35 protein-coding genes and 1 pseudogene are annotated in these 57671 nt (G+C 36.1%); 32 read left to right on the forward strand and 4 right to left on the reverse strand.

Going from position 1 to position 57671, the window contains the following annotated elements:
- The 6 genes from KHA98_RS17420 to KHA98_RS17445 form a co-directional block, all read left to right on the forward strand.
- Positions 1–1556, forward strand: a 1556-nt coding sequence (locus KHA98_RS17420; RefSeq protein WP_213259173.1) for a DUF4982 domain-containing protein, incomplete at its 5' end; no start/stop codon positions are given.
- A 20-nt stretch (positions 1557–1576) separates the two neighbouring features.
- On the forward strand, positions 1577–2914 hold the full coding sequence (locus KHA98_RS17425; RefSeq protein WP_213259174.1) for an alpha-L-fucosidase: 1338 nt from the start codon (positions 1577–1579) through the stop codon (positions 2912–2914).
- A 247-nt stretch (positions 2915–3161) separates the two neighbouring features.
- Positions 3162–5831 (forward strand): glycoside hydrolase family 3 C-terminal domain-containing protein, encoded by a 2670-nt coding sequence (locus KHA98_RS17430; RefSeq protein ID WP_213259175.1) that lies wholly within the window; start codon positions 3162–3164, stop codon positions 5829–5831.
- A gap of 650 nt (positions 5832–6481) precedes the next feature.
- The gene (locus KHA98_RS17435; protein ID WP_213259176.1) at positions 6482–7495 is read left to right on the forward strand and encodes a LacI family DNA-binding transcriptional regulator; all 1014 of its coding nucleotides are present in this window, start codon (positions 6482–6484) and stop codon (positions 7493–7495) included.
- A 265-nt stretch (positions 7496–7760) separates the two neighbouring features.
- Positions 7761–11102 (forward strand): SusC/RagA family TonB-linked outer membrane protein, encoded by a 3342-nt coding sequence (locus KHA98_RS17440; protein ID WP_213259177.1) that lies wholly within the window; start codon positions 7761–7763, stop codon positions 11100–11102.
- Between the two features lie 31 nt (positions 11103–11133).
- Positions 11134–12699, forward strand: coding sequence for a SusD/RagB family nutrient-binding outer membrane lipoprotein (locus KHA98_RS17445; protein ID WP_213259178.1), 1566 nt, complete (start codon positions 11134–11136; stop codon positions 12697–12699).
- A 598-nt stretch (positions 12700–13297) separates the two neighbouring features.
- Here KHA98_RS17445 and KHA98_RS17450 read toward each other — a convergent pair.
- From KHA98_RS17450 to KHA98_RS17460, 3 genes are all read right to left on the reverse strand, one after another.
- Entirely contained in the window at positions 13298–14266 is a 969-nt protein-coding gene (locus tag KHA98_RS17450; RefSeq protein ID WP_213259179.1) for a M20/M25/M40 family metallo-hydrolase, read from the reverse strand.
- Between the two features lie 47 nt (positions 14267–14313).
- Positions 14314–15645: an alpha-L-fucosidase gene (locus tag KHA98_RS17455; RefSeq protein WP_213259180.1), complete on the reverse strand. Its 1332-nt coding sequence runs from the start codon at positions 15643–15645 to the stop codon at positions 14314–14316.
- A gap of 68 nt (positions 15646–15713) precedes the next feature.
- A complete protein-coding gene (locus KHA98_RS17460) occupies positions 15714–17384 on the reverse strand; it encodes a GLPGLI family protein (RefSeq protein ID WP_213259181.1) in 1671 nt (556 codons plus the stop codon).
- 411 nt (positions 17385–17795) lie between these two features.
- Here KHA98_RS17460 and KHA98_RS17465 point away from each other — a divergent pair, with 411 nt between their 5' ends.
- From KHA98_RS17465 to KHA98_RS17545, 17 genes are all read left to right on the forward strand, one after another.
- Positions 17796–18536 carry a GntR family transcriptional regulator gene (locus tag KHA98_RS17465; protein ID WP_213259182.1) on the forward strand — a complete coding sequence of 247 codons (741 nt, stop codon included), beginning with the start codon at positions 17796–17798 and terminating at the stop codon, positions 18534–18536.
- A 5-nt stretch (positions 18537–18541) separates the two neighbouring features.
- Positions 18542–21205, forward strand: a complete 2664-nt coding sequence (locus tag KHA98_RS17470) for an ROK family protein (RefSeq protein ID WP_213259183.1) — start codon at positions 18542–18544, stop codon at positions 21203–21205.
- A gap of 81 nt (positions 21206–21286) precedes the next feature.
- On the forward strand, positions 21287–22672 hold the full coding sequence (locus KHA98_RS17475) for a sugar porter family MFS transporter (RefSeq protein ID WP_213259184.1): 1386 nt from the start codon (positions 21287–21289) through the stop codon (positions 22670–22672).
- Positions 22673–22689: 17 nt separating this feature from the next.
- Entirely contained in the window at positions 22690–26013 is a 3324-nt protein-coding gene (locus tag KHA98_RS17480; protein ID WP_213259185.1) for a glycoside hydrolase family 38 N-terminal domain-containing protein, read from the forward strand.
- 30 nt (positions 26014–26043) lie between these two features.
- Complete coding sequence (locus KHA98_RS17485) at positions 26044–28425, forward strand: GH92 family glycosyl hydrolase (RefSeq protein WP_213259186.1); 2382 nt, start codon at positions 26044–26046, stop codon at positions 28423–28425.
- 87 nt (positions 28426–28512) lie between these two features.
- Entirely contained in the window at positions 28513–29805 is a 1293-nt protein-coding gene (locus KHA98_RS17490) for a glucosidase family protein (protein ID WP_213259187.1), read from the forward strand.
- A 385-nt stretch (positions 29806–30190) separates the two neighbouring features.
- Positions 30191–32374, forward strand: a complete 2184-nt coding sequence (locus KHA98_RS17495; RefSeq protein ID WP_213259188.1) for a glycoside hydrolase family 3 N-terminal domain-containing protein — start codon at positions 30191–30193, stop codon at positions 32372–32374.
- A 15-nt stretch (positions 32375–32389) separates the two neighbouring features.
- On the forward strand, positions 32390–34648 hold the full coding sequence (locus KHA98_RS17500) for a GH92 family glycosyl hydrolase (protein WP_213259189.1): 2259 nt from the start codon (positions 32390–32392) through the stop codon (positions 34646–34648).
- A 356-nt stretch (positions 34649–35004) separates the two neighbouring features.
- Positions 35005–36294, forward strand: a complete 1290-nt coding sequence (gene fucP / locus KHA98_RS17505; RefSeq protein WP_213259190.1) for an L-fucose:H+ symporter permease — start codon at positions 35005–35007, stop codon at positions 36292–36294.
- A gap of 52 nt (positions 36295–36346) precedes the next feature.
- Positions 36347–37966: a UxaA family hydrolase gene (locus tag KHA98_RS17510; RefSeq protein WP_246522405.1), complete on the forward strand. Its 1620-nt coding sequence runs from the start codon at positions 36347–36349 to the stop codon at positions 37964–37966.
- Positions 37967–38066: 100 nt separating this feature from the next.
- Positions 38067–38831, forward strand: a complete 765-nt coding sequence (locus KHA98_RS17515) for an SDR family NAD(P)-dependent oxidoreductase (protein WP_213259192.1) — start codon at positions 38067–38069, stop codon at positions 38829–38831.
- A 6-nt stretch (positions 38832–38837) separates the two neighbouring features.
- A complete protein-coding gene (locus KHA98_RS17520; protein WP_213259193.1) occupies positions 38838–39575 on the forward strand; it encodes a (Fe-S)-binding protein in 738 nt (245 codons plus the stop codon).
- A gap of 48 nt (positions 39576–39623) precedes the next feature.
- The gene (locus KHA98_RS17525) at positions 39624–40991 is read left to right on the forward strand and encodes a lactate utilization protein B (RefSeq protein ID WP_213259194.1); all 1368 of its coding nucleotides are present in this window, start codon (positions 39624–39626) and stop codon (positions 40989–40991) included.
- 24 nt (positions 40992–41015) lie between these two features.
- Positions 41016–41600 (forward strand): LutC/YkgG family protein, encoded by a 585-nt coding sequence (locus tag KHA98_RS17530; protein WP_213259195.1) that lies wholly within the window; start codon positions 41016–41018, stop codon positions 41598–41600.
- Between the two features lie 23 nt (positions 41601–41623).
- The gene (locus tag KHA98_RS17535) at positions 41624–42478 is read left to right on the forward strand and encodes a fumarylacetoacetate hydrolase family protein (RefSeq protein ID WP_213259196.1); all 855 of its coding nucleotides are present in this window, start codon (positions 41624–41626) and stop codon (positions 42476–42478) included.
- 154 nt (positions 42479–42632) lie between these two features.
- On the forward strand, positions 42633–44264 hold the full coding sequence (locus KHA98_RS17540) for a beta-N-acetylhexosaminidase (RefSeq protein ID WP_213259197.1): 1632 nt from the start codon (positions 42633–42635) through the stop codon (positions 44262–44264).
- 97 nt (positions 44265–44361) lie between these two features.
- Complete coding sequence (locus tag KHA98_RS17545) at positions 44362–46671, forward strand: glycoside hydrolase family 20 protein (RefSeq protein WP_213259198.1); 2310 nt, start codon at positions 44362–44364, stop codon at positions 46669–46671.
- 40 nt (positions 46672–46711) lie between these two features.
- Here the strand turns inward: KHA98_RS17545 and KHA98_RS17550 are convergent, their stop codons facing one another.
- Positions 46712–47962, reverse strand: a complete 1251-nt coding sequence (locus KHA98_RS17550; RefSeq protein ID WP_246522407.1) for a PepSY-associated TM helix domain-containing protein — start codon at positions 47960–47962, stop codon at positions 46712–46714.
- Between the two features lie 124 nt (positions 47963–48086).
- Between KHA98_RS17550 and KHA98_RS17555 the strand changes: the two genes are divergently transcribed.
- From KHA98_RS17555 to KHA98_RS17595, 9 genes and pseudogenes are all read left to right on the forward strand, one after another.
- Positions 48087–50492, forward strand: a complete 2406-nt coding sequence (locus KHA98_RS17555; RefSeq protein ID WP_213259199.1) for a TonB-dependent receptor — start codon at positions 48087–48089, stop codon at positions 50490–50492.
- Positions 50493–50852: 360 nt separating this feature from the next.
- On the forward strand, positions 50853–51281 hold the full coding sequence (locus KHA98_RS17560) for an organic hydroperoxide resistance protein (protein WP_213259200.1): 429 nt from the start codon (positions 50853–50855) through the stop codon (positions 51279–51281).
- Between the two features lie 130 nt (positions 51282–51411).
- Positions 51412–52416: a nitrilase-related carbon-nitrogen hydrolase gene (locus tag KHA98_RS17565; RefSeq protein ID WP_213259201.1), complete on the forward strand. Its 1005-nt coding sequence runs from the start codon at positions 51412–51414 to the stop codon at positions 52414–52416.
- Between the two features lie 206 nt (positions 52417–52622).
- A complete protein-coding gene (locus tag KHA98_RS17570; protein WP_213259202.1) occupies positions 52623–53927 on the forward strand; it encodes an epoxide hydrolase family protein in 1305 nt (434 codons plus the stop codon).
- Positions 53928–53984: 57 nt separating this feature from the next.
- Positions 53985–54206 carry a DUF2798 domain-containing protein gene (locus tag KHA98_RS17575; protein WP_213259203.1) on the forward strand — a complete coding sequence of 74 codons (222 nt, stop codon included), beginning with the start codon at positions 53985–53987 and terminating at the stop codon, positions 54204–54206.
- A gap of 95 nt (positions 54207–54301) precedes the next feature.
- Positions 54302–54892, forward strand: a complete 591-nt coding sequence (locus tag KHA98_RS17580) for a TetR/AcrR family transcriptional regulator (protein WP_213259204.1) — start codon at positions 54302–54304, stop codon at positions 54890–54892.
- A 126-nt stretch (positions 54893–55018) separates the two neighbouring features.
- Complete coding sequence (locus tag KHA98_RS17585; RefSeq protein WP_213259205.1) at positions 55019–55720, forward strand: SDR family oxidoreductase; 702 nt, start codon at positions 55019–55021, stop codon at positions 55718–55720.
- A gap of 280 nt (positions 55721–56000) precedes the next feature.
- Positions 56001–56420, forward strand: a complete 420-nt coding sequence (locus KHA98_RS17590) for a helix-turn-helix domain-containing protein (RefSeq protein ID WP_213259206.1) — start codon at positions 56001–56003, stop codon at positions 56418–56420.
- Between the two features lie 298 nt (positions 56421–56718).
- Positions 56719–56826, forward strand: a pseudogene (locus tag KHA98_RS17595) (transcriptional regulator); the annotation flags it as partial.
- Between the last annotated feature and the right edge of the window lie 845 nt (positions 56827–57671).

The following is a 57671-nucleotide window of genomic DNA, read 5'->3' on the forward strand; positions in this document are numbered from 1 at the left end:
ACGGAAAAAGAGTCGAGATTTTTGGGACTTGCAATCACCATGATTTAGGCGCTTTGGGAGCAGCTATTAATACCTCAGCCTTAAAAAGACAATTGGTTATGCTCAAAGAAATGGGTTGTAATTCCTTGCGAACTTCTCATAATCCACCTGCTCCTGAATTACTGGAACTGGCAGATAAAATGGGATTCCTGGTTTGGGACGAAGCTTTTGATGCGTGGAAAATTGGTAAAAAGAAATTAGATTATAATGTAATTTTTGATCAGTGGCATGAAAAAGACCTGATGGCTTTAGTGCACAGAGATAGAAATAATCCTTCGGTATTTATCTGGTCAATCGGGAATGAAGTTCCGGATCAGCAAAACGTAAAATTGACCAAAGAGCTGGCTGATATTATGCGCAGAGAAGATCCGACACGTCCGGTTTCAAACGGATACAACGATCCCGATGGAGGAAGAGCCTCAGGAGCTGTCATGGCGTTAGATATAATGGGAGTAAATTATTTCTTTGATCAACAGCCAAAATGGGATATAGATCCGAGATATGAGAAAAAACCAACCATTGGCAGTGAAACGGCTTCAACAGTAAGTTCGCGTGGAGAATATTTCTTCGATGATAAATTCAATAAAGCCTCGTGGCAAATTTCATCTTACGATGATGCTTTCCCGGATTGGGGTTGTTCGCCCGATACTCAGTTTCGAACTAATGCAAAATACCCGCATTTGTTAGGCGAATATGTCTGGACAGGTTTTGATTATCTGGGAGAACCAACTCCATACAATTCTGATGAAACCAACTTATTGAATTTTAGAACCGATCCTTCTAAACAAAAAGAACTGGAAGCAAAATTGGCCGAACTCCAAAAAAGCAATCCGCCATCCAGAAGCAGTTATTTTGGAATTATTGATTTAGCCGGATTTCCAAAAGACCGTTATTACAGCTACAAATCACATTGGAGACCAGATGTACCAACGGCTCATATTCTGCCACACTGGAACTGGAGCGAACGCATCGGGCAGGTAGTTCCCGTACATGTGTACACTTCTGGAGATGAAGGCGAATTATTCCTTAACGGAAAAAGCCTTGGAAGAAAGAAAATGACAAAAGGAAAAGATTTCAGATTGATTTGGGATAACGTGATTTATGCGCCGGGAGAATTGAAAGTGATTTGCTATAAAAACGGAAAACAATGGGCAACTGAAAGTATAAAAACAACCGGAGCAGCTGCAAAATTAAAAATGGCTGCAGACAGAAGTGAAGTTCTTGCAGACGATGTTGATTTGGTTTTCGTGACAGTTGATATTACAGATAATGGCGGTTTAGTCGTACCACGTACCAATCCGTTAGTTACGTTTTCAGTTGAAGGAGCCGGAGAAATTGTAGCAACAGACAATGGAGATGCGACAAGTTTTGTTCCGTTTCAAAGCCATGAACGCCCGGCTTACAACGGAAAAGTTCTGGTCATTGTAAAAGCTAAAAAAGGAGAAAAAGGACAATTTATTGTAAAAGCAGAAAGTAACGGATTACAGGCAACATCAATAGTAATCCGAATAAAATAAAAATATAAAATTTAAAAAACATGATAAAAAGATTAATAGTAGCAGCTCTTCTGGCAGGAACTTCTATTGTAGGGAATGCACAAAATAAAATTGCAGCAAAGGATATCGAAGGAAAAATGAAATGGTTTGAAGATGCCAAATTAGGAATCTTCATTCATGCCGGAATTTATTCTGTTGCCGATGTTTCGGAATCGTGGAGTTTTCACAACGGAAAAATTTCTGTTGAAGATTATATGAAACAACAAAAAAGCTACACTTTAAGTAATTATGATCCTGCTGCGTGGGCAGAAATGATTAAAGAATCGGGTGCAAGATATGCGGTAATTACAACAAAACATCATGATGGTGTGGCTATGTACGATACCAAATTAGGGAAATTGAGTTCAGTAAAAACCTGTCCGGCCAAAAAAAATATGGTAAAACCTTTCTTTGAAGAATTGCGAAAAAGAGATATAAAATGCGGCGCTTATTTTTCATTAATCGACTGGACACACAATGATTATCCGGGGTTTTTAAAAGACAAAGCACGTTACGATATCAAAAAAGAACCGGCTCGCTGGGAACGTTTCCAAAAGTTTTTTCAGGGACAGATAAAAGAAATTTCAGACTGGTACAATCCTGATTTATGGTGGTTTGATGGAGACTGGGAACACAGTGCAGAAGAATGGCAGGCAGAGAAAACACGTAAAATGATGTTAGACAGAAATCCGAATACGATTATCAACGGACGTTTGCAAGGTTATGGCGATTATGATACTCCGGAACAAAATTTTCCAGTAGTGCGTCCGGCGTTTAAATGGTGGGAATTATGTATGACGATGAATGAAAACTGGGGCTACCGTGTAAGCGATACTAACTGGAAAACGCCTTACGAAATCATCACCATTTTTGTTGATGCGGTATCAAACGGAGGAAATTTATTATTAGACATAGGTCCAAAACCAGACGGGACTTATCCAGAAACAGTAGTTTCTACTTTGAAAGAACTTGGTGACTGGAACAAAAGAAATGGAGAAGGTATTTTCGGAACTATTCCGGGAATTCCAATGGGACATTTTTATGGGCCAACAACACTTTCTAAAGATTCAAAAACGCTTTACTTATTTGTTCATGGAAAAACTTCAGGACAATTGATGCTAAAAGGATTAGATAATAAAATTCAGGACATTACGGTTTTGGGTTCCAATGTAAAACTGACTCATAAAGTAGTGGGAAAAATTTCATGGAGTGCCGTTCCAGGACTAGTTTATATCGATTTGCCGGAGAATGCGATTGATAAATATGTAACCTGCATTAAAGTGACACTAGATGCACCTGTTAAATTATATAGAGGTCAGGGAGGTTTCTTAACCAATTAAAAAATAAGATTAGGATAAAACGCAAAAAAATTAACACATAGAAACATAGTCCTAATACGTCGGGATTATTTAAAAGAATATAAAAGGAAATTTATTTCTGCCACATAGCTAAACTATGTGCATTTAAAGTAGTGAAGCGCCTTTATTGAGTCTGTGAAATCTATGAGTCTATGTGTTAAAATAATTGCAACCAACAAATTGATATAAAATATAATCTACGCCATAAAGGTATTTCAATAGTATAATCATGAACAAAAAAGTAGTTATAATCAGTTTATTTTTTGGCGCCCAGGCATTATTTGCCCAAAATGCTCCGAAATATAAAAATCCAAAATTGCCTGTGGAAGAACGCGTTCAGGATTTATTATCCCGAATGACGACGGAGGAAAAGTTTTGGCAAATGTTCATGATTCCAGGTGATTTATCTGATGGAGCAGAAAATTATAAAAACGGAATTTTTGGTTTTCAGGTAAGTGCAAAAGGAAGTACCGATGCAAGCAATCAGATTTTAGATTACACTGCAGCAAGCAATGCTAAAGAAACCGTAAAACTGATCAATAAAATGCAGCACTATTTTGTTGAGAAAACCCGTCTCGGAATCCCGATTATTGCTTTTGATGAAGCCCTACACGGATTAGTGAGAGACGGAGCAACAGCTTTTCCGCAATCTATTTCACTAGCGGCAACTTTTGATCCGTCATTAGTAAAAAGAGTTTCAACAGCAATTGCATTAGAATCTAAAAGCCGCGGAATCCGTCAGATTTTGTCGCCTGTTGTCAATCTTGCTTCAGATGTTCGTTGGGGACGCGTAGAAGAAACCTATGGAGAAGATCCTTTTTTATCTTCCAAAATGGGCGTTGCTTATGTATCTTCTTTTGAAGAAAGAGGCGTGATTACTACTCCTAAACATTTCCTTGCCAACAGCGGAGACGGCGGGCGCGACAGTTATCCGATTGATTACAACGAACGTTATTTAGAAGAATATCAGTTTCCGCCATTTCGTGCTTGCTTTAATGAAGGCGGAAGCAGAAGCGTGATGACTTCATATAATACCATAAACGGAAGTCCATGTACGGCAAATGATTGGCTGCTGAATAAAAAACTGAAAGGTGAAATGAATTTTAAAGGATTCATTATTTCTGATGCCAATGCGGTAGGAGGCGGAAATGTCTTGCATTACACTGCTAAAGATTATCCGGAATCGGGAGCCAATGCAATAAATAATGGTTTGGATGTGATTTTCCAGACGGCTTATGATCATTATAAATTATTTCAGCCACCATTTCTGGACGGAAGAATTGATATGAAAAATATTGACGAAGCTGTAGCAAGAGTTTTGAGATTAAAATTTGAATTGGGGCTTTTTGAAAATCCGTATGCTGATGAAAAAGAAACCAACAAATGGAATGGAAATCCCGCTCATAAATTATTATCTAGAGAAGCCGCCGAAAAAGGAATCGTTCTACTGAAAAACGACAACAATGTTTTGCCGCTTAAAAAATCAATAAACTCAATTGCCTTAATAGGAAATGATATTACCGAAGCGCGATTGGGCGGTTACAGTGGTCCGGGAAATGGTAAAGTAAATATGCTTGACGGAATAAAAGCAAAGCTAGGTAAATCGGTAACGATTAATCTGGCTGAAGGCTGCGCAAGAAGAAGTGTTGAATATATTTCTGTACCATCTGCCAATTTATTTACTGTAGAAAATGGTAAAACCGTAAACGGACTGTCAGGAGAATATTTCAATAATGTACAATTAAGCGGAACTCCGGTTTTATCACGATTAGACCAGGCAATAAATTTTGACTGGACATTATATTCTCCAAATCAGGAAAAAATCAACTACGATTTTTATTCCGTTAAGTGGACTGGAAAAATAAAATCACCAGTTACAGGAACCTATAAAATCGGTTTTGAAGGCAACGATGGTTATCGTTTGTATCTAAATGGAAAACTGATAATTGACAATTGGAAAAGCCAGACCTATTCGACCAAACTTGCCGATTTTAATTTTGAAGCTAATAAAGAATACGATATCAAAGTAGAGTTTTTTGAATCGCAAGGCTATGCTAAACTTAAATTGGTTTGGAATGTTGGAGTTAAAAACGACTGGCAAAGCAAAATAGATGAAGCTGTAGCTGCTGCCAAAAAATCGGATGTTGCCGTTATTGCAGCCGGAATCGAAGAAGGAGAATTTAATGATAGAGCCTACTTAGGTTTATTAGGACATCAGGAAGAATTAATAAATGCTGTTGCAGCAACCGGAAAACCAATGGTAGTGGTTTTAGTAGGAGGGAGCGCCATCACAATGGACAAATGGATTAACAATGTGCCGTCCATTTTAGATGTGTGGTATCCGGGTGAAGATGGTGGTCATGCCGTTGCTAATATTTTATTCGGAGACAAAAATCCTGCCGGGCGTTTGCCTATTACTTTTCCTGTCTTTGAAGGACAATTGCCTTTGGTTTATAATCATAAACCAACAGGACGTTCCGATGATTATACCAATTTAAACGGAGCGCCACTTTTTCCTTTTGGTTTCGGATTAAGTTATTCGACTTTCGAATACAGCAATTTAAAATTCGACAAAAAGAAAATGGGAAAATCAGAAACGACCAAAGTCTATTGTACCATAAAAAATACAAGTACAGTCGATGGTGATGAGGTCGTTCAGTTGTACGTTAGAGATATTTTGGCATCGGTTGCACAACCCATCAAACAGCTCAAAGGTTTTCAGAGAATTTCGCTTAAAGCCGGAGAATCCAAAGAAATTTCATTCGATATTAATAAAGAAACCCTGAAAATGCTGAACGGCGACATGAAATGGGTGGTGGAACCGGGAGATTTCAGAATTATGATTGGCGCATCTTCAAGAGATATCAGACTTAGAGAAATTATTACCGTTACAGAGTAGTTGTACGATAAGATTTATAGGACTGAAAACCATTCGGAGTAAACAAAACGATTCAAAAAAAGATTTTCTATAAATATATTAGGTGTTTTTCCGGATTTATTTTGATAAAAAAGGCATTAGTTTTTGTTTAAATAAAGCTCAAATAGGCAAAACAAAACAAAATTTTCCATTAGATAAAAATCAAATGCAAAAAAATGCTTACAACTTTTTAAAGTGATAAAAATGAGCATGGTGCCGAATGAAATTTTGTAACAATTTTATCAAAAAAGAAAAATATTAAGTGGAAATAATTTGTTATGTGAAATTCTAATTTCAGACATTAACAAAAAAAGCGAATGAATAGCAGTTAACATATATTTATGTTAAATATATCGTAATTTATTAATGTTTTGAAGTGTGTTTTTTGCAATATTTATTTTTATTGAATTTGACTGGTTTTTAGTCGTTTTGTGAGAATAAAAGTACCTATTTAGCTTCTTTTATTGTTTTATTTTCAGATGATTACGAGTATAATTTTGATTTCATCTTTTTTAATGTTAAAAAACAATAATTACTATAAAAAAATCACTAAAACGTTTTTGTAAATCGTTTTATTAAATATATATTTGTTTCGATAATTTAACTAAGGTTTAAGATAAACTTAACATTTCATGAAGAAAAGCATTACTATCAAGGATATCGCCAAAGCCGCAGAGGTGTCCGTTACCACAGTTTCGTTTGTATTGAATAATAAAGGCGAAAAAATGGGGATTAGTAAGGAAGTGATTAAGAAAGTTATTAAGGTTAGTGAAGAAATGAAATTCAAACTCAACATGATCGCCAGTAGTTTGAGAACCGGAAAAACAAGATCTATAGGACTTATTGTAGAAGATATATCGAATCATTTTTTTTCTGATTTGGCAAAGGTGATCGAGAGAGAAGCAATTGATTCTAATTACAGAGTGTTTTATTGCAGTACAGGAGGAAACGATGAGCGCGCTGTTGAATTAGTTGATAGTTTGTTGCAGGCAAATGTTGATGGTTTTATTATAACGCCAACAGAGAATATGAAAACTACAATAGACAGATTATTAGAACTTCAGTGTCCGGTAGTTTTAGTCGACCGATATTTTGAAGGACAAAATGTAAGTCATGTAGTACTTGATAATTTTGAAGGAGCTGTGAAAGCAACGCAACATTTACTGGAAAATGGATTTAAGAAAATTGCTTTTGTTACCAATTACTCACAGCTTATTCAGATGAATTTGAGAAAGCAGGGATATACAAAAGTATTAGAAGAAGCAGGATTATACGATGAGTCAAGAATTCTGGATATGGAATATCAGATTTCTGAAGAAAAACGAATTGAAAAGATTGCAGAATTTTTGAGTAACAATACAGATGTAGATGCGGTATTGTTTGGAGCTAATTATTTATTGCTTGCAGGTTTGCAATCTTTTAGAAGACTTGGATTAAAAATTCCTGCAGATAAAGCAATAATTAGTTTTGATGATCATGAAAGTTTTAGACTGAACTCACCTTCAATTACTGTTTTAGCGCAGCCTATTGAAGAAATGGGGAAGAAAACGGTTAAACTCTTAATGAAACAAATGACAGATGGAATTGATTATAAAGTCACTAAAGAGAAGAAAAAAGGAAATCTAATTATAAGGGAATCAGTGTAAAAAGGAATTCCTTTTTTTTAAGACAATTAACTAAAACGTTATAGTCGGGCATGCTATAACGCGGAACACCTAACCAAATTATTAAACAAAAAAAATGCTTATGACGTAAAAGAAATTGAGAGAGAACAAACAAGAAACTTAGACTATTATCACATCCGACAAGGAGAGGGGTAATATAAAATTAAAGGTTTTAGTATTCCATATTTTTTTTAACAAGAACCTTTTAATTTAAAAAAATTAAAACCAAACCAAACTAATATTAATTATGAGAAAACTGTTATACAAATCACTGTTAGTTTTTCTAATGGTAATGTGCTATCAAGGAGTAAATGCTCAAAATAAAACAATCTCCGGGGTAATTACAGATAATGCAAATCTTCCTGTTCCTTTTGTTACTGTTAAGGAAAAAGGAACGAAAACAGAAACAAATACTGACGAAAATGGAGCATTTACAATATCAGTAAAAGATGGTGCCACGATCATCATAAGCGCTGTAGGATTTAAAACCGTTGAATTAAAAGCTAAAGACGGAATGGAAGTTAAGCTGGCAAGCGCCACTAACGAATTAGATGGTGTTACGGTAACGGCTTTGGGGCAAACAAAAAAGAACAAAGCGATTGGTTATGCAACAAGTATTATTAAAGCAGATGCGATAACAAAAACGGCATCGCCAACAATTGCTAACTCTTTATATGGTAAGGCGCCTGGTGTGCGTATTACCTCTACACCAGGGGGAGCCGGAGCAATCAATATCCAGATTCGTGGTATCAACTCTATTACAGGTAGAAATCAGCCGCTGATCATTTTAGATGGTGTGCCAATTCGTGATGGAGAGGTTAATAACAATGATTATTGGAACCAACAACGTGTTAAAAATAATGGTTTAGCAGATATTAATCCTGAAGATATTGAAAACATTTCGATTCTAAAAGGAGCTTCTGCAGCTGCATTATACGGTTCTGAAGCTGTAAATGGTGTTGTATTGATTACTTCTAAAACAGGTAAAGGAAAAAAAGGATTAGGTGTTGATTTTAGCACCAGTTATTCGGGTAATGAAATTGCATATTTACCAAGATTTCAATATGAAAGAGGTCCAGGATGGGCGAATCCGAGTTTTTCTACAGGATATTTAGCACCAGACGGTTTTGCTCATTATGAAGACTCTAGCATTAGAGGAGTTTCTAATAGTGGTAATAATTATGGTCCTTGGTTTGATGGTCAGCCTGTCTTGAGTTGGGATGGAGTTGTACGTCCATATTCAGCTCAAAAAGACGGATACAAAAATATGTTTCAAAATGCTTGGGATGCTACAACAAATATTGCGCTTACCAACAGTACAGAAAACAGCAGTACTCGTTTTTCTTACACACATATCGAGTCTGAAGGATTAAGTATGGGGAACAATAACAAGAAAAACAACTTTAACTTAAATGCATCTTTCAAAACAGGTAAATTGAAAACGGATGTTATAGTAAGTTATATGAATCAAAATGTAACTAACCGTACTTTTGCTATGGATCGTTTGGTTAATAATTTTACAGGGATGCTTAGCCCATTTGACAATGGAGATTGGTACAAAGCAAAATACAAAACCAGCTTAGGATACAAATACGTTACTGGTAAAGATACACAGAGTTTAACTCCAGGTGAGAATATTTATCGTAATGGTTTTAGAAGTGATATTGCTGATTATTTTTGGAATACAAATGCTAAAAGACAAAGTGAGATTACAAATCGTTTAATTGCGAGTGTTACCGAAACGCTTTCTATTACTAAGGATTTATCATTACGCGGTCGTATTTCAACAGATTTAACTTCTGTAAACATTGAAAATAAAAATCCTGTTGAAGTGCCTTTAATTTACGAATTTGGGAATGAAGGGGATCGTTCAGGTTCTTTTATGATGGAAGGGCAGGATTATAATATTCTTTATGGCGATTTATTAGCAACTTACAATAAAAAAATTAATGACGATTTTGGTGTAAATGCTGTTTTGGGTTATTCTGGTACAAGAGAAACTTTTAGAACATTATCCCGCTATACTGATGGTGGTTTAAGTGTTGAAGGATGGTACGATATTAATTCGTCTATAGGTATAGCCAAAAGTGATTCAAAAAGAGAAGAGACTGTAAAAGATGCTATTTTTGGAACCTTGAGTGGAAGTTTTAGAAATTATTTATTTATTGAAGGAACCATCAGAAGGGACCGTACTTCAACAATGAACCCGAATGACAATGCGTTTACTTATCCTTCTGTAAATTCAAGTTTTGTATTGTCAGATGCTGTTCAATTACCAGAGGTTATAAGTTATGCAAAACTGCGTGGTTCTTGGGGAAAAGTGGGTAACTACCCAGATCGTTACAGAGCTAATGTGGCTTTCGATCAAAAAACTTTAGGAACACAGGGAACTACAAATCCAGTATTGATTACAACTTCTCAGTTTGATAAATATGGAAACGAAGGAATTAAGCCTGAAATGAAAACGGAGTTTGAGGTTGGTTTCGAAACTAAATTCTTTGATAGAAGATTAGGATTGGACTTTTCGTACTATAATGCAAACATTAAAGATCAAATTCTTGATATGACTTTGGCGCCAACTACCGGAGCCGCTAAAATATTAGCAAACGTAGGAGAGTTAAGCAATAAAGGATTTGAGATTGCTTTAACAGGTTCTCCGTTTAGAACTCAGGATTTTTCTTGGGATGTAACTTTGAACTGGTCTAAAAACATCAATAAAATTGTAAAATTAGCTAACGGTGCAACTGAATTATTACATCAGGATTATGATGGATCTGCCGCTCAATTAAAATCTGTTGTTGGGGAACCAATGGGAGGTATTTATGCACACCCAGTCAAAACAGATGCAAGTGGTAATAAAATGGTTGATTCTGATGGTTTCTATATGCTTGATGGTGATAAATGGGAAAAATACGGATCGGCCATGGCCAAAGGTGTGGGAGGTTTATTGAACTCATTTACTTATAAAAGTTTCACATTAGATGTAAATATAGATTATTCATACGGAGGTTCTTTAATGCCAACTGGTATCAATTGGATGACGGCAAGAGGTTTAACTGAGGAATCATTGAATTATAGCACAAACGAACGTGGCGGATTAACTTACTATAATGTGTATGATACTGCAGGTAACAGAACTGGAGGAGTTCAGGTTCCAAATTCTGCAACTACTGGACCTGCTGGGCAAACATTATACCGTGATGGTATGTTAATGAATGGTGTAACTGCAGATGGTGCTTCAAATACAAATGTTGTCTCTCAGGCAGGTTATTATGCTATGACTTACAACTGGGGAGGTCCGCAATACAGCAGCTCACGTTATGAATTGTATATTCAAAAGAATGATTATGTTAAATTAAGAGAGGTTTCACTTGCATTTAATGTACCGGCAAGCTATGCAAATAAAATTGGAGCTACTAAATTAAGTCTTTCTTTATTTGGACGTAATTTGTTCTATATCTACAGAACTATTAAAGATATGGATGCTGAAGCAACTACCGCGGGATCTAGATGGGATCAAAACGTAAACAATGCAGGATTAACCCCTTCTACAAGAAGTTATGGGGTAATGTTGAGAGCATCTTTCTAATTTGATAAATTATAATTAAAAAACGGACAACATGAGAAAATTATTATATATATCATTCGCGACAGCAGCAATCTTTTTGGGCTCTTGTTCAGATAATGATTTTGCAGAAGCATATAGAAACCCGGCTACAGTAACGACGACAACTGTGCCAAAACAATTTGCTGGGTTCATGAAAATCAACTTTGAGGATGTAATCCCATCGTATTGGAATTATTTTACAGTTATCAGAACAACTTCTCTAAGTTATACTCAGGCCCACGGATTTACAAACACGACGGGACGATACATTCCAGGGGCTGCAGTACAAGATAGATGGGTAAGATATTACAAATTTATTGCCCAATATAGAGAATTAGAAAAAGTGATGGCTTCCTTATCTGCTTCAGACCAAACAGCAAATAGAATCTACATGATTACTTCAACTATTTATTTGTACGATCATACCTCAAAAATGATTGATAATTTTGGAGATATCCCTTTCTCTGAAGCAGGGAAAATTAGTTTAACTGGAGGTAACTATGATGCTGCTGCAGCTAAATATGATAATCAGACAGATCTCTATATTAAGATGCTGGATGAATTAAAAGGTTTTTCTAATGAGTTGAAAACAATTACTTTGCCTGCAGGAATCGAAACAGTATTTAAAAACCAGGATTTGATTAATAAAGGAAACTTGGAAATGTGGAAGAACTACTGTAATTCTTTACGTTTAAAGTTATTGAATAGAGTTTCTGCTGCTCCGGCTTTTACTGCCAGAGCAAATTCAGAAATGGCTGAAATCATTGCCGAAGCAAAAATTGTAGATGAAAATTCTGAAAATATCGCATTCAGAGTATATAATCAGGATACAGATTTAGATACTGCAGGATTCTTTGATGCTTTAGAGGGGGGAAATAATAATATTGCTCCAAAACCAATGATCGATCACATGAATGCCAATAGCGATCCCCGTGAACCATGGTTGTTCGAAAAAGGAGCAAGCGCAGCTGATTATGTAGGGCTTGACCCATTATTAGGATCAGGAGCTCAGGATCAATTAATTGCTAATACTCAAATCGCGATTTACAACAGATCTGTAATTAGTAAAAATAAATGGTTACCGGGAACATTGATTAATGCTGCCGAAGTAAATTTAATTCTTGCAGAGTACTATTCAAGAAACGGAAACGGAACTACAGCAAAAACCTATTTCGAAAAAGCAATCAGACAATCTATTGAGTATTATGTTAGATTAGGTGATAAAGCGGATGTTTTAACATGGAAACCTACAACTGAGCCTACAACTGCTGAGATTGATGCTTATATTGCTAAAATTGATTTTGGAGCAGCTGTAACACCAGCAGATCAATTGCAATTGATTGCTTTCCAAAAGTATATTCATTACAATGTAATGCAGGCTGATGAATCTTGGGCTGAACAAAGAAGATTAAAACTTCCGGCACTTAATTTCATGGAAGATGAAACAAGTACAATCAGAAAAACACCTCCAACTCGTTGGACATATCCAAATTCTGAGCGTGTTTATAATACAACAAATTACAATACTGTTAAAGACAAAGATAATTTAAGTACCAAAATTTTCTGGGACGTAAAATAATTTCATTTTTAATGTTTGGTTAGTAATTGGTAAACCCCCAGTTTCAGTAAAATGCTGAAGCTGGGGTTTTTGATTTATGAAAACTTAATTGCACAAGAATATATATTTTTCACGCAGATTTACACAAATTAAAGCAGATCTGCATAGATAAAAATTATTAAAGTTTTTTCCATAGCCCCTGGTTTTAACAACGGGATCTTAGAAATTGCGAATAAGTCAGGCTTTAGCCAAATTAGCGTAAAGTATAAAATAACGGTTTAATTTAGGTGAAATCCATAATTTCACAACGGCTAAATAGTAGACATAAAAAAGCGTCGAATTTGCATTTGATTATTGCAAATTCGACGCTTTTTATTCGGTAGAAATATATTTCCTTAACCCGTTGGGCGTAATTAAAATAGCATAAATTTTGACGCGGATTAGACAGATTCGTTATCACGAAAACGCGGACAAAAACGGATTTGAATAAAGAAATTAAAAAAAATCCGTTTTTATCAGCGTTTTTACGAAGTAAATCCGTTTTATCCGTGTACTATTTTGTTCAAAGGAGCATTTTTAAATGTAATTTCACCCAACGGGTTTCCTTAGCCTTAAAACTTTAATTTTGTTTGATAAAAGTTAACGGCTGATTATAATTGGCGATAGCACTCAAAGCACTATAAATATATTTGCAAACCAGTACAGCGCCTTCACTGTTAATCAAAGCAGTATCATCTTCGGGAGTATGATATTGCGGGTGTCCACCTGTATGTAATCCTATAACTGAAATGTCATTTTTATAAAAAGTAACATGGTCAGACCCGCCAACATCTCCGGCAAACACAACCGGATTAAGTCCGCTGCCTTCGCCTAGTTTTTTCATTAACTCGACACCATGAGGAAAAGTTCCGGCACCGCCCATATACAATTCTTTCTTGTCGTTTAGTCTACCAACCATATCCATATTAATCATCACTTTTACAGCATCTTTATTTACAGGTAAGTGATTGACAAAATACTTCGAACCCAATAATCCTTCTTCCTCTGCACTGAAAGAAATAAAAATAATACTTCTTTTTGGTGCGATTTTTTGATGATGAAATTCCTCTAAAATCGACAATAAAGCCGAAACCCCCGAAGCATTATCATCGGCACCATTATGAATGGCAATAGTATCTTTTTTCTTGCTTCCCGAACCTTTTCCGCCCCATCCCCAATGATCATAATGTGCACCAATCACTATGAATTCATTCTTTAGCTTTTCATCAGAACCTTCCAGATATCCTACCACATTTTGAGTCGATACACTATCGGACTTTATTTTATTGATATCGGGTTTTATGAATATCTTAAAAGGCTGATAATAATTATTGTTGAATTTCTTCAGCCCATATTTTTTGAAATATTTTTTGATGTAAGCTGCAGCCTCATTATTGCCTTTTGTTCCGGCAAGACGACCTTCCAGTTTATCAGAAGCCAAATAAGTATCGTGCTCCAAAAATCGCTTTGCAGAAAAAGAAGATTGTGCTGTAGTTTTTCCAGTTGTAATAAAAGCAACGACAGAGAAAAATAGAATTTTTTTAAACATTTTTATGAATAGTTTTAGAGAATAAAAATCTCTTAGTGTTTTTATATTTATTGTATTTGCATTTCAATTATAGTATCAATTGTATCCAGAGTTATGCCATTTAGATAGATAAAAGTACCTTCCGGTTGTTGTTTAAACTGAAGTTTTTTCTTACCATTCATCAAATAACATTTCTTGATTTTTTGCTTCATCTCAGGAATAAAAATATACTCAGTCTGTTTTGGTGTATTGATAATATGCGCAAACCATGTTTTATTTTTAGCAGTAAATACACCCCAGTCCTGAGGCTTCATTACATTGCCTCTTGTCTCGTAAATACTGTTTCCGTTTTTATCCATCCAGATACCTATTTCTTTCAGCGTTTCAACAAACTCCGGCTGAATAGTTCCATCCGCCATTGGGCCAACATTCAAGAGGAAATTAGCATTCAGACTTGCAGCGTTGATCATATAATGCAATAAATCTTTAGTCGATTTGTATTTTCTGTCATTGATGTTGAAACCCCAGGAATTGTTCATCGTTTCACAAGTTTCCAAAGGCAACTGAGAAACAGACTGCCCGCCAAAACCAGTAGTATTTCCTCCTGGTAAATCTTTTTCAAAAGCCTGAAAATCCTCTCCCTGAATTGGTGTTAAATGATGATTGTTTGAAATCATACAATCCGGTTGAAGCGAATGAATCAGAGCATAGATCTCATCATAGTGCCAATTTACTTTTGAAGTTAAAGTTTTATCACTGTCATTATTAAGCTGATCCCAATGTCCGTCAAACCAAATTCCTCCAATTTCTCCGTAATTAGTTAATATTTCAGTCAATTGTCCTTTCATAAAATGAATGTAGCTGTCCCAGTCGCTTTTTTGAGTTCTTCCGGTTCCTTTTCCTGTTTTTCCTGTTTCATATTGATAATCCGTTCGGGTCCAGTCCAGAAGAGAGTAATAGCAAAACAATTTAATGCCTTGTTTGTGGCATTCGTCGGCCAGCTCTTTTAATAAATCTCTTTTAAAATGCGTATTGGTAATTTTCCAATCGGATAATTTGGTATCAAAATTACTAAAGCCATCATGGTGGCGTGTAGTAAAAGTAATGTATTTCATTCCGGCAGATTTAGCGATTCCTACCCATTTTTTGGCATCAAAATCCTGCGGATTAAATACATTAATCAGCCTTCCATAATCAGTTACTTTTATGTTTTGGTTTGTCATAATCCATTCGCCATTACCCAAAACGCTGTAAGGGCCAAAGTGAATAAACATACCAAATTTATCGTCTTGAAATTCTTTTCTGTTCTTGATATTTCCTTCAGATGGCTTGTAGGTTTGTGCTAGTGTTCCCATCCAGCTGATGCAGGAGAACAGTAAGCAAAGTGTTATTTTTTTCATGGTTATTTTGGTTTTATAGTTATGAAAGATTTCAAAACTGCAGGTAGTTAATATGTATTAAAATGAGCTTACTTTTCACCAATTAAAAATCCTGAAACATTCCATGCACTGCTGCTGGTTCCTTCCGGTTTTCCGAGTGGGATTAAAACACGAATAGTATGTTTTCCGGGAGTAAGAACTCCAAGGTCAATCAGATTCGGATTGGTTGTTGTTCCCGGACACCAGTTAGAACGGCTTAAATCAGAAGAAGATAATCCATTGCCAAAATTTCCCGAAGCAGGATTGCTTAATCGGTAAGAACCACAATCGGTACGCCATGGAGTAAAGCCAAAAACTTCCTTTTCATCAATAAGAATAGTGTTCTTTTTTTGCAAAAATTCATCACCGTTTTCCCAGCCTCCATGACCTGTGGTTGTGTAGCTTAATTTGAAATTTTTATATCCTTCAGGTACTTCAAAAGACATTTCAAGTCCTTTTTCATTGTCAAACATAGTAGCATATTCCTGCCCCGCCATTTCCATCACATTAAGTGTATTGAACAATGGTAAAATAAAATCACCTTTTGTATTGTTGTCTTCCCCGTTATGAATACTAATGTTTAAACTCGCTTTGTGTCCGCCTGCATCGTAGTTTCCAATAAACATTCCGATGTAAACCTCCTGATTGCTCAGTTTAGGCTGCAACAAAGAAATATCCTGACGATAGAAAACACTGTCCTGCCATACCTTATCTTTTAATTGCAGATAATTGAAATGCTTTACCCCAAAAGGAGTAAAAAAGCGCATTAATTCCAATAAAGGAGTATAATCATCCGTTGCAGTAACACCCTGATATTTTTTGCCATTTCCGTTATCATAAGCAGGCAAAGTGTTGATTCCGTTTTTTAAACCGTCAAGAAACGAGCTTTTTTTATCAGTCGGAATCATAAAAACAGATCCCGTTCTGTCGTAGGCGTCACCATTCGATTGTTGGGTAACATCAGCAAAAATGGCACTTCCTTTTTTAATTTCCGGAAATTTTACTTTTCGCACAATAATGGTTCCGCTTGCAAATCGTAAAATACTGTCGTTTGATTTTGCATCCGGTACAAAATGAATCTGTTCTTTATTAAAAACCGGAATATTGATAAAACGGCTTTTCCACAACAAATCTTTATAAGTTAATTGATCTACAGATTGTGAAGCCGGAATTTTCAGAACAGCAGGAACCGTTTTTAAAATCTCGATTTTAGAAGCGGTTACAACAGAATTTCCGTTACGAATAGTTTCCAGAACCAAACCCAAATCTTGTCCCAGAACACCCGGTCCGCCTTTTAGCCCTAATTCGTTTGTGTACCAAATTTCAATTTTATTAGAGTTTACCGATGTGGTCGCTTTTTTGCACGTGTAGTTCAGTATTTTTTTAGTTTCAGAACTCAACTCAAATTTCTGTTTTCCCAATGCCTCACTATCGTTGCTAAGAATTGATTTGGTTTTCAGCTGTGCCCATTGCGAAATGGTTTTGGTAGTAAAATCAACAAAAGTCTGTTCATACGGGAACTCCGCTTTTTGCTGCAGGATTTTGTCAGTTGTAGTCAGACTTATATCTTTTGAAGCATATAAAAGCAGCGGATCCGGATTTTCAACACGTTTTCCGTTATAACTTCTGTCATAAGAGATTTTGATGGCTTTTGGAGTCTTCTGGCCAAAAGATAATGTAACAATACAAAAGGCAAGAAAAGCAAATGAAATTTTGTTCATGTGAGAGTTGGTTTTTGGTTTTATGCTAAAGAAATAAAATCATAATAATAGGGCTTGAGTAGTTTCTAAATCGATTTAATGAAAAATAATCGAAAAATGAATGAAGGCATTAAATGATGTTTTCATGATATAATCTAAAATTATAGGATTGGGAATTATTCCGGAATGTCTGTACGACTTTTGTAAAAAGCTAAGATAGAGATTTTTCGACTCAAATAGGAACATACGAATATTTTTTACTAAAAAAAGTCGATTTTTTTAATTCGTTTGCTGAAAATCAATGATTTTGCTATAACGATTTAGTACTAAATAATTTTTAGTAAAACTGTTTAGTAATCAGTGTCTTATATTTTTTAGAAAATAATTTTGTCGGTACAGAAAAAAAACTACATTTGTCATATGTATGAACATATGAACAAAATACCGTTACTGGATCACGACAGCAAAATCCCTTTACATAAACAAGTAGAGGATTTATTACGTGAACTAATCAAGCATCCCGATTTTAAAGACGGGGAATTATTTCCTAAAGAAGTTGATTTGGCTAAACGCTGGGGTATTTCCCGCAACACGCTTCGTCAGGCCATTGCTGTTTTGGTAAACGAAAAATTACTGGTACGAAAAAAAGGTTCCGGTACAAGGGTTTCTCAAAATCGTATTACGACCAATCTGAACAATTGGATGAGTTTTACGCATGAGATGGAAGACATGGGACTGGAGTTTAAAAACCTTTACCTCAATGTAGAAATGGTTCAGGCGAATGCTAAAATTGCCAAACATTTACAAATTAACGAAGGAGACGAAGTATTGCTTTTACAACGTACCAGAAGTATAGATGATAGCCCGATGGTATATTTTGAATCCTATTTTCATCCCAGAATCGGACTTTCTGCCGATGAAAATTTCGAAGCGCCATTATATGAGATTCTAGGAAATAAATACAATGTAGTTCCGGTCTATTCGCAGGAAGAACTTAAGGCAATTGCAGCCAGTAAGCGCATTGCCGGTAATTTAAAAATTGAAAAAAATCAACCCGTTTTAGAAAGAAAAAGGGTAGTGCTGGATACCGCAAGAAGACCCATTGAATATAATATTTGTTATTACAGAAACGACTGGTTTACTTATACCATCGAGATAAAACGTACGATTTAAGCGCAATGAAAATAGGAATTGATGTAGGCGGAAGTCATGTTACCATAAGCGTTTTAGTAAACAACACCCTTAACAATCAACCTAGGCAGTTGATTAGAAAAGAGATCAATTCAAATGAAAATGCAGCTGCTATTATTGCTTCAATAGGAAATGGTATTAAAGAAATAGTAGCAGAAGAAAAGCAAATTGAGGTTGTCGGAATCGCTTTTCCCGGACCGTTTAATTATGAAAAAGGTGTGAGCGAAGTTCTGGGAGTTGGAGGGAAATTTGAAAGCACTTTTGGAATTCATTTGCAGCAGGCACTCCAAAATTTCACCAATCAGAAAACGGTTCCTTTTGTTTTTTCCAATGATGCAGATTGTTTTGCAGAAGGAGCTTATTTCCGTCACGAATTAAAGAGTAAAAGAATTGTTTTTCTCACTTTGGGAACCGGATTTGGTTCGGCTTTTATGGTTGATGGCCAGATAATGAAACAGCACGAAGACATTCCTTCAACAGGAGTTTTTTACAATCAGCCCTTTCTGGGAACACTTGCAGATGAATGCTTTTCAGTCCGATGGTTTTTGGCAGAATACAAACGTCTTTCGGGAGAAAATATTAAGTCGGTCAAAGAAATAGCAATGTTAAATACAGCAATTTCCGAAGCAGTGTTTTTCAATTTTGGAGATAATATGGGAAATTTTCTTTTTCCCTGGCTGGAGAAATTCCAATGCGAAGAATTGGTCATTGGCGGCAATATTGCTAAAGCTAAAGCCTTGTTTATGCCGGCTTTGGAAGACAGATTAAAAGAATTAAAAATAAAAGTAAATATCATTTTCTGTGATGATGCTGAGCGAAGTATTCTTAGAGGAGCTACAATTATCGCAGACAAGAAAAGTAAAATACAAATGGAAAAAACAATGCATGCTAAAAGAAAAACCACTCAGCCATTATTACCTGTAAAAGCCATTGTAAAAGAGAATGAGCAATACAATGTTTTCCCTTCTTTTTCAGTCAATTCTCAGGTTTTGACCGGATTTGATACACTGGCAAATCAGATTGCAGCACAAAAAATAGTTGTTATTGATGGATTTGGTGGCGTTCTTTGGGAAAATTTCAGAAGCAAACTTAATACATTTTTAGTTGAAAAAAATATAAATGCTCTATGGTATGATATCGACTCCTGTTTGAAATCTTCAGAAGAAATTGATTCCATTATCAAACCTAACCTAAACGGAGATGATCCGGTTTTTGGGAAAAAATATTTAGGCGTACTTTCCGATTTTTTCGATCCTGAAAAATTAAAAATGCTTCACCCAGATACCACAGCAGATCTTTGCATTGTGTACGGAACTGGAGCTTCTTTGGCTAATTGGAACGGACAGCTGATTTATGTTGATGTACCGAAGAATGAAATTCAATACCGAATGCGAGCGGGTTCAGCCAAAAATTTGGGTTGTACTTCTATTTTACCTTATTCGCAGATTTACAAAAGATTGTATTTTATCGAATGGCCTGTTTTTAATCTGCATAAGGAAGATTTGCTGCCTAAAATGGATTTGATTATAGATGAACAGCGAATCGACGAAATTACCTGGATGCACGGAAATGATTTCAGAGCTGCACTAGATTTAATGCTCGAAAGTCCGTTACGCGCCCGCCCTTGGTTTGAAGCCGGAGTTTGGGGCGGTCACTGGATGAAAAATCATATTGAAGATTTAAATCAGGAAGAAGTAAATTATGCATGGTCTTTTGAATTAATAAGTCCTGAAAACGGAATTGTCTTTGAAGGAAACAATCATTTATTGGAAGTTTCTTTTGATTTTCTGTTATTTCATGACAATAAAAAAGTATTAGGAAAAGCTGCAGAACGTTTCGGGAATTATTTTCCAATTCGCTTTGATTATCTGGACACTTTCGACGGAGGTAATCTTTCGGTACAATGCCATCCGCGTCCGGAATATATTAAGGAGAATTTTGGAGAACCTTTTACGCAAGATGAAACCTATTATATACTCGATTGCGAAGAAGACGCCGAAGTATATTTAGGTTTTCAGGAAGACATTGATCCTGATGAATTTAAAAATGCACTAATCGAATCTCAGGAAAAAGCAGAAGAAATAGATATTGTAAAATATGTACAAAAGTTCACGGCGCAAAAGCACGATTTATTTCTGATTCCAAATGGAACTATTCATGCTTCCGGAAAGAATAATATGGTATTAGAAATTAGTAGTACACCTTATATTTTCACTTTTAAAATGTACGATTGGGTTCGTCCGGGATTAGACGGAAAACCACGTCCCATCAATATCGAACACGGATTCAAGAATGTTTATTTTGACCGTAAAGGGGAACGAATTACCAATGAATTCATTTCAAAACCAAAAGCGATTAAAGAATTTCCGAATGGTCGAAAAATGAGTTTACCCACACACGAAGAGCATTTTTATGCTGTTGACCGTTACGAATTTACCGGAGAAATTGAGATTGAAACCTTAGGCCAATGTCACATTTGTATGTTGGTAGAAGGTGAAATTGCAGAAGTAAGCGCAGGCCAGCACAACCAAAAATTCAAATATGCCGAAACTTTTGTCATACCGGCCAATGTTACTAAATACAAAATTAAACACCTAAGCGACAAAAAAGCATTTGTTGTGGTTTCTTATGTAAAAGACAGCTGGTGTTAATTTCCTGCATTAACTAATAACCAATAACTAAGATTTTATGCGATTGCCAAAAGCAATTGTCATGGAAAAACTACATTTATTATGGAAAAAAAAAGAACTAATTATTTTATCGCTCTTATTACGCTCATTGCTGCATTAGGAGGTTTTTTATTTGGTTTTGATATGGCTGTGGTAAGCGGTATTATCGAACCCTTGAAATTACAATACCAATTATCATCTGCTCAGGAAGGATTATTTGTTTCCTGCGCATTGTTAGGTTGTATTATCGGAGTAGCTTTTTCAGGCTATTTAAGTGATAAAATAGGAAGAAAAAAAGTATTGTTTGTTTCTGCAATTTTATTCTTAATAAGTGCAATCGGATTTGCATTTTCAGAAGCCTATCCCGTATTGATTTTGTTTCGTGTCCTTGCAGGAATGGGGGTTGGCGTAGCTTCAAATGTATCTCCGCTTTACATTTCAGAAGTAGCGCCTTCACACAAACGCGGACAGTTGGTGGTTTTTTATCAACTGGCCATAACTGTTGGAGTTCTGGCAGCATATATCAGTAATTTTTTCCTTCAAAAACAGGCTTCTTCGTATTTAGGATCTGGCAACGGTTTATTCTATTGGATGTTTGTAGAAAATGTTTGGCGCGGAATGTTTATCGTTGGAGTTATTCCCGCCGCTGCATTTTGTTTACTGCTATTGATCGTTCCTGAAAGTCCGCGTTGGCTAATACAATACAACAAAAATGAAGAAGCTCTGGAAATATTAACCAAAATAAATGGAGAACAAACGGCACAAACAGAACTGAATTCAATCATAGAAATGACGAGCCAAAAAGCGGGAGGTATAAAAGAATTACTGCGTTTGCCTTTACGTAAATTATTGGTATTGGCGATGGTACTTACGGCTTTGTCTCAGTTTAGCGGTATTAATGGTGTTATATTTTACGGTCCTACTATTTTAAAATCGGCTGGAATTGTAACGAGCGATGCCTTATTTTATCAAATTATTTTAGGATCGGCCAACGTGCTTTTCACCTTTATCGCAATTTCAAAAGTAGACAGTTGGGGGCGCAGACCATTGTACATCACAGGCTCATTATGTGCTGCTTTTGCGCTGGCATTGACAGGATTTTGCTTCCTTATGAATATTACAGGATGGTTTATGTTAGCAAGCATTATTTTGTTTCTTTTATTCTTTGCCTTTTCCTTGGGACCATTAAAGTTTGTGATTTCTACAGAAATTTTCCCCACTCATATTAGAGGAACAGCTTTATCTATTTGTATAATGACCATGTGGGTTTCAGACTGGGTAGTAAATTTATTATTTCCTGTTATGAGAGACGGTTTAGGCATTGCTACTACTTTTTTTATCTTCTCTTTCTTCTGTATACTTTCTTTTGGTTATGCAAAAAAGAAATTATTTGAAACAAAAGGAAAAAGCCTTGAAGAAATTGAAAAATCCTGGAACCAGGAATTATGAACTTAAATAAAATTATTTTGAAAGTAAAAATAGTATTCGCCCTGCTGCTGGCTTTTTCAGTACAATCTCTTTTTGCACAAAAAGAAGTTCCGTTTTTTGGAAAAATCAATTGGATTAATGGTTTTGCCAAAGAAATTAGCGGAGAAAATATTACGTATAGTTCTGCTTTTCAGGATTATGCTACAGTAGCGCTTTTAACCAGAACTACAGATGGAAATAAAACTATCGAATGGGAAACAGCACCGGTTCCGGCAAATAGCAAAGATAAATACGTTTATTTCAGTTGGGTGGCAGGACATTCTTCTGGAACAAGCAGCGGAGAGCGTAACTTTGATTTATATGTAAATGACGAAAAGACTCTAACGTTTACCACTTTTCCAAAAAATCAAAAAACAAACTGGATTTTTAAAGCAAAGGACGAATCGGCATTAGTATTTGAGCAAATCAAACTCGATGGCGCAAATGACGCGCAGGGCTATGCATTTCTTCGTCTTCCGGTAAGTAAAATAAAGCCCGGACTGACAGCACGAATTAAAATTGTAGGTCAAAATCAGCGTAGTAATGATTGGTTCATGACTTTTAAATTTGGTTTTGAAGAAAATGTAAAAGTAACTCCCATGCCTTTTCTTCTAAAAAATGGCACGCAACCTCTGGCACTGACAGTTTTACATTTTGGTAAAGATCAAGCTGTAAAGGTAAAAATCAATGAAAAAGAAAGTTATACCTACACAGCCAAAGACGGAATAAATAGTTTTGACATTCCTGTGAAGGCAGTAACTAATGAGGAAAAAATAAAAGTGGAGGCTTGGGTTGGCAACAAAAAATTTATCAGCGACTATTTTGTTGTAAAACCTGTTGTGTACAGAGAAATGCACTTATTGCATCATTCCCATACCGATATCGGATATTCTCATTTGCAGCCCGAAATTGTAAAAATTCACAACAAAAATATTGATGATGCACTGGAAATGATTGAAAAAACAAAATCATATCCCGAAGAAGCAAAATTCAAATGGAATATAGAATCAGTATGGGCAGTTGAAAATTATCTGAAAGAAGCTTCTGCCACTCAAAAAGCGAAGTTTATTGCGGCGGTAAAAAATGGAGATATTCTACTTTCTGCCTTGTATGTCAACATGCTGACAGGTTTAAGTCAGGCCGAAGAAATGTTTCATTACACCGATTATGCCGCTCAGTTGCGCAAGGAATTTGGCTTTACTATCAACAGCGCCATGATTTCAGATGTGCCGGGCTTTGCATGGTCAACCGTAACAGCTTTGTCAAAAGGCGGTGTGAAATATTTCTCTATAGGTTCTAATTTTATGGGAATAGACCATCCGTACAGAGGAGACCGAGCGGGACATTTTCTAAAAAATTGGGGAGATAAACCGGTTTGGTGGACTTCGCCATCGGGTGAAGAAAAAGTATTGTTTTGGGCAGGAGCCAAAGGATATTCCTCCTGGCACGGCATGCAGCCCGGAAATATTTATGAACGCGGAGCCCGTAAAATTGCGGATTATTTAAACGAGCTAACGGCAAACAATTATCCATACGACATGGTACAGTGGCGTTTTAATATCGTAGCAGATAATGGACCAATTGAACCTAATATTTCTGATTTTGTAAAGAACTGGAATGAAAAATATGCCTCTCCAAAACTAATTCTCAACACGGCAGATAAAATGTTTGAGGCTTTTGAGAGAAAATACGGAGCAGTAATTCCAACTGTAAAAGGAGATCTTACACCTTATTGGGAAGACGGTGCTCTTTCTACAGCAGAGGAAGAAGGAAAAAACAGAGTCAATAGTTTGCGTTTACAGCAATTAGCGACACTTTATACCATGTTGAATCCTAAAAAGTATAATCAGCAAAATTTTTACGAAGCCTGGAGAAATATCATAATGTTTCATGAGCATACCTGGGGAGCACATAACAGTATCAGCGATCCCGATGCTTCATTTGTAACAGAACAATGGCGTATTAAAAAACAATTCATGCTGGATGCCGATGCGCAGATCAATACACTTGAGAAAAATTTACTTGAAACATACAGTAGTAATGAATCTAAGAAAATTGCAGTTTTTAATACCTCATCCTGGGCAAGGACCGGACTGGTTACTTTACAAACATCTATAAACGGAAAATCGGTAAAAGATGTTAAGGGAAACATTTATCCCTTGCAAAAATTAAGTAACGGAACAACTGCTTTTATTGCAACCGAAGTGCCTGCTTTGGGAAGCGCTGTTTATGAAATTACAGACAAAGAAGCATTGATTAAAAATCCATTTGTGATAACAACTAATTCTTTATCTAACGGGAAAATTGAATTTATCTGGGATAGAAATAACGGAAGCATTACAAGTTTAAAAAGCACATCAGATTTTAATTATGCCGGAAATTTTAAAAATCAGGGATTAAATAGTTATTGGTATGTACCGGGTCTGAATCCTGAAGAAGTTCAAACCAATGGAAATGTAGAAGTAAAGGTTCTGGAAACAGGATCTGTAATGACTCAAATAGCGCTAACATCTGAGGCGCCGGGAGCAAACAAACTTCAGCGAATTGTTTCGCTTTATGGTGGGAGTGAGGAATTGCTGATAGAGAATATTTTAGATAAAAAAGCCATTCGAACCAAAGAAGGGGTTCATTTTGGGTATCCATTTAATTCACAATTAAAAACCACTACACTGGATGCCGGTTATGGCAGCATTACATTTTTAAAGGATCAATTGCCCGGATCCAATATGGATTATTTATACGGAAAAAGATGGGTAGATGTATCAGATGGAGATAAAGGAATTCAGTGGATGTTTCTTGAGGCTCCGTTGGTAGAACCAAATAGTATTATTGATGAAAGAAAAGAAGTAGTACCTAATTATAAAGAGTGGAAAAAAACAGAACAACCAACTTCGATATGGTTTTCTTATGTAATGAATAATTACTGGCACACCAATTACAAAGCAGATCAGGAAGGCATTGTACGTTTTAAATATGCGCTTCGTCCGCATTTAGAGATTAATAATGTAGCTATAGAAAAAGAAGCGCAGAAATTTACTCAGCCTTTGATTGCAATGCCTGTAATGAATAATGTGAAATTACCGTCTGGTCTTTTTGAACTAACCAATTCAAAAATTATAGTAACCAGTCTGTCACCAAACGAAGATGGATCGATACTAATGCGCCTGTTTAATCCTGAGAAAACAGAGCAAACGACAAAATGGATATGGAAATCGTTACAACCAAAATCAATTACAGCGCGTAGCACAGGAATTGAAAACACCAATACAGCCGAAATTAAAATGGCAGGAAGCGGAGTCTCAGAATATATATTGAAATTCTAAAAAGTAAAAAACACAATTAGAAAGAGTAATATGAAAACATTTTCAAAAATAATAACACTAGCGGCAACGAGCCTTTTGCTCTTTTCCTGCTCAAAGGAAAAAGACAATTTTAACCCGGCTTCGTGGGTTGATCCGCAAATTGGTTCTGTGCACGGACGCTGGTTTTTTTACACGCCGGCTTCATTACCATTCGGAATGGCAAAATTGGCCCCGCATACTAATGCTTACGGAAGTGGCGGAAGCTGGGCGCCTTGCGGATATGATGATCGTCATAACTCTATTGAAGGTTTCGGTCATTTTCATGAATTTCAGATAGGAGGATTGGTTGCTATGCCAATAATCGGAAAATTGCAGACCACTCCGGGAACTTTAGAAAAACCGGAAACCGGATACAGATCAACTTTTGATAAAAAAGATGAACATGCCGAACCTGGTTATTATTCGGTTTACTTAAAAGAATATGGAATTAAAGCCGAACTAACAGCTACAGAAAGAGTAGGTTTTCATCGCTATACTTTTCCTGAATCTGCAGCATCCCGTATTATTTTTGATATAGGACATCGTCAGGGAGAAAGCAGCGGAGTTACTGAGGCGACAATGAAACTTTCAGGAAAAAACACTTTAGAAGGAACAATCGAAACCTTTCCGGAATATTTAAAATTCTGTGATCCTGAAAAACGTGTAAAAATGTATTTTGTGATTCAGTTAAGTAAAACGCCAACTTCTTACGGTTCATTCGTAGAAGACAAAACGTTCGATGGGCAAAAAACAACTACAGGAACCGGAAACGGGATGTACGTAAATTTCGCTACCAAAAAAGGAGAAGTAGTCGAAATGCAGGCTGGACTTTCTTATACCAGTATCGAAAATGCCAAACTGAATTTAAAAACAGAAGCAACCGGACAGACTTTTGATGCCGTTAAAGAAACAGCGCACGAAAAATGGAACGAAAAATTAGGCCGTATCAAAGTAGAAACCAAAGACAGCATCAACAAAGTGAAATTCTACACCGGACTTTATCATGCGCTTTTGGGTCGCGGTTTAGCGAGTGATGCCAACGGAAGTTATCCAAGACATGATGGTAAAGTTGGGCATATCCCATTAAATGAAAATGGAAAACCAAAATACAATCATTATAACACAGACGGAATTTGGGGGGGATTTTGGAATCTTGGACAATTGTGGGCATTGGCTTATCCGGATTATTTAAGTGAATATATTCAGTCGAATCTTGATTTTGCAAAAGAAACAGGCTGGTTACACGACGGAGTGGCTGCCGGAGCACATTCTAATGGTGTACAAACCAATTGTTTTGGTTTAATGATTGCTGCAACTTACAACAGCGGTATTCGTGATTTTAATGTGCAGGAAGCCTATAATATTGCCTATAAAAATGAAACGGGTTATAATAATCGCCCTTTTGGTTCCGGAAAATACGACTTGGCTTATTTTGTAAAAGAAGGTTATATTCCGTCAAAAGATACTACACTTGCCAACGGATGGGTATTCAATTTCGGGGCATCACATACTCTTGAATTTGCGTATACCTCTTATGGAGTATCTCAGTTTGCGAAAGCTTTAGGCAAAAAAGAAGATTATAAAAAACTTAGTAAACAGGCAGAAAACTGGAAAAATATATTTGATACGGAAACCAAATTTATACGTCCGCGCTATCAGGACGGAAAGTTTATTGAAAACTTTAACCCAATGCAGGCCTGGAGAGGATTTCAGGAAGCAAACGCTTATCAATATACCTGGTATGTACCTCAGGATCCGGCAGGATTAATCAAAACATTAGGTTTGGATTTGTTCAATAAACGTTTGGAAACCACCTTTAATGAAAGTCAGAAATCAACTTTTGGCGGTGGAAACGGAATTGATAGTTTTTCGGGACTGGAAATGTTGTATAACCACGGAAATCAGCCTTGTCTGCACCATTCTTTTCTGTTTAATTATTCTGGGAAACCGTGGTTAACACAAAAATGGTCCCGCATGATTTGTGATGAATTCTATGGAGCCGAGCCACTTCACGGTTATGGATTTGGTCAGGATGAAGATCAGGGACAATTAGGAGCCTGGTTTGTCATGGCGTCTATAGGTCTTTTTGATGTTCAGGGGCATGCAGCAATGAATCCGACATTTCAATTTGGAAGTCCGCTATTTGATAAAGTAACTATTAAACTGGATAAAAAATATTATAAAGGCGATGAGCTTGTAATTGAAACAAAAAACAATTCAAAGAAAAACAAGTACATCCAATCGGCTTCTTTCAATGGAAAAAAAGAAGAAAATGCCTGGATAAACAGAAAAAAACTTACCGATGGAGGCACCTTAATTTTTGAAATGGGACCAAAACCGAATACGAACTGGGGCGTAAAAACACCACCGCCATCAATGAGTACCAGTAAATAATAAAGAGCTTTTAATGTACTCAATAATCTAAAAAACTAGTAATAAAAACGACCACTATTGTACTATCAATAGTTCAAATTAAAACAAATGAAAAAAATATTTTCCTCAGTAGCAGCAGTCGCTTTTGCCTTGACGCTTACTGCACAACAAAAGCAGGTAATTGATAAAAAATTGGCGGATAAAATCAAAAATGATTCTTACATGCCTTTTGTAAAAAGTAAAGCTTTAGAAGTAATGAAAACCGGAGTAAATGCCGGTGATGGTTACCGTGAAGTCTGGATTCGCGATTATAACACTTTTATAGAACTGGCGGCGCAAGTCAGTAAAAAAGAAGATATAAAAGAAAACCTGTTAGTGTTTTTCAGAATGCAGGGAGAAGATGGAAATATAATTGACGGCTATACGCCAAAAGAGCAGATTGGAGCAGGAGAAACCGATTTTTCTTATTCTAAATTAGAACCAAGATATGCGGCACATAAAAATACTGTCGAAACCGATCAGGAAACCTCATTGGTACAAGCCGTTTATAAATACATTCAGTTAACAGGCGACAAATCTATCCTGACAGAAAAAGTGGGAGATAAAATCGTAGCCAAAAGACTGGAATGGGCAATGGAATTTTTAATGAAAAACCGCTATTCTCAGAAATACGGTTTAATTACCGGAGCAACCACTGCCGATTGGGGAGATGTACAGCCCGAGGAAGGTTACGGAGTCGATTTAGACGGTCACACGCATATGGCCATCGATATCTACGACAATGCGATGTTTATTGTAGCATTAAATAATATGATGGAAATGCTTCCTGCAACAAAAAACAAATGGGAAAAAGTCAGAAAAGATGTGGCAAAGAATACAAGAACTTACCTGTGGGATGCCAAAAAGCAAAAATATATTCCGCACTTATACCTCAACGGATCACCGTTTCCTGCTGATTTCGATGAAAATAATATCTTTTATTTCGGAGGCACAACTGTAGCGATGGAAGCCGGATTGCTAAGCAAAGAAGAAGTAAAAGCATCGTTGGACGAAATGGTAAAAAGAGTAAAAGAAGCCGGAGCACCTTCTATTGGTTTAACGCTTTACCCGCCATATCCAAACGGATATTTCGTAAACAAAATAATGAATCCGGTTTACAGCTACCAAAATGGCGGCGACTGGACCTGGTTTGGAGCAAGAACCATTCAGCAATTAATTAAGTACGGATATGTAGAAGAAGCCTACAGAGAAGTACAACCTATGTTGAAACGTGTAAAAGACAATAACGGATTCTATGAATGGTACTCAATAAAAAATGAACCAAGAGGATCAGGAACTTTCAGAGGTGAAGCGGGTGTTTTATACACTGCAATTATAATGTTTGAAAATCTGAATAGATAAGAAATATAAAAAAAGCTATATTGATTTCCTCCAGTTTTAATAGAGGAAAAAATAAAATTATTATCGAGGCTTTAGCTAAAAACACTTGTTTTGGCTAAAGCCTTTTATAATTAAGTCAATAAATACCTCCAATTGCAACTAAAGGCAATTGCAACTTAAATTTAGATAAAATCGGAGTATTATTTAATCAAAAAGATATTCTATCTTTAAAATTCTGAAATAGTATAAATAAAATGAACTTCAGGAACATTGATTCTTTTGAAATAAAGGAAGTTATTGTTTTTGAAAATACTTACTATTACATAATTTTATCTCCATTTGCTTTGGTTGGTAAAACGATTTAGCAAAGAGAAAAAGACGATTATCTAATTTAAAAACCACAATAATGAATTGTTTAAGAAATTACCGATTTGCTTTGTTTTTTTGTTTCTGTATTGGACTCAATTATGCGCAGCAAAAAAACGCAGCCTACAAAAATCAGGATTTACCCATTGATAAAAGAGTAGCCGATTTACTGAAACAATTAACAACCGAAGAAAAAATTTCATTATTAGGTTTTGAAAGCAAAGAAGTAAAACGATTAGAGATTCCGCAATACAACTGGTGGAATGAATCACTTCATGGAGTAGCCAGAGCCGGAAAAGCAACCGTTTTTCCTCAGGCTTTAGGAATGGCAGCTTCTTTTAATGATAATTTACTGAATGAAGTCGCCAATGCAATTTCGACAGAAGCCAGAGCCAAAAATAATATGGCAGTGGCAAAAGACCGTCGTTTACAATACATGGGACTAAATTTCTGGTCGCCAAATATCAATATTTTCAGAGATCCGCGTTGGGGAAGAGGTCAGGAAACCTACGGAGAAGATCCTTTTCTTACCGGAAAAATGGGAACCGCTTATGTAAAAGGCCTTCAGGGAACCGATCCTAAATACATGAAAACGGCAGCTTGTGCCAAACATTTTGCCGTACATAGCGGGCCTGAAAAAACAAGACATTCTATAGATGTAATTGTAGATGAGAAAGATTTAAGAGAAACCTATTTATATGCTTTCAAAAAATTGGTTGATGCCAAAGTAGAAACGGTAATGTGTGCTTACAATCGTGTAAATTCGGAACCTTGTTGTACAGGAAAAAGCCTTTTGCAGGATATTTTGCGTACAGAATGGAAATTTGGAGGACACGTAGTAACAGATTGCTGGGCATTGCAGGACATCTACGAAGGACATAAAACCCTGCCAAATAGCGTAACTGTTGCAGCAGCAGCCATTAAAGCCGGAGTAAATATGGATTGCAGCGGATTATTACAAAAAGACGCTATTAATGCATTAAACCAGAAACTGATTACCGTAAAAGACATCGACAATTCACTGGCTCCAACTTTACGCACACAGTTTAAACTAGGTTTTTACGATAAGCCCGAAGATAACCCTTTCAGGAAATATGGTATCGATAGTATAGCCAATCCATATCACAGAAATCTAAGTCTGAAAATGGCAGAGCAAAGTATGGTTTTGCTAAAAAATGCCACATTTGGTGAGAACAAAAAAAAGGTACTTCCGTTAAATAAAGAAGATTATAAATCCATCATGATCGTAGGTCCAAATGCAGCGTCATTGGATGCATTGTTGGGAAATTATCACGGAATCAGCGATAAAGCCGTAAATTTTGTTGAAGGAATTGCGGGAGCAGTTGATCCTGATACCCGTGTAGAATATGATATGGGTTGTGATTTTACCAATATAACTGATTTTGGCGGAACCTGGGCTGCTTCTATGGCAAACGTAACAATCGCCGTTATAGGTTTTACTCCAGTTTACGAAGGCGAGGAAGGAGATGCTTTTTTAGCGGATGGAAAAGGAGATAGAAAAAATATGGATCTTCCTGCTTCACACATTGCTTACATCAAAGCACTTAGAAAAGGAACCAAAACACCTCTTATAGCCGTAGTTACTGGTGGTAGTGCTGTCGATATTTCGGCAATTGAGCCCTATGTAGACGCTATTGTTTTTGCCTGGTATCCTGGAGAGCAGGGCGGAACAGCTTTGGCAAATCTTCTTTTTGGAAAAGTAGCTCCATCAGGCCATTTACCGGTTAGTTTTTACAAATCTTTTAGCGATTTACCGGATTATAACAGCTATGCGATGAAAGGCAGAACGTACCGTTATTTTGATAAAGAAGTACAATATCCGTTTGGTTTTGGATTAAGTTATACCACTTTTGGATACAACTGGATTCAAAAACCGGAAAATGCAAAACCGACTTCCGATAAAATTTCGATGCAAATCAAAATTGAAAATACAGGAGATTTTAATGCCGATGAAGTAGCACAAGCTTACATCGAATATCCAAATGGAGAAAGAATGCCATTGAAAGAATTAAAAGCATTCAAAAGAGTTTCAGTAGCAAAAGGAAATTCGCAGAATGTTACTTTAGAAATTCCATTAGAAGAACTTCAAAAATGGGATGACAGCAAAAAGCAATTCAAAATTTACGAAGGAAAATACAAAGTGCAAATAGGCTCAAATTCCAGAGATACGCAATTGGAAGCCAGTTTTGATATTACAAAATAGAAACAAAATCAAAAAATGAATAAAAATTTTAAAGCAGCATTATTTACAATTTTAGGGCTTTGCTCTTTTCAATTGTACAGCCAGACAGCAAAGCAAAATCTAACACAATACGTAGATCCTTATATCGGGACAGGATTTCACGGTCACGTTTTTATGGGAGCCAATGTGCCTTTTGGAGCCGTTCAGTTAGGACCCGTAAACATTTCACAAGGATGGGACTGGTGTTCCGGATATCATTATTCTGATCCAACAATTATCGGATTTTCGCATACGCATTTAAGCGGAACCGGAATTGGTGATCTTGGTGATGTGCTTTTTATGCCGGCTGTGGGTAAAATCAACCTTAAAAAAGGAACAGCAAAAGATATGGCAAATGGCTATATCTCAGACTTCGATCATAAAGATGAAGTAGCAAAACCAGGTTATTATTCTGTTATTCTGAAAAAGAATAAAATCAAGGCAGAAATGACAGCTTCACAAAGAGTAGGTTTTCAAAAATATACTTTTCCTGCATCAGAGCACTCTCATATTGTTTTAGATTTAGTAGAAGGAATTGGCTGGGATAAAGCTGTAGATACTTATATCCGTGTGAAAAATGATACCTTAATCGAAGGATATCGTTTTTCTAAAGGATGGGCTGCTGATCAAAGAATATACTTTGCAGCTATTTTATCTAAACCCGCAAAAAAAATCCAGTTGTACAACAGTACAAAAGAGATGATTAATAAAGTTGTTTTAGGCGACAGTGCCAAAGCTGTGATTCAGTTTGCTACTGCAAAAGATGAAGTGATTAAAATTAAAGTCGGAATCTCAGCAGTAAGTGCAGAAAATGCTTTAATGAATATTAAAAATGAAATTGCAGGCTGGAATTTCGAAAAAATAACAGCTCAGGCAGATGAAAAATGGAATAATGAACTAAATAAAATCACAGTAAAATCAAATGATGCAGCCAAATTAAGAACTTTTTACACTGCTTTGTATCACACTATGATTGCGCCTTCGACCTATAACGACAGCAATGGTGATTATTACGGTTCAGACAAACAAGTTCATAAATCGGCAGGATTTACAAATCTGACAACTTTCTCGTTATGGGATACGTATAGAGGTGCAAACCCTTTGCTTACGTTGACTCAACCAGAAAAAGTTTCGGATATGGTTAACTCGATGTTGGCAATTTATCAGGAAACTGGACATCTTCCGGTTTGGCATTTAATGGGAAATGAAACGTATTGTATGCCTGGAAACAGTGGTATCCAAATTGTAGCCGATGCTTACTTAAAAGGAATCAAAGGAATTGACGGAGAACTGGCTTTTGAAGCTGTAAAAGCAACAGCCATGCAGGACGACCGCGGGGTAAATTTTGTAAAAACGCTAGGATATATTCCCGGAGATAGTATGAGGGAATCAGTATCGTATGGAATGGAATATGCCATTTCTGACGGAGCAATTGCAATGATGGCGAAAAAAATGGGTAAAACAGAAGATTACAATTATTTCTATAATCGTTCAAAAGTCTACAAAAAATATTATGATCCTTCCGTCACTTTTGTGCGCGCAAAATTAAGCGATACAGAATGGAGAACCCCTTTTGATCCGTTTAAGTCCATACATGAAAAAGGTGATTTTTCTGAAGGAAATGCATGGCAATACACCTGGTTAGTACCTCAGGATGTTGAAGGGCTTATTGCAATGTTGGGCGGTGAAAAAACATTTACAAAAAAACTGGACACTTTATTTACCATTTCGGGTGATATGGGAGCAGAAGCTTCAAACGATATTACAGGTTTAATTGGGCAGTACGCACACGGAAATGAGCCAAGCCATCACATTACTTATTTATATAATTTTGTGGGTCAGCCCTGGAAAACAGCAGAAAAAGTACGTTACATAGTTGATAATTTATACAGCGACAAACCAGACGGATTATGCGGAAATGAAGACGTAGGGCAAATGTCGGCATGGTATATTTGGAATGCTATGGGAATGTATTCTGTAAATCCTTATAACGGTGTTTATTGTATTGGAAGTCCTTCAATGGATGAGTCGGTTCTAAATCTGGCTGATGGAAAAACTTTTAAAGTAAAAGCCTTAAACAACAACTCAAAAAATATCTACATTCAAAAAGCAACCTTAAACGGTAAAGACTATTCTAAAAGTTATATCCTTCATTCAGATGTCATGAATGGAGGCGAATTGGTTTTCACTATGGGAAATAAACCTTCCAAAACATGGGGAGTTTCTCCTAAAGACAGACCTTATTCTGCAAAATAAAACAAATATATATTGAATTCAAAAGCGCCATTGCAGTATTGTAATGGCGCTTTTGTTTTTTAGTGCAACAGAAATCAGATATTAAATAATGTCATTCCCGATAGCTATCGGATAAATAATTAAAATGATTAAAAAGAATCTGCCATATCTGCTGAATCTGCGAGAAAAGAGATAAAAGGAATTTAAAATAAATCCTTTTAATTAGTGGCAAAATAAAATTATAAGTGAAAATTATTTCATTGTATTTTTCATAATTGACAATTAATAATTAAACAATGGTAATATTGAATTAATAAATATACCGCAGACATTGTATTTTTATAATTCTAAAAAAGTACAATTTTAATAAAAAACATATGGCATTAGTAACAGAGATAGAAGTTCGGCAAAATGTTGGTTCTAAAGAAAATAAGAAATGGCTGTTTCCTTTTATACTGGTAACCAGTTTGTTCTTTTTCTGGGGATTCGTGCACAACTTAGATCCCATACTTATTCCGCATTTAAGAAAAGCATTTAATCTAACCGATTTAGAATCTTCTTTAATTGATTCTTCTGTATTTGTTGCTTATTTTTTCATGGCTTTGCCCGCGGGTTATATCATGAGAAAATACGGTTATAAATCCGGTATTATGATCGGATTAATTTTATTCGGTATTGGTTCAATTTTGTTTGTCCCGGCAGCCAATTCGTTACAGTATATTTATTTTTTAGGTGCTTTGTTTGTTATAGCTTGTGGACTTACCTTTTTAGAAACAGCAGCTAATCCCTATGTAACGATATTGGGGCCGGCAGAAACAGCGACAAGACGATTGAACTTTTCGCAATCCTTCAACGGACTGGCGGCGTTTATTGCCCCGGCCTATATAGGACCAATGATTTTATCCGGAAAAAATTTAACGCAGGCCGAAATGGATGCTATGCCCGCTGCACAATTGCATGCCTATGTTTTAGAAGAAGCAGCAAGTGTAAAAATGCCTTATCTGATTTTGGGATTAATTATACTTTCAGTAGCATTGGTGTTTTACTTTACCAATATGCCCGATGTGAAAGAGGAAGATAAAGAAGGAGCAGAAGGAGCCAGTTTTGCCGGAGCCTTAAAATCAATGCGTTTGCGATGGGGAATTTTAGCGCAGTTTTTCTACGTTGGAGCACAAGTTTGTGTGGGGAGTTTTTTTATAAAAATGGCTACAACTTCAGCAGGTTTGGCAGAAGATGTAGCGGCTAAATATTTAGGTTTCTTTGGACTGGCATTTATGTTAGGCCGTTTTGCCGGAACATTCTTCATGCAATACATTCAGCCAAGAAAATTACTGATCATTTATGCCATCATCAATATTCTTTTATCAATAGTTGCCATAACAGGATCAGGAATGATTGTGGTATATACCTTAATCGCAATCGCCTTTTTTATGAGCATTATGTTTCCTACTATTTTTTCAATGGGAATTGACGGATTAGGACACAATACAAAAATTGGTTCTTCCTTGATTGTAATGGCAATTGTGGGTGGTGCATTACTGCCTCCGGTTCTGGGATTGATTTCAGATCTTACAGGAAGCATTCAGTACGGTTATGTCGTTCCGTTGATCTGTTTTTCAGTAATACTATTGTTTGCATTTAACGGACATAAAACAAATAAAGCATAAATTCTATTTATATAATATGTTAGAAAACGGAGTTAAAAGATCGGTGATAAAAATGCACCCCAATGATAATGTGCTGGTGGCTTTAACAGATCTGGCAAAAGGAGAAAGTGTTACTTTTGAGGGAGTGGCTTATGTTCTTGAAGATACCATAAAAGCAAAACATAAATTTTATACAACGGATTTAAAACAAGGATCTGAAATCACGATGTATGGCGTTTTGGTAGGTAAGGTACAAAATGATGTAGCGAAAGGAAGTCTTATGACAACCGATAATCTGAAACACGCAGCAGAACCTTATCAATACCGTCATGTTGATTTTAAATGGCAGGCACCAGACGTTTCAAAGTATAAAAACAGAACTTTTAACGGATATAAAAGAAGTGACGGACGTGTTGGAACCGCCAATTATTGGTTGTTTGTTCCGACTGTATTTTGTGAAAACAGAAATCTGGATGTAATTCGCGAAGCACTTCACAATGAATTGGGATATTCAGTAAGTGATAAATACACACGATATACACATTATTTACTAGAAGCTTATAAAAATGGAGAAAATCTGGATGCTATTGATGTACAATTGACACCAGATCAAAATGCCAACAGAATTTTTAAAAATGTTGATGGGATAAAATTTCTAAATCATCAGGGAGGCTGCGGCGGTACACGTCAGGACGCGGCTACTTTAAGTGCTTTATTGGCCTCGTATGCCAATCATCCTAATGTAGCTGGAATAACGCTATTGAGTTTAGGATGTCAGCATTTACAGATTCAGGATTTTGTAAACGATGTAAAAAAACAAAATCCGGCCTTTGATAAACCTTTATTGGTTTTTGAACAGCAACAGTCAAAAAGTGAAGAACAATTAGTAGCTGCTGCCATCAAACAAACTTTTGAAGGATTAATCGAAATAAATAAATACGAAAGAAGTCCGGCACCTTTAAGCGAATTGTGTCTGGGAGTAAAATGTGGCGGCAGCGATGGATTTAGCGGTGTTTCGGCAAATCCTGCGGTAGGATATACTTCAGATTTATTGGTAGCTTTAGGAGGAAAAGTACTTCTGGCTGAATTCCCAGAACTGTGCGGTGTTGAGCAAAACCTGATTGATCGTTGTACAAGTGAACCAATTGCAAAAAAATTCATTAATTTAATGCAATCTTATGATGCTTTGGCACATAAAGTAGGTTCGGGTTTTCATATGAATCCGTCACCGGGAAATATCAAAGACGGCTTAATAACCGATGCCATAAAAAGTGCCGGAGCGGCCAAAAAAGGAGGAACAGCGCCCGTTGTAGATGTATTGGATTATACAGAACCCGCAACAAAAGCAGGTTTGAGTTTGGTTTGTACACCCGGAAATGATGTTGAAGCCACAACCGGAAAAGCAGCATCGGGAGCGACATTAATATTGTTTACCACCGGATTAGGAACCCCAACAGGAAATCCGGTTTGTCCGGTTATCAAAGTGGCGACTAATTCAGTTTTGGCAAAAAAAATGAGTGATATCATTGATATTGATTGCGGCCCAATCATTAGCGGAGAAAAAACAATTGAAGAAATGGGAGAAGATATTTTGGAATATTGCATCAAAGCAGCAAGCGGCGAAATCATTCCAAAAGCCGTTTCTCTAAATCAGGATGATTTTATTCCATGGAAACGTGGTGTATCTTTATAATAATTATGAGTTATAAATTATAAATTATAAATTATAAATTATAAATTATTTAATCTTAGCGTTTAAAGTCTAACAATCTAAGATCTAAAAATCTAATTATATGTTTTCATTACAAAATAAAAAAGCAGTTGTTACAGGCGGCGGCAGCGGAATCGGAAAAGCAATCTCGGCGCTGTTCGCAAAACAGGGAGCAGAAGTTCATATTATAGAACTTACAGAAGAAAGTGCCAAAACAGCCGTTGAAGAAATTACAGCAAACGGAGGAAAAGTATTTTCGCATGCCTGTAATGTGGCCAACCAGACAGAAGTACTGGCGACATTTGAAAAAATTGGAAATATTCATATCCTGATCAATAATGCCGGTATTGCACATATCGGAAAAGTAGACACAACACCCGAAGCCGATTTTGACCGAATAATGAATGTAAACGTAAAAGGTGTATACAATTGTTTACATGCTGCGATACCGCAATTTAGAGCTTCAGGCGGAGGTGTTATTGTAAACATGGCATCTATTGCAGCCTGGGTTGGTATTCCGGATCGATTTGCTTATTCTACAGCAAAAGGAGCCGTTATGGCCATGACCTTATCCGTTGCCAAAGATTATATAGGAGAAAATATTCGTTGTAATTCGATTTCCCCAGCAAGAGTACATACGCCTTTTGTAGACGGATTTATCTCAAAGACATATCCGGGTAAAGAAGCCGAAATGTTTGAAAAATTATCCAAAACACAGCCTATTGGCAGAATGGCAAAACCAGATGAGGTTGCCTCTTTGGCTTTGTTTTTATGCAGTGACGAATCTGGTTTTGTAACCGGTTGCGATTACCCTCTTGATGGAGGTTTTATTAAATTAAATAACTAGGTTACAATGAAAATTGCCTTATTCATACCCTGTTATATCGATCAGTTTTACCCCAATGTGGGTATTGCTGCTTTGCAGTTATTGCAAAAACTGGGTTGTGATGTTACATTTCCTTTAGAGCAGACCTGTTGTGGTCAGCCTATGGCAAATAGTGGTTTTGCAAGTTTGAGTAAAGGCTGTGACCGAAATTTTGTCAAGAATTTTTCAGGATTTGATTATATAGTAGCGCCTTCAGGAAGTTGTGTTTTGCATGTAAAAGAACATTTGCAGGATGCCGAAAACCCACAGGAAGCAGCTCATATTCGGAATACCGTTTATGAATTGACAGAGTTTCTGACTGATATTTTAAAAGTAAAAAGTCTTAAAGCGCGCTTTCCGTATAAAGTTGGTTTGCACAACAGCTGCCACGGACAAAGAGGTCTGCACCTTTCTTCGATGACAGAGCAAATGTTACCTGAGTTTTCTAAACCCGAACAATTATTAAATCTGGTGGAAGGGATTGAATTAAGAAGACCGGAACGAAATGACGAATGCTGTGGTTTTGGAGGCACTTTTTGTGTTTTTGAAGAAGCAGTAAGCGTTAAAATGGGAAAAGACAGAATCAAAGAACACGAAGTCAACGACGTCGATTTTATTACAGGAGGCGATACCAGTTGTCTGATGCATTTGGAAGGTCTTCTTAAAAGAAAAGGAAGCAAAGTAAAAACCATTCATATTGCCGAAATACTGAATAGTTTAGTTTAAAAATAAAAGTGATACTCTTAAAAAAGAGAACACATAATACAAAGAAAGATGACGGTAAAACATGCTGCATTAGCAGAAAAGTTTATAGCTGACGAGCCCAGAACCGACTGGCACGATGAAACCCTGTGGTTTGTTCGCGCTAAGCGTGATAAGGCGGCTCATGGCTTACCGGAATGGGAACAATTAAGAGAATGGGGTTCGCAGATTAAAAACCGCACACTTTCTAATCTGTCCAATTATCTGATAGAATTTGAAAAAAATGCCATTGCCAACGGTATAAAAGTACACTGGGCAGCCGATGCCAAAGAGCACAATGAGATAGTACACGAGATTATCAAAAAACATGGTATTCAGAAAATCGTGAAAAGCAAAAGCATGCTTACCGAAGAATGCCATTTGAATGAATACTTGCAGGATCACGGCATAGAAGTAGTCGACACCGATTTGGGAGAACGTATTGTTCAATTTAGAAAAGAACCACCAAGTCATATTGTATTGCCTGCAATTCATTTAAAAAAAGAAGATGTAAGTGCTACTTTTCACGAACATCTTCAAACCGAAAAAGGAAATAATGACCCGCAATATTTAACGGAAGCAGCTAGACAACACCTGCGAAATAAATTTGTAGAATCGCAATTGGCCATCACAGGAGTCAATTTTGCGATTGCAGAAACAGGAGGTTTTGTAGTTTGTACCAATGAAGGAAATGCCGATATGGGAGCGCATACTGCCCCTGTACACATAGCCTGTATGGGCTTTGAAAAATTAATTCCGAAAGCGGAACATTTAGCCGTATTTTTAAGATTACTGGCAAGAAGCGCAACTGGTCAGCCTATTACGACGTACTCAAGTCATTTTCATAAACCGAGACCCAATCAGGAAATGCATATCGTTATTGTAGATAATGGTCGCAGTAAACAATTGGGAAGGGAAGATTTTAGAAACTCATTAAAATGCATTCGCTGCGCCGCTTGTTTTAATACTTGTCCGGTATATCGCAGAAGCGGTGGACACAGTTATCATACCGCCGTGGCAGGCCCAATTGGTTCTATTTTGAATCCGAATCTGGATATGAAAGCCAATGCCGATTTGCCTTTTGCCTCTACTTTGTGTGGAAGTTGCAGTAATGTTTGTCCGGTGAAAATTAATATTCATGAACAATTATGGAAATGGAGACAAGTAATTGTTTCTGAGGGATATGTTGCAGCAAGTAAAAAAATAAGCATGAAAGGAATGAACTATGTATTCTCTAATCCTAAAATTTACCGAATGATGGGTAAAATAGGAAGATGGGGAATGCGCGTATTTCCGTTTATGATAAAAAATAAAGCAAATCCGTGGTTTAAACAAAGAGAAATGCCGGAAGTTCCCAAAGAATCCTTTCGGGACTGGTATTTAAAAAACGGAAAAAACTAAAAATAAAGCAAGCAATAAGAACGTATGAACGCAAGAGAAAAGATATTAAACAGTATAGCAATGAATCAGCCAGAATTGGTTCAGGAACCTGTTATTGATATCAGCGCTGTTATTCGTTATGAAGATACTTATAAGCAGTTTAAAACTGTACTGGAAAGCATTGGCGGTAAAACAGAACTGATTTCTGATATATTGGTACTTCGCGAACAATTAATAGCAGACAAAGCAAGTGGAAGTTTTGTTGTAAATGCTATTTCACAATTGGGAGAAATAGATCAACAGGCTGCTTTTATGTCAGCGTTTGAATTGGAGAAATTAGAAAAAGCCTATATTAAAGGAACCATCGCAGTAGCCGAAAATGGAGCTGTCTGGATTTATGAGAGCCAAATGATCAACCGACTTGTTCCTTTTATTTGTCAGCATTTGATTTTGGTAATAGATAAAAAAGATTTGGTTGATACACTACATCAGGCCTACGAAAAACTTGACGCAGCAAAAGAAGGGTTTGGAGCTTTTATAGCCGGGCCTTCAAAAACAGCCGATATAGAACAGTCTCTGGTAATAGGAGCACACGGTGCAAGAAGCGCTACGATTTATGTAATTGAATAAGAACAATATAATAAAGTACTAAAATGAAACTAATACGATTTGGAGAAGCCGGTAAAGAAAAACCAGGTGTTTTAATAGACGAAAAAAGATTTGACGTATCAGCAATAGTGAGCGATTACAACGAAGCTTTTTTTGAAGAAAACGGATTAGAAAAACTTAAAAAAGCATTAGAAAGCAATTCTTCTTTGCCAGAAGTAGATGCTTCTGTACGTTTAGGATCGCCGGTTGCAAGACCTTCAAAAATTATTTGCATCGGATTAAACTATGTAGATCATTGCCGTGAAACCAATGCCCCAATTCCAACTGAGCCTATTATCTTTTTTAAATCGACAACTTCTTTATGCGGACCAAATGATGATTTGATCATTCCGAAAAACAGCCAAAAAACAGATTGGGAAATTGAACTGGCTTTTGTAGTAGGTAAAAAAGCAAGTTATGTAGAAGAAGCAGAAGCTTTAGATTATGTGGCGGGTTATGCTTTGCTAAATGATTACAGCGAAAGAGAATTTCAGATAGAACGTGGCGGACAATGGACAAAGGGTAAAGGATGCGATACATTTGCTCCACTTGGACCCTTTTTGGCAACTCAGGATGAAATTGCAGATGTGAATAATATACCAATGTGGCTGACAGTAAACGGAAAAACATTCCAAAATAGTAATACTTCTAATCTGGTATTTAAAATCCCGTTTTTAGTACATTATTTAAGTCAGTTTATGACGTTGCTTCCAGGCGATATCATCAGTACAGGAACGCCTCCGGGTGTTGGTTTAGGAATTAAACCGGAACCTTTGTACTTAAAAGCCGGAGATGTGGTAGAATTAGGAATGGATGGTTTAGGAAGCAGTAAACAGCTGGCTGTACCTTATACAAAATAGATTTATATAACCTCTCGGGGAACTAATAAAGCACACAGAAACATAAATTATTAAGTTTCTGTGTGCTTACATAATTGGTCTTGATTTGTGCTAAAAGTGTTATCGTACACACATAGTTTTTTTAGTTTTTAATAATAATTAATAAAATGTAAACATGGTGAAGTCATTTTTCTTTTCGCTTCTTTTTTGCAGCACGTTGTCGTTTGCTCAAGAAGTAAATATCATACCTCAACCGGTAAAAGTGGTTAAAAATGCCGGAAATTTTGTGATTAATTCGCAAACCAGTTTGGTTGTTGCAAATGCAGGAGATAATGCGACAGCAACTTTCCTTAATAAATATTTGTCTGATTATTATGGTTTTGTTTTGCCGGTTTCAAAAAAAGCAGCTAAAAATTCGATTAAGTTAGTCAGCAAAAAAAATATTGAAGGGTTAAAAGGAGAAGGTTATACTTTTAAATCAGATAAAAATGGAGTTGAGATTACGGGAAATTCGGCTATCGGGACTTTCTACGGAATGCAAACTCTTATTCAGTTATTACCTGTAGAAAAAAGCAATAGTCTGGCGATTGCGGCTGTAGAAGTAAATGATGAACCCCGTTTTGTGTACAGAGGTGCAATGCTGGATGTTGGGCGTCATTTCTTTCCCGTATCCTTTGTAAAAAAGTACATTGATTATCTGGCTTTACATAAATTAAATTATTTTCACTGGCACCTGACCGAAGATCAGGGTTGGAGAATTGAAATCAAAAAATACCCTAAACTAACCGAAATAGGATCAAAAAGAAACGGAAGTATTATTGGCAAGTATCCGGGAACAGGAAGCGATAATACTCCGGAACAAGGCTTTTATTCGCAGGAAGAAGTAAAAGAAATTGTAAAATATGCTGCAGATCGATTTATTACAGTCATTCCGGAAATCGAAATGCCTGGACACAGCAGCGCAGCAATTGCGGCTTATCCGGAGCTGAGTTGTTTTCCAAACGAGAAAACAAAACTTCCTGATAATATGATTTCAAATCAGAGTAAAAAAGAAATGGCCGCCGGAAGAAATAAAGTCGTTCAGGAAACCTGGGGCGTACATGCCGATGTATTTGTGCCAACTGAAAATACGTTTCAATTTTTAGAAGATGTTCTGGATGAAGTGGTGGCTTTATTTCCTTCAAAATACATTCACGTAGGTGGTGACGAATCTCCAAAGGATAACTGGAAAAGAAGCGAATTTTGCCAACAATTAATAAAAGAAAAAGGATTGAAGGATGAACATGAACTTCAAAGCTATTTTATTCAGCGCATAGAAAAATACATCAACAAAAAAGGAAGAACACTTATTGGCTGGGACGAAATTTTAGAAGGCGGATTGGCACCAAACGCAGTAGTAATGAGCTGGAGAGGTGAAGAAGGCGGAATTGCAGCAGCCAAGGAAAATCATCAGGTTATTATGACTCCAGGCAGTCACGTTTACTTAGATCATTCGCAGACTAAAAATGAGAAAGAAGTCACTATTGGCGGATTTTTACCTTTAGAAAAAGTATACAGTTATGAGCCCGTTCCTAAAGAACTGAATGAGCAGCAAGCTAAATACGTTTTGGGTGCTCAGGGAAATGTCTGGACAGAATATATGGCCAATCCGGCAAAAGTAGAATACATGATTTTTCCGCGTTTGAGTGCTTTAAGCGAAGTTTTATGGTCGCCAAAAGAAGGCAAAAACTGGAATCAGTTTCAAACCAAAATTGAAACCATGAAAAAGCGTTATACTATTTGGGGAGCCAATTATTTTAAGGAATAATACGATCAGGATTATGATAAGACAGCTCAATGCGGGCTGTCTTTTTTATATAAAGACAAACCAGAGATTCATCTTTAGGAACTAATTTTTAGTAAATATGAAAAGAATAATTTTAGCCCTTTCGCTATTAATAACTGTTGGCTTAAAAGCGCAAAATACAGTTCACATTATCCCGCAACCCGTTAGTTTAGAAACAAAGGAAGGAAGTTTTGTTTTGGATAATACAACAATTGTAAAAGTTGAAAATGGAGACAAAGAAACTCAGAAAGTGATTCATTTTTTTACCGAATATGTAAAACGAGTTACCGGATTTGAGTTAAGTCAGTCTAAGAATAAAGGAAAAGAGATTGTTTTTAGTATCGGAAAAATAGAAGGAATCGGGGACGAAGGTTATTTGTTATCGGTAAATTCTAAAGAGATTCAGATCAAAGCAAATTCTTCAAAAGGATTATTTTACGGAGTACAATCCTTATTGCAAACAATGCCTTTTAGCCGAACCAATGTAATAGTTCAGATTCCCGGAATGGAAATAAAAGATTATCCCCGTTTTAAATGGAGAGGGATGATGCTCGATGTAAGCCGTCATTTTTTTGCACCTGAACTGGTAAAAGAATTTATCGATTTATTGGCTGCTTACAAAATGAATGTTTTTCACTGGCATTTGGTTGATGGAGCAGGATGGCGTTTAGAAATTAAAAAATATCCGAAACTAACACAACAAGCTGCGTGGCGGGTTGACGATTATGGAAAATCATGGAACTGGTCTGAAGTCGAATTTAATGCCGACAGAAATAAAGCAACTTATGGAGGTTATTACACACAGGAACAGGTAAAAGAGATTGTCGCTTATGCTGCAAACCGAAACATAACCGTTGTACCGGAAATTGAAATGCCGGGACATTCAGAAGCTGCTATGGCTGCTTATCCGGAACTTTCCTGTAATTCTAAAAACAATTTTGCACAGTCCGGAAATTTTTTGGCCAGTAAGGTCGAAAGTAATTATTGCGCAGGAAATGATAAAGCTTTTGATTTTTTACAAGATGTCTTAACAGAAGTGATGGCAATTTTTCCTTCAAAGTATATTCATATTGGGGGAGATGAAGTAGACAAAACGAGTTGGAAACACTGCGCTAAATGCCAGGCCAGAATGCAAGCGGAAAACCTGAAAGATGAAAAAGAACTGCAAAGTTATTTTATTCGAAGAATGGAAAAATTTCTGGTTGCCCATAACCGTAAAATGATTGGCTGGGATGAAATTCTGGAAGGCGGACTGGCTCCGGAAGCGACCGTTATGAGCTGGCGAGGTGAAGCAGGAGGTATTGAAGCGGCAAAAATGGGACATGACGTCGTGATGACACCAGGTTCTCCCTATTATTTTGATCATTATCAGGGAGATCCGGAAACCGAACCACTAGCGATTGGAGGATTTAATACGCTGAAAAAAGTATATACTTATGATCCAATTCCGGTAGAATTAACCAACGAAGAAGCCAAACGCGTTATGGGCGCACAGGCCAATTTATGGACCGAATATATTACAACAGCAGAACAGGTAGAATATATGATTCTTCCTCGTTTACTTGCCTTGTCAGAAGTGTTATGGTCACCAAAAGAACAGCGCAACTGGACCAATTTTACCCAACGTTTGCAACCTCATTTTGCCGGTTTTGAACAAAGAGGAATTCGCTATTCGAAAGGAAATTTTAAAGTTGATATTTTGCCGGTTGTTACAAATAACCAACTTTTGATTCAACTTGATACAGACCATCCTGAAGCTGTAATTTATTATACTACAGATGGAAGCTTACCTTCTGCAACAAGTATTAAATATGAAAAACCATTTGTAGTAAACAGTTCTATGACTGTAAAAGCGATTATGACATTGCAGAATAAAGTAATGAGTACAAAACCGGCCGAACAATCTTTTACATTTAATAAAGCCACAGGAAAAACAATAAGTTATGCGAATCCTTTCAGCACTCATTATCGCGCTAACGGAACCAATACACTTATTGACGGTTTTAGAGGTACAAAAGATATTGGTAAGCAATGGCACGGATTTGATGGAAAAGATTTAGTAGCAATCATTGATTTAGGAACTAATTCGACAATTAGCAGTATCACATTAGGATGTATTCAGAATTGGAGTCAGTGGATTTTTTTACCGCAATGGGTAAAGTTTGAAGTATCGCAGGATGGCATCAATTTTACTGAAGTAAAAACAGTAACCAATTCAATTTCTGCTACAGAAAAAGAGATTCAAATAAAAGACTTTACGGCTAAATTTGCAGCGCAAAAAGCAAAGTTTGTTCGTGTTACTGCCAAAAACTTAGGTCAGTGTCCCGCGGGACATCCGGGTGAAGGGCAAACGGCCTGGTTATTTGTAGATGAAATTATGGTAGAATAAAAAAAAACAATTTTTGGTGCTTAAAAAGGATAAGACGATTTTAATAAATTGCCTTATCCTTTTTTTTAGAAACCGTTTTTACAACAGACTTTTTCTTCGCTTTTTTCTTCTTTTTAAGCCAAATCATAAATCCCGTAATGGGCAGACTTGCAGCAATAAGACTTGCGAGAAAAGCGATGATTTTACCAAATAAACCAAAAAATCTTCCGGTATGAACTTCATAATTGGAAGCTTCTACAACATCGGCAGTATTAAAATCTTCATATAATTTATAGCGAATCATTTGTCCAGTTTCGGCATTAAAATAAAACGTATTTTGTTTTCGGTACCAATTATACGGATAGAGCATTCTAACCCTAAGTTCGCCCGTTTTTTTTATAGAAAAGGTAATAGTGTTTGCTCCGGGATAAATCTTATCTAAAGTTTTGTAAATTCCGTTATAACGAACCGCTAAATTTTCATCTTCAGCAAGAACCTTTGACTCGACTTTTTTACCGTCACTCAGTTCTGTTCCGGTTAAGAATGCGGCGGCATTTTTTACTTCTTTAAAAGCAAAAAACAAACCTGTAAGTACAATAACAATTAAAAAGAAAGAAGCATAAAAACCCAAAACATTATGCAAATCGTAGTTGACACGTTTAAAAGAACCACTCCATTTAATACTCAATGATTGTTTTAAAGATCTCATTTGTTGCGGAAACCATAAAATCAATCCCGTAACAAGCATCAGCATAAAAATGACAACTGCCCAACGCTGTATAAAACTTCCGGTTTCGCCTAAAAGTAAATTCGTATGCAGTTTTCTAACTACAGTAAGCCAGTCTTGTTTTTCACTATTAATTAAATTGCCCTCATAAGGATTAAAATAAAAAGTCTTCTTTTTTGTTCCCAGTTCAACAGTAGCGTTGGGAGCTTTTTTATTTATTTTGATTGAAGTGATTTTTTCCTTTGGAAACTCTTTTTGAAAATTAGCTACAATTTTTTCAAGTCCGGTAAACGGTTTTTCCTGAATGGGAACATACAATCTTTCCTCTTTGCTAAAACTTCTGATCTCTTCTTCAAAAACATAAATACAGCCTGTAATACTAATTATAAAAACAATAATTCCTGTTGCCAGTCCCAACCACAAATGAATTTGGCGGGCTACATTTTTGATTTGTTTAAGATTAGGCAGTGAAATCATAAAGTAAATGATGTTATTATATTGAAGATTCTTAGGCAATTCGCGCAAATATAGCTGTATTTTAGAAGCAGTCCAAATAATAATTAGCTGATTAATGGCTTCTTCCAAGTCCTTTTTAGAGCGGTATTTTTGAGCATTTTATTTCTGAAAAAATAACCTTTTACTTTTGATAGATTAAAATAAATATTGTTCTTTTGCGGCTCAATTTAGAATAAGTTTAAATAAGAACAATATGAAAGAATCTTTACAATTAATTTCCTCTTTTATAAAGTCTGCAGGTCTTCAAATACCATCCTTAAATAACAAAGCAGCATTTTTGCTGTTGTTTACATTTTTGAATTTTGGGTTTCTTCAGGCGCAAACAACAACAGGACAAATTTCGGGAAGTGTAATCACAAATGACGGAAATGCAAGTCAGGGTGTATTGGTAAAACTGGTAGAAATTAATAAAACGGCAGTAACGAATTCAGCCGGAAATTACGAATTTAAAAAAGTTCCGTTAGGAAAATATACTTTAGAAGTAAGCATGTCCGGTTATGAATCTTCATTAGAAACAGTAGAAATTACAGAGCAAACGGCATCAGTTTCTGTAGATATCAAAGTAAATTCATCGATAGAGAATTTAGAAGATGTTGTCATCCGAACAGGAGGAAACCGATTTGCCAAAAAAGAAAGTTTTGATGTGGCAAAAATGCCTTTGAAAAACATTGAAAATTCTCAGGTTTATATCGTAGTCAGCAAAGAATTAATGAAGGAACAAGTGGTAACAGATTATAACAGTGCCTTTAAAAATGTTCCGGGAGCTGGTATTGCCGAAGTTAGAAATCAGGGAAGAACAACCTCAATGTCACGTGGTTTTCCTACTCCACAAGTAGTTAGAAACGGGGTTGGAAGTTTTACATACACTACGATCGATCCTTCCAACTTAGAGCGCATCGAAGTAATTAAAGGGCCATCTGCAACACTTTTTGGAAGTACTTTATCATCCTTTGGAGGTTTATTTAATCGTGTTACCAAAAAACCGTTTGACACTTTTAAAGGTGAAGTCTCGTATTCTGCTGCAAGCTGGGATCTTAACCGATTGACTTTTGATGTAAATACACCAATAAATGAAGATAAAACCGCTTTGTTAAGAATCAATACCGCTTTGCATAGTGAAAGAAGTTTTCAGGATGCAGGTTTTAACAGAAACTTCTCAATCGCTCCAAGTTTTTCATACAAAATCAATGACAGATTAGACCTTTTAATCGATATTGAGTTTAGCCTTTACAAAGCAACTTCGCCAACGAGATTGGCGCCCTATACAAAAGGAACAGCTACAAGTATTGAACAGCTTGAAATACCATATAAATTGTCTTATGCTAATAATACTATTAGTTACAACAGTCAGCAATACAATATTTTTACGCAGTTAAAATATAAAATTGATGATAACTGGACTTCACAAACTATTTTATCCCGAACAAGATCTTCTTCTGAGGGTTATGTTGTGGCACTGACTATGATGTCAAATACGACATTAAGACAACAGGTTACGTATCAGGATTCACCATTTTACGGTACCGATATTCAGCAGAATTTTATTGGTCAGTTTAATATCGGAAAACTGAAAAACAGAGTAGTAGCCGGTCTTGATTTTTACAGCCTGCGTGCGACAAGAAATGATGCAACAGTAAATATGCCGGCAATGGATTATAAAAAACCGGGTGCAGCATACAACAATTTTAATATACAGAAAGTAGAGCCAATGTTTGCGACTGCAACGTTTAATAATTTAGTTTCAAACGATGAAAATACATACAGTGCCTATGTTTCTGATGTATTGAATGTTACTGACAGATTATTGGCAATGGGAGGTATTCGTGTTGATCGATATGAGAATAAAGGAACGTATTACCCAAGTCTGGATTCGATTGCAGGAAATTACAACCAAACAGCATTTTCTCCAAAATTTGGGATAGTATATCAGGTACTTAAAGATAAGATTGCCGTGTTTGGAAATTATATGAACGGATTCAGTAACGTTTCGGGTTCAGATTATTATGGAAATACTTTTAAACCCAATCAGGCGAATCAGTTAGAAGGAGGGATTAAATTTGATCTTCCTAAAATATCGGCAACGCTTAGTTATTATGATATTGATGTTACAAATATAACACGTGACGATCCGGATCATGCCAATTTTTCTATTCAGGACGGAACTCAGGTTAGTAAAGGTTTTGAAGCAGAGCTGATTGCCAATCCAATTTCGGGATTAAACATTGTGGCGGGTTATACGTATAATGACAGTAAATACGAAAAAAGTAATGCAAGTGTTCAGGGCTTAAGGCCAAGTACGGCAGGATCGCCAAGAACGGCAAATTTATGGGCAAGTTACAGGATTGTAACAGGGCGCGCGCAAGGTTTAGGAATTGGTTTTGGAGGAATTTACGGAAGTGAATATTATCAAACCAATACAGCAACTTTCAAGTTCTCGATTCCGTCTTATACCGTTTTAGATTGTTCGCTTTTCTACGATCAGCCGAAATACAGAATTGGTCTGAAAGTAGACAATTTAACCAATGAAAAATATTGGTCGTACCGACTTGCTGCTCAAAACCCAACGCGTTTAACAGCAAATGTAACGTTTAAGTTCTAAGTCTTTTCAGGCTTCAATAATAGCATCTTATAAATTTATAAAAGGGATTATTTCATGATAAATGAAATAATCCCTTTGTTATTTAAGTACATTGATGAGGTTTTTATAACTTTGTTATTCCATTCTAAAAGACTTGGAATACAGTGAGTTGTATTCATTAGTTTTTAAAATTGCCTACTAGATATTTAACGGCATTTTGTTTTTAATTCTTCAGATTACCAGATGTCAGTTTCAGGTACTATTTTGTCCGTTTGGAGAAAATGGTGATTGTCACAGCTGTATTGCTGCTCTACCTTTGTTCAGGAATTTTAGAAGAATTCAAAAAAACAAACATTATAAAAAAACTAAATTTTAGAAACAATGGAAAATTTAAATCAAGACAGCAAAGTACTTTATACTGGATCAACAGTTACTACAGGTGGACGTGAAGGTTCATCACAAAGTTCAGACGGACGTTTGAATATCAAATTAACACCTCCAGGCGGAAGAGGAGAAGGAACTAATCCTGAACAATTATTTGCAGCCGGATGGTCAGCTTGTTTTTTGGGAGCAATGGGCAAAGCTGCCGTAGCACATAACCTGAAACTTCCTGCAGATGCTACTGTAAATGCAGATGTAGATTTGGTATTATCAGAAGCAACGGGTTATTCACTTCAGGCACGTCTTAATATCTCACTTCCGGGGATTGAAAAAGAAACAGCAAAATTAATTGCAGAAGCGGCTCACTTATTATGTCCGTATTCAAAAATGTCACACGGAAATATAAATGTGGAAACAAACATTTTGTAAATAGTTAATAAAAGGGACAATAGTCCCTTTTGTAGCTGATAGGAATAATGACAACTCATCGGCTGTCATTTTTTTAGCTAAAATAAATGACCGATAAGTCATATTTTAAAAAACAGTAATAATTAATCTCATGAAAAATAAAATAAAAACAGCAGGCGACAAAATAGTAAGAGTCGCAGCGGTACAGATTAGCCCGGTTTTATATAGCAAACGAGGGACAATTGATAAGATAGTAAAGAAAATTACAGAACTAGGAGAACAAGGAGTAGAATTTGCGACTTTTCCGGAAACCATTATACCTTATTATCCTTATTTCTCTTTCATTCAGGCTCCTTATGCAATGGGAAAAGAGCATTTAAGACTTTTAGAAGAGTCTGTTGTAGTTCCTTCTGCTGATACAGATGCAATAGGTAAAGCAGCAAAAGAGGCAAATATGGTTGTTTCGATAGGCGTTAATGAACGCGACGGAAGTACAATCTATAATACACAATTACTTTTTGATGCAGACGGAACTTTAATTCAACGCCGACGCAAACTTACACCAACTTATCATGAAAGAATGGTTTGGGGACAAGGTGACGCTTCCGGACTTCGTGCTGTTGACAGTACTGTAGGACGTATTGGGCAGTTGGCCTGTTGGGAACATTATAATCCGTTATTTCGTTATGCTTTAATAGCAGATGGCGAACAAATACATTCTTCAATGTATCCCGGATCTTTTTTGGGTGACTTACATAGCGAGCAAATCGAACTTAACGTACGTCAGCATGCACTCGAATCAGCCTCATTTGTTGTGGTTGCTACAGGATGGCTGGATGCAGATCAGCAGGCACAGATTGCAAAAGATACAAACGGTCCGGTTGGTCCAATTTCAGGTGGATTTTTTACTGCTGTTATTGGTCCTGACGGAAGAATAATTGGCGAACCGCTTAAATCTGGTGAAGGTGAAGTTATTGCCGATATTGATTTAACAGAAATAGAACTCCGTAAAAGATTGATGGACGCAAGAGGTCATTACAATCGTCCGGAATTATTAAGTCTTCATATTGATCGTACTGCAACAGCTCCTGTTCACGAACGAGTTACTTATACAGAATCTGTAGCGCAAAACCGCAAAGAGTTTTTAGGAGAATAATTTAGATTAAAAGAAGTTTGATACAGATGTTTTTAATGTATTGATAATCATGCTTTAATGATTGTTTGATTACTCACAAATCAAAATGTCCGTTTCAGAACTTTCTTAGTCCGCCTCACTACTTTAATGCTTTTGTATAGCTATTGACCGCTATACCTTTGACCTATCAAATTAAAAATGGCACTAAATAATTAAAAAGGAAAAAAATGAAAACAAGAAAAATGAATGGAAGAAAAATTGCCGGTACAATTATTACTGCAGCATTCTTACTATTCGTAAACACAGGTTCTGCACAGAAATCTACTGTTGCCGAAAAAAATAAATCAGAACAAATTCGTCCGTTTAAAGTTAAATTTTCTGAAGCCGAAATAAGCGACTTGCGCCAACGTGTTTTAGAAACAAGATTTCCGGATCAGGAAACTGTTGAAGATCAGTCTCAGGGAGCAAAACTTTCTAAAATGAAAGAATTGATAAAATACTGGGGAACAAAATACGACTGGAGAAAAGCAGAAGCAAAACTAAATGCTTATCCTCAGTTTGTAACAAAAATAGATGGCGTAGATATTCACTTTATCCACGTTCGTTCTAAAGAGAAAAATGCAATGCCACTTATTTTAACACATGGCTGGCCGGGATCTATATTTGAATTTATCAGAGTAATAGATCCATTAACAAATCCTGTTGCTTATGGCGGAAAAGCCGAAGATGCTTTTGATGTTATTATACCTTCTTTACCAGGTTTTGGTTTATCAGGTAAACCTACAGAAGCCGGATGGGATATTGACAGAATAGCAAAAGCCTGGGGCGTTTTAATGAACCGTTTAGGTTACCAACATTATGTTGCTCAGGGCGGTGACTGGGGTGCAGGTATAGTAAATTCAATGGCGATACAAATGCCATCAGGATTATTGGGAATTCATAGTAATTTGCCACCAACATTACCAAACGAAGCAGGAAAAGCATTGGCAAGTGGAGTAGTGCCCGAAGGATTTTCTAAAGAAGAAGCTGATGCATTTTCTCATTTAAGTAAAACGATTAAAGATGGCGGTTTTACTTATAAAATGACAATGGCAACACGATCACAAGCATTAGGTTACGGCATAACAGATTCTCCATCCGGATTGGCAGCGTGGCTTTTATTACACCCCGGTTTTTTTAACTGGTCGTATGGTACAGATCCAAAGCAATACCCGACCAAAGATGATGTTTTAGATAATATTTCACTTTACTGGCTTACCAATTCTGCTACATCTTCTGCTAGAATTTACTGGGAGAACAGAAAATATGAAAATGTAAGTGCCAGTTCAATGAAAACAGATCAGATTACTTTGCCGGTTGCTATTACAGTATTTCCAGAAGATGTTTATACTTCACCGGAATCATGGGCAAAACGCGCATTTCGCAATCTGAGTTACTTTCATATAGTAGATAAAGGCGGACATTTTGCAGCCTGGGAACAACCTCAGCTTTTTACCGAAGAACTAAGACTTGCTTTTAAGTCACTGCGTTAAATTTAATACAGACCGCAAATCATTGATTTGCGGTCTTTTTATAAGATAAAAAATAAAATGAAACAAAGAATCGTAACTGCCTTTATTATGGGATTCATAACAACAGGCATTATGTCATTTTCTTTAATTAGCCTCAATATTGGTTTTACAGAAGTCTTTATAACCAAATGGCTCAAATCCTGGAGAACGGCGTACATAATAATTGTTCCCGTAATTCTTTTGATTGGTCCCAAAGTACAACAGTTTGTGGCTTATATATTTAGAAAAAAAGAGGATTAATAAACTTAAAGCAAATACTACCATAAATAAATTTTATAGTAAAGATAAAATCAAAATATACTATTTAGTATATTTGTACTCTAATTCAAAACAAAATGTTGACAAAAGCGGAAAGAACGAAACAATTTATATTAGAAACTGCGGCTCCTATTTTTAATCAAAAAGGAATTGCAGGAGCCAATATTGATGATGTTCTCGAAGCTGCAAAACTTACAAAAGGCTGTCTTTACGGACATTTTGAAGGGAAAGAAGATCTTTCGATTCAGGTCGTAGATTATATGCTAGATACTATGGGGAAAAAATTATTGACGACTGTCAGTAATTTAAGTACGGCCAAAGCAAAAAGTTTTACTTATTTAGATTTCTATAAAAATCCTTTGATAACAACAATCGAGGGCGGTTGTCCTATCTTTAATATGGCAGTAGAATCAGACGATACTTTTCCGGCTATCAAAGCAAAAGTGGCAAATACATTAAAAGAAGAGCATGAATTATTTGCTTCGATTTTGAAAAAAGGTATTGAAGATGGAGAGTTTTCGACTAAACTCGAACCCGAAGCTTATGCTTTTAAAGCCATTTCGGCACTTAAAGGAGGAGCTGTATTATGCAGAACTATGAATACGGCAAAGCCAATGCAAGGACTTATTAAAAGTCTGAAAGAAGAATTAGAAAGTTATTCGATATAATTTTTTTAGCCAATAATATACTTTTTAGTATATTTTATTTAAAGTTAAAATAGAAAAACATAAAAATAACGTCACAATATAAAATATACTAAAAAGTATAAAATATCAATTTAAATAGATTAAAAAATGAAAACATCAGGAAATACAGTATTCATTTCAGGCGGAAGCGCCGGAATTGGTTTCGCCTTTGCTAAAAAATTAAGTGCAGCAGGAAATAAAGTTATTATTAACGGACGAAGTGAAGAAAGACTTCAAAATGCCGTGAAAGAATTAGACAATGCTTTTGCTATTCAGGGAGATTTATCGGTAGAGGCAGACCGCATCAAGATCGCCAAAGAACTAGCAGAAAAATTTCCGGAGGTTAATATTGTGATTAATAATGCCGGTGCAGCAATCCTGAATGATTTAAGTGACACGGCAAATAATGCAGCCGAAAAAGCTTTTCAGGAAATCAATACCAACTATCTAAGTATTATCGATTTTACCCGTTTGGTATTGCCAAATTTATTGCAACAGGAAGAAGCCGCAATTGTAAATGTTACTTCTATTGCAGCCTTTAGATCAAACAAATATCTGCCAACCTATTCGGCCAGCAAAGCCGCTTTGCACAGCTATACACAAGGACTAAGAATTACCTATGAAGAACAATCTAATCTAAATATTTTTGAAATTTATCCTCCTTTGGTAAACACCGATTTTTCTGCTGAAATTGGCGGCGCAAACGGAATTGCTCCATCAGAAGTTGCAGATGAATTGCTTTTGGGATTAGAAAACAATCAATTTGATATCTTGGTTGGAGACTCAAAAAAATTTTCAGACAGAGTATAATCTGGTTGCAATCTGAATAAAAAAACGAGTACCTCAGCATTTCAGAATTTTTAAAATCAGGGCGTGCCACCAATAAAAGAAAGACCCAATCAACTTTGCGTTCATTGGGTCTTTCTTTTATTGCTGTCGGGCTTTCGCAGCTACTTCGGTAGCTTAGCTCTATCCCTCACGCGGGCAATCGTATTTACAAGAATTTGCCAGTTATTTAGTAATTTTTTATTTTTAATAAATTCATGTCTCAAAAATCGTACTTTTGTTTAAAAGCAATACTTTTTGAATTATGAGCACACTATCAAAACCAAATCATATAGGGCGAAAAATTAGCCGAATTCGTGAACTAAGAGACATGAAGCAAGAAGCTTTGGCAAATGCTTTAGGAACAAACCAGCAAGCTATTTCAGCTATGGAAAATAGTGAAACAATCGAAGATGAAAAACTACAAGCAGTTGCAAAAGCTTTGGGGGTAAATGTGGACGCTCTTAAGAATTTTTCAGAAGAAAATGTAATTAATTATTTCAATAGTTTCTATGATAATAGTGGCAAAGGACAGATACTAAATAATTCTTGTACTGACCTTACTTTTAATCCATTAGAAAAATTAATTGATGCTTACGAAGAAAACAAAAAACTTTACGAACGTTTAGTTCAGTCAGAAAAAGACAAAGTTGAGTTTTTAGAAAAAATATTGAAGGATAAATAGTTCTTCTTTTTGTCAATCAAAAAGCCTAATAAACAGTAACGTTTATTAGGCTTTTTTAATATCAGGAAAATATTCCGTAGGAATATCTGCCCGGTAGACCAAAATTTGAATTGCGGTTTTACGTTCCATAGGAACGTTTGATTAATAATCCATATATTTATTTCTGTAAAAAAAAACAAGTGTCCCTACAGGACACAATCCACAATCTTTCTACCGGGCAGATATTCCTACGGAATATTGAATAATGTTATTAATATTTGCTGATGCGTGTGTTTCGCGCGTGTTAACGGGGATTTATGAAAAATTAATTGATGCTTACGAAGAAAATAAAAAACTTTATGAACGTTTAGTTCAGTCAGAAAAAGACAAAGTTGAATTTTTAGAAAAAATATTGAAGAATAAATAGTTCTTCTTTTTGTCAATCAAAAAGCCTACTAAACAGTAACGTTTATTAGGCTTTTTTGATATGAGGAAAATATTCCGTAGGAATATCTGCCCGGTAGACCAAAATTTGAATTGCGGTTTTACGTTCCATAGGAACGTTTGATTAATAATCCATATATTTATTTCTGTAAAAAAAACAAGTGTCCCTACAGGACACAATCCACAATCTTTCTATTTTTTTCTACCAGGCAGATATTCCTACGGAATAGTGAATAATGTTATTAATACTTTGCTATTGCATGTGTTTCGACAGTGTTCACGGGGATTTATAAAAAAATAATTGATACTTACGAAGAAAATAAAAGCTTTACGAACGTTTAGTTCAGTCAGAAAAAGATAAAGTTGAGTTTTTAGAAAAAATATTGAAGAATAAATAGTTCTTCTTTTTGTTTATCAAAAAGCCTAATAAACAGTAACGTTTATTAGGCTTTTTTGATATGAGGAAAATATTCCGTAGGAATATCTGCCCGGTAGACCAAAATTTGAATTGCGGTTTTACGTTCCATAGGAACGTTTGATTAATAATCCATATATTTATTTCTGTAAAAAAACAAGTGTCCCTACAGGACACAATCCACAATCTTTCTATTTTTTTCTACCAGGCAGATATTCCTACGGAATAGTGAATAATGTTATTAATACTTTGCTGGTGCATGTGTTTCGACAGTGTTCACGGGGATTTATAAAAAAATAATTGATACTTACGAAGAAAATAAAAGCTTTACGAACGTTTAGTTCAGTCAGAAAAAGATAAAGTTGAGTTTTTAGAAAAAATATTGAGGGATAAATAGTGCTTCATTTTGTAAA

The sequence above is a fragment of the Flavobacterium branchiicola genome, assembly GCF_018383905.1.
GTDB lineage: Bacteria > Bacteroidota > Bacteroidia > Flavobacteriales > Flavobacteriaceae > Flavobacterium > Flavobacterium branchiicola.

What these genes read in the sequence shown, in the direction of transcription:
- KHA98_RS17425 (WP_213259174.1), top strand. Translation starts at nt 1,577, where the DNA reads ATGATAAAAAGATTAATAGTAGCAGCTCTTCTGGCAGGAACTTCTATT.
- KHA98_RS17430 (WP_213259175.1), top strand. Translation starts at nt 3,162, where the DNA reads ATGAACAAAAAAGTAGTTATAATCAGTTTATTTTTTGGCGCCCAGGCA.
- KHA98_RS17435 (WP_213259176.1), top strand. Translation starts at nt 6,482, where the DNA reads ATGAAGAAAAGCATTACTATCAAGGATATCGCCAAAGCCGCAGAGGTG.
- KHA98_RS17440 (WP_213259177.1), top strand. Translation starts at nt 7,761, where the DNA reads ATGAGAAAACTGTTATACAAATCACTGTTAGTTTTTCTAATGGTAATG.
- KHA98_RS17445 (WP_213259178.1), top strand. Translation starts at nt 11,134, where the DNA reads ATGAGAAAATTATTATATATATCATTCGCGACAGCAGCAATCTTTTTG.
- KHA98_RS17450 (WP_213259179.1), bottom strand. Translation starts at nt 14,266, where the DNA reads ATGTTTAAAAAAATTCTATTTTTCTCTGTCGTTGCTTTTATTACAACT.
- KHA98_RS17455 (WP_213259180.1), bottom strand. Translation starts at nt 15,645, where the DNA reads ATGAAAAAAATAACACTTTGCTTACTGTTCTCCTGCATCAGCTGGATG.
- KHA98_RS17460 (WP_213259181.1), bottom strand. Translation starts at nt 17,384, where the DNA reads ATGAACAAAATTTCATTTGCTTTTCTTGCCTTTTGTATTGTTACATTA.
- KHA98_RS17465 (WP_213259182.1), top strand. Translation starts at nt 17,796, where the DNA reads ATGAACAAAATACCGTTACTGGATCACGACAGCAAAATCCCTTTACAT.
- KHA98_RS17470 (WP_213259183.1), top strand. Translation starts at nt 18,542, where the DNA reads ATGAAAATAGGAATTGATGTAGGCGGAAGTCATGTTACCATAAGCGTT.
- KHA98_RS17475 (WP_213259184.1), top strand. Translation starts at nt 21,287, where the DNA reads ATGGAAAAAAAAAGAACTAATTATTTTATCGCTCTTATTACGCTCATT.
- KHA98_RS17485 (WP_213259186.1), top strand. Translation starts at nt 26,044, where the DNA reads ATGAAAACATTTTCAAAAATAATAACACTAGCGGCAACGAGCCTTTTG.
- KHA98_RS17490 (WP_213259187.1), top strand. Translation starts at nt 28,513, where the DNA reads ATGAAAAAAATATTTTCCTCAGTAGCAGCAGTCGCTTTTGCCTTGACG.
- KHA98_RS17495 (WP_213259188.1), top strand. Translation starts at nt 30,191, where the DNA reads ATGAATTGTTTAAGAAATTACCGATTTGCTTTGTTTTTTTGTTTCTGT.
- KHA98_RS17500 (WP_213259189.1), top strand. Translation starts at nt 32,390, where the DNA reads ATGAATAAAAATTTTAAAGCAGCATTATTTACAATTTTAGGGCTTTGC.
- fucP (WP_213259190.1), top strand. Translation starts at nt 35,005, where the DNA reads ATGGCATTAGTAACAGAGATAGAAGTTCGGCAAAATGTTGGTTCTAAA.
- KHA98_RS17510 (WP_246522405.1), top strand. Translation starts at nt 36,347, where the DNA reads ATGCACCCCAATGATAATGTGCTGGTGGCTTTAACAGATCTGGCAAAA.
- KHA98_RS17515 (WP_213259192.1), top strand. Translation starts at nt 38,067, where the DNA reads ATGTTTTCATTACAAAATAAAAAAGCAGTTGTTACAGGCGGCGGCAGC.
- KHA98_RS17520 (WP_213259193.1), top strand. Translation starts at nt 38,838, where the DNA reads ATGAAAATTGCCTTATTCATACCCTGTTATATCGATCAGTTTTACCCC.
- KHA98_RS17525 (WP_213259194.1), top strand. Translation starts at nt 39,624, where the DNA reads ATGACGGTAAAACATGCTGCATTAGCAGAAAAGTTTATAGCTGACGAG.
- KHA98_RS17530 (WP_213259195.1), top strand. Translation starts at nt 41,016, where the DNA reads ATGAACGCAAGAGAAAAGATATTAAACAGTATAGCAATGAATCAGCCA.
- KHA98_RS17535 (WP_213259196.1), top strand. Translation starts at nt 41,624, where the DNA reads ATGAAACTAATACGATTTGGAGAAGCCGGTAAAGAAAAACCAGGTGTT.
- KHA98_RS17540 (WP_213259197.1), top strand. Translation starts at nt 42,633, where the DNA reads ATGGTGAAGTCATTTTTCTTTTCGCTTCTTTTTTGCAGCACGTTGTCG.
- KHA98_RS17545 (WP_213259198.1), top strand. Translation starts at nt 44,362, where the DNA reads ATGAAAAGAATAATTTTAGCCCTTTCGCTATTAATAACTGTTGGCTTA.
- KHA98_RS17555 (WP_213259199.1), top strand. Translation starts at nt 48,087, where the DNA reads ATGAAAGAATCTTTACAATTAATTTCCTCTTTTATAAAGTCTGCAGGT.
- KHA98_RS17560 (WP_213259200.1), top strand. Translation starts at nt 50,853, where the DNA reads ATGGAAAATTTAAATCAAGACAGCAAAGTACTTTATACTGGATCAACA.
- KHA98_RS17565 (WP_213259201.1), top strand. Translation starts at nt 51,412, where the DNA reads ATGAAAAATAAAATAAAAACAGCAGGCGACAAAATAGTAAGAGTCGCA.
- KHA98_RS17570 (WP_213259202.1), top strand. Translation starts at nt 52,623, where the DNA reads ATGAAAACAAGAAAAATGAATGGAAGAAAAATTGCCGGTACAATTATT.
- KHA98_RS17575 (WP_213259203.1), top strand. Translation starts at nt 53,985, where the DNA reads ATGAAACAAAGAATCGTAACTGCCTTTATTATGGGATTCATAACAACA.
- KHA98_RS17580 (WP_213259204.1), top strand. Translation starts at nt 54,302, where the DNA reads ATGTTGACAAAAGCGGAAAGAACGAAACAATTTATATTAGAAACTGCG.
- KHA98_RS17585 (WP_213259205.1), top strand. Translation starts at nt 55,019, where the DNA reads ATGAAAACATCAGGAAATACAGTATTCATTTCAGGCGGAAGCGCCGGA.
- KHA98_RS17590 (WP_213259206.1), top strand. Translation starts at nt 56,001, where the DNA reads ATGAGCACACTATCAAAACCAAATCATATAGGGCGAAAAATTAGCCGA.